Source organism: Streptomyces sp. NPDC102258 (assembly GCF_055584685.1).
Genome location: NZ_JBVJLO010000005.1, coordinates 218,272 through 275,257, shown reverse-complemented (window position 1 = coordinate 275,257; position 56,986 = coordinate 218,272). Strand labels below are relative to the sequence as shown.

The window sequence follows — 56,986 nt, the reverse complement described above, 5'->3', positions numbered from 1 at the left end:
CACGGCCCGGCGCGGGTAGGAGCGGAAGACGGTCCGGGCGATCTCGCCGAAGCCGGTGCTCTCGCGCTGGGTCACCGTCATGGACCGCTCCGGCTCGGGCAGCGAGCGGCCCTTCTCCGCCTCCACCCGCCGCTCCACGTCCCCGACCAGCTCCTCGGCCTCCTCGGCCCGCCCGTGGATCAGCATCCACCGCGGACTCTCCGGCACGTGACGCCGTACGACGAGGATGACCAGGCCGAGGACCACGCCGAGGCCGAAGGTCAGCCGCCAGCCCACCGACGGCGGGAAGACGTCGGTGTTCAGGGCGACGACGGAGAGCAGCGCCCCGGCGACCGCGCCCAGCCAGAAGCTGCCGTTGATGATCAGGTCGACGCGGCCCCGGTACTTGCTCGGGATCAGCTCGTCGATGGCCGAGTTGATGGCGGCGTACTCACCGCCGATGCCGAAGCCGGTCAGGAAGCGGAACAGGAAGAACCACCAGGCGGAGAAGGACACCGCGGTCAGCGCCGTCGCCGCCAGGTAGACGGCGAGGGTGACCAGGAACAGCTTCTTGCGCCCGTAGAGGTCGGTGAGCCGCCCGAAGACCAGGGCGCCGGAACAGGCGCCCGCCACGTACAGGGCGGCGGCGAGACCCGTGACCTGGGCGTCGGAGATGGACAGGCCGCTGTCGTCCTCGGAGAGACGGCTGGCGATGTTCCCGACGATGGTGACTTCGAGGCCGTCCAGGATCCATACGGTTCCCAGCCCGATCACGATCATCCAGTGCCAGCGGGACCAGGGCAGCCGGTCCAGGCGCGCGGGCACTTTGGTGGTGACGGTTCTTGATTTCGACGCTTCGACGGGTTCGACCATGCACCGCTGTCTGCCCGCTTCGCCCCGCGGCAAACGGCCCGATCGAGTGGACCGTCGGCCAAGACCGGGCCGAATCAAGCCCTTTCGGGCCGGCATGGCGGCCGTGCCGGGACGGCGGTCGGATCCGGGGCAGACGCGCCGGGAACAGAGAGCCCGTACGGGAACCCAAGGTCCGAAGGAGCACGATCATGCTGATCACCGTCACTCGATCGGGCGGTTTCACCGGCGTGGAGAAGACGCGCGAGGTCGACACCGGCGCCCGGCCGGACGCCGTGGAGTGGGAGGGGCTCGCCCGGCGGGTCCTGGCGCCGCCGACGGCGGACGGCTTCCACTACCGCATCACGGTCGACGACCAGGTGCTCGACGTCGACGAGTCCGGCCTGACCCCCGAACAGCGCAAGCTGGTCTCGGCCGTCCTCGCCGAAGGGGCCTGACCGGCGAGCGGAGCGGCGCGACGGCCGCCCGAAACGACGGGACCCGGCCGGGTGCACACCACCCGGCCGGGTCCCGTCGTACGCACCCGCGCCGCCGATACGGCTCGCGGCGCCGGCGCCGCTCAGCCGGCGGCGCGCAGGCCCGCCGTGTGCTGTCGCACCTGCTCCGGCGTCAGGTACGCGTCCATGTCCTCGAACTGCCGCAGCGCGGGCGGCTTCCCCGACTGGAAACCGGTGCGCACGAAGTCGTCCCCGGCCAGCGCGTTCAGCAGCCAGTTGGTCATGACGCGGGTCTTCGCCACGTTGGTGCGCAGCGCCGACCAGTGGTATCCGCGCGCCACCGCCTGGGCGGGCAGGCCGCGCAGCGGGATGCCCAGCGGCTTCGACACGGCGTCCTTGCCCCCGAGGTCGACCACCAGGCCGAGGTCCTTGTGCGCGTACGGCCGCATCGGCAGGCCGCGCAGCGAGGCGATCACGTTGTCGGCCAGGGTGCGCCCCTGCCGCAGGGCGTGCTGCGCCGTGGGCGGGCAGAGCGCACCGTCGGTGCCCTTGGCGAGGTCGGGCACGGCCGCCGCGTCGCCCAGGGCGAAGACGCCGGGCGCGTCCGGCACCGTCATCTCGGGGGTCACCACCAGGCGGCCCTTCTCGGTCTCCGCCTCCATGGTGGCGATCAGCGGGCTCGCGGCCACGCCGGCCGTCCAGATCAGGGTCCGGCAGGGCAGCACGCGCCCGTCGGTCAGCGTCACCTCGTCGGGCTCCGCCTTGGCGACGCTCACCCCCAGCGACACCTGGATGCCCCGGCGCCGCATGATGTCCAGCGCCGCGCGCCCGAGGGAGTCGCCCAGCTCGGGCATCAGCTTCGGCGCCATGTCCAGCAGGTGCCAGCTGATCTGGCGGCGGTCCAGTCGCGGGTAGCGCTTCACCGCGTGGTCGGTGAGCCGCTGGAGGCAGGCGGCCGTCTCGGTGCCCGCGTAGCCGCCGCCGACCACGACGAAGCACAGCCGGGCGGCGCGCTCCGCCTCGTCCTGGCTGGCGTCCGCCAGGTCGAGCTGGGCGATGACGTGGTCGCGCAGGTACGCGGCCTCGGCGAGGGTCTTCATGCCCCGCGCGTGCTCCAGCAGGCCGGGGATGTCGAAGGTGCGGGTGATGCTGCCGGGGGCGAGGACGAGGTGGTCGTACGCCTGGTCGATCACTTCACCGGTGATCTTGCGGATGACGCAGACCTTCGCCTTGGTGTCGACGCCGATGGCCATCCCGGGGACGATCCGGGTGCGGTGGCGGCTGCTGCGGCGCAGGGAGACGGCGATGGACTGCGGTGTCAGCACGCCGGAGGCCACTTGGGGGAGCAGGGGCAGGTACAGCTGGTACGCGTTCGGGGTGACCACGGAGATGTCGGCCTCGCCGGGGGACAGTTTGCGCTCCAGGCGGCGCACGCATTCCACTCCGGCGAAGCCCGCGCCCACCACGAGGATCCTCGGTCGTGCCACGGTGTCCGTCCTTTCCCAGGGCTGCCAGGTCATTGCACCGCCTGCCCAGTCCGGTGGAGCGTGCACCTCCGGAGCGGGGGCGGCCGTGAAACGGCGCGAACCCGTTCGGCCCGGATCCCCGCCGGGAGGCCGGTTCGCGCTCCCGCTCAGGCCGGCGGGCCGGGTTCCCAGCGGGACGACAGGACGCAGAACTCGTTCCCCTCGGGATCGGCCAGTACGACCCAGGTGACGTCCGGGCCCTGCCCGACGTCGGCGGGGCGGGCGCCGTGCTCCAGCAGGCGCCGCACCTCGGCGGCCTGGTCGTCGGGCCGGAAGTCGAGGTGGAGCCGGCTCTTGCCCGCCTTCTCGCCCGGCACCGCCACGAAGAGCAGTCCGGGCAGCCGGTCGGCGGCGGGCCGGATCTCGAACTCCTGGGCCGAGTCGTCCACGACGACCCACCCCAGGGCACCAGCCCACCACCGGCCGAGCGCGGCCGGATCGCGGGCGTCCACGACGGTCTGCTCCCATGCAAGCGACATGCGCCCGAGCCTACGCCCCGCGCCCCGCCTCCTCACGTGTCCCGGCCGACCCGCACGGAACAGAAAACCGCCCGGACCGCCCAGTGAAATACGGACAACCCGGGCCGGGACCCGCATCCTGGGAGGACCGAACACGGCCGTACCCCGCCCCGCAGCCCCCGGACGGGCCCAGGCCACCGCGACGCCGAGGACGGACGATGCCCTTCACCCCGCGGGACCCGGAAACACTCAAGCGGCTGATCGCCCGTGAGGTGGAGGGCCTGCGCAGCGCCGCGCGGCGCGACGCCGGAGTGCGGATCGGCGAGGAGGCCGACGACGACGAACCGCAGGGCGGGGCCCGCCGGTGCGGCGGCGGCCAGGACGGCGCGCACTCCCGCGAGGACGCGGACGACGCGCACGATCCGTGGGCTTGCGTCTGCGCGACGCTGCCCGCCATCCCGGTCTCCGCCGCCGTGCTGGTCCCCGTCCGGGACGATACGGGCCGCACCGTCGATTTCACCGTCCGGGCCGGCAACCACGTCCGGGCCGCCGACTGGCTCGACGCCCCCGGCCGGCACGCCGGACGCCGGTTCCTGGAGGTCCAGCCCGGCGCCGCGGCCGGCGGACTGATGGACGCGCTGACGCAGGTGCTCGACAGCGGGCGCGCCCTCAAGGCCTACCCGCTGGACTACACCGAGCACCGCAGGGACGGCCTGCACCGCACCCAGCTCCTCTACGACGCCGCGTCCTGCGGCGGCAACGTCCTCGCCACCTGGCGGCCCGCCCGCAACCGTACGGAACTGCTCTCGCTCGACGCCCAGTACATCGCCTCGATGGGGTGGGGCACCTGGGACCTGCTCTCCGGGGCCGTCACCTGGTCGGAGGGGCTGGCCGCGATCTTCCGTACGGAGAACGGGCACGGCATGTCACTGGCCGAACTGTGCGACGCCGTCCTCCGGGAGGACGTGTGGCGGTTCGGCAGGCTGCTGACCGGCCTGCTCGACGGGGAGGAACCGCCCGGCGTCGAGATCCGTTTCGGCGTGCTGGGCGAGATCCGCACCCTGCACCTCGTGGGGCACCCCGTCATGGCCGCCGACGGGCTTCCCTGGGCCCTGCACCTCATCGCCCGCGATCTGACGGCCCAGGTACGCAGCCGCCAGCGGCTCGCGTCCACCCGGCGCCAGGGGGAACGCCTCGCCGAGGAGGCCGCCGCCGAACGCCGGGTCGCCGCGGTACTCCGGGAGGCGCTGCTGCCCACCCAGTCCGCGGAACTCGCCCAGTCCGGGCTCTCCGTCGCCACCGCGTACCTGCCCGCCGAGTCGGAAGCCGTCGGCGGCGACTGGTACAAGTGCCGGCGCCTGCCGGACGGCCGGATCCTGCTGGCCGTCGGGGACGCCAGCGGGCACGGACTGGACGCCGTCGCCCGGATGGCCCAGCAACGGCACGCCCTCGCGGGCCTCGCCCACGCCCCCGGGACCGACGCCGGGCAGCTGACCACCTGGCTCAACGAGCTGCTGTGCGCCGACCCCGCGGCGCAGACGGCGACCGCGGTCATCGGACACATCGACGCGGAACACACCCTGACCTGGGCCTGCGCCGGCCACCCGGCACCCCTGCTGCTGCGCGACGGCCGGGCCGGGCCGCTCGGCACCGACCACCGCGGCCCCCTCTTCGGCCTCGTGCCCGGTCACGCCTACGCGACCGCGACCGAGCGGCTGCTGCCCGGTGACCTCCTCCTGCTGTACACCGACGGCATGGTCGAGCGGCGCGGCGAGGACATCACCGAGGGGATCGACGCGCTGACCGCCGCCCTCGCGACGTGCGACGGGCTCAGCGCCCAGGAGACGCTCGACCGGGTCATGAGCAGCTTCGCGATCACCGATCCCGAGGACGACACCTGCCTGGTGGCCCTCCGGGTCGGCTGACCCGGCGCTGTACGCCGTCTGCGAGGATGGCCGCATGGACGTCCGCAGCAGGAACCAGGTAAGGGTGAGCGGCCGCGCCGGCGGTCCGGTGCTGATGCTGGCGCACGGCTTCGGCTGCGACCAGAACATGTGGCACTCGGTCCTCCCGGCGCTGGAACGCGACCACACGGTGGTGCTGTTCGACCACGTGGGGGCCGGCCGGTCGGATCTGTCGGCATGGAGCCCCGAGCGCTACTCGACGATGGACGGGTACGTCGAGGACGTGCTGGAGATCTGCCGCGAGGTGGCGCCCGGTCCGGTGATCTTCGTGGGGCACTCGGTCAGCGCCACCATGGGCGTACTGGCCGCGGCGCGGGAGCCGAAGCTCTTCGCCGGTCTGGTGCTGCTGGCCCCCTCGCCGTGCTTCATCGACGACCCCGCCACCGGATACCGGGGCGGCTTCAGCGCCCCGGACATCGACGAACTGTTGGAGTCGCTGGACGCGAACTACCTCGGCTGGTCCGGGGCGATGGCCCCGGTCATCATGGGCAACCCGGACCGCCCCGAGCTCGGTGAGGAACTGGCGAACAGCTTCTGCCGCACCGACCCGGAGATCGCCCGCGTCTTCGCCCGGGTGACCTTCCTGTCCGACAACCGCGCCGACCTCGCCAAGGTCACCGTGCCCACGCTCGTCGCCCAGTGCTCCAACGACGCCATCGCCCCGCCCGAGGTGGGCGCGTTCGTCCGCGACCAGATCCCCGGCAGCCGCCTGGTCACGCTCACCGCGACGGGGCACTGCCCCCAGCTCAGCGCCCCCGAGGAGACCACCCACGTCATCAGAGAGTTCGCGAGCACCGTCGGTTGATGCGGCGGGAGGACGCCCGGGACCGGGAGCCGGGGGAGGGGGAGACCTCTTCCCCGGACCGGTTCGCCGCACTGCTGGAGGACAGCGCCGAAGACCTGTACGAGAACGCCCCCTGCGGTTACCTCTCCACCCTCCTCGACGGACGGATCGCCAAGGTCAACGAGCGGCTGCTCGGCTGGCTGGGCTACCGCCGCGAGGAGCTGGTGGGCCGCCGGAGCTTCTCCGAGCTGCTCACGGTCGGCGGCCGTCTTTACCACGAGACGCACTTCGCCCCGCTCCTCGCCATGCAGGGGGAAGTCAGCGGCATCGCCTTCGAACTCAAGGCCGCCGACGGCAGCCGCCTGCCGGTCCTGGTCAGCTCGACCGTCAAGAAGGGGTACGACGGGGAACCGTTGCTGATCCGCACCACCCTCTTCGACGCCCGCGACCGGCGCGCCTACGAGACCGAACTGCTGAGGGCCCGTCAGGAGGCCGAGCGGGAGCGGGAGCGGCTCAAGAGCCTCAACGCCATCCTCCAGCAGACCCTGCTCCCCCCGGCCCTCTCGAACGTGCCGGGCCTGCATGTCGCCGCCCACTACCACGTGGCCTCCGCCGACGAGGTCGGCGGCGACTTCTACGACCTCTTCCCGCTCGCGGCCGACAGCTGGGGCATGTTCCTCGGCGACGTCTGCGGGAAGGGCGCGCGGGCCGCCGCCGTCACCTCCCTGACCCGCTACACCCTGCGCGCCGCCGCCGTCTACGACCCCGAGCCGGCGGCGGTGCTGGGCAACCTCAACACCGTCCTCACCCACGAGTACAACCGGCGCGACCCCCGCTTCTGCACCGTCGTCTTCGGCCTGCTCACCCCCGACCCCGAACAGGGCGGATTCCGCATCACCCTGGCCGGCGGCGGTCACCCCCCGGCCCTGCTGATGCGGGCCGACGGCAGCGCCGCGTACCTGCCCACGCCCGGCGGCCAGCTCATCGGCGTCCTGCCGGACCCGCAGATCACGACCACGACGGTCCGCCTGGTACCCGGAGACACCCTCCTGCTGTACACCGACGGCCTGACCGAGGCCCACACCGCCCAGTCGGGCGGCCGTTACGGCGACGAGGCCCTTCTCGACTTCGCCGGGGACCTGTCCCCGACCACCGCCGACGCCGCGGTCACGGCGATCCGCCGCCTGCTCGACACCTTCGGCGCGGGCGTGGACGACGACACGGCGGTCCTGGCCATCCACGTACCCCGACCCCCCACCGAAGAGCCGCCGTGCACCCCTTGAGCATCCACACGCGCGCCACCCCCGCCGGGCCGGTCGTCGAACTCGCCGGCGACCTGGACCACCACAGCGCCCCCCAGGTGCGCGCCCTGCTGCCCGGTCTGGTGCTCGACCCCGGCCAGCAGCTCGTCGTCGACCTGGCCGGCCTGACGTTCTGCGACTCCAGCGGCATCACCGTGATGATCGCGGCCCGCAACCACGCGGTGGAGGCCCGCGCCGGCATCGCGCTGGCCGCCGTGCCCGACCGGGTCCACCGGATCTTCCGCATCGTCGGCCTCGACCGGGTCTTCACCACCTACCCCACCGCCGCCGACGCCGAGGCCGCCTGGCACCCGGACCCCGCGCCCGCTGGGCCGGACGAGTCCCGCCCGGCGGAGGGAGGTTTCGGCCCGGGCCACGGCGGTTAGGGGCGGAGCATGGTGCGAATCGGATACACGATGATGACCGAGCAGGCCGGCCCGCGCGAACTGGTGTCGCACGTGGTGGGAGCCGAGCGGGCGGGATTCGACTTCTCCGTCATCTCCGACCACTCCTTCCCGTGGCTGGAGTCCCAGGGGCACGCCCCCTACGCGTGGAGCGTGCTGGGCGCGGCCGCCCAGGCCACCTCCCGGATCCCGCTCATGACGTACGTCACCTGCCCGACCTTCCGCTACCACCCGGCGGTCGTCGCGCAGAAGGCCGCCACGGTGCAGATCCTGTCCGAGGGCCGGTTCCGGCTGGGGCTGGGCTCGGGCGAGAACCTCAACGAGCACATCGTCGGCGCGGGCTGGCCCGCCGCCCACGTCCGGCTGGAGATGCTGGAAGAAGCCGTCGAGATCATCCGGCGGATGTTCGAGGGCGGTTCCGTCAGCCACCACGGCACCCACTACGACGTCGAGAACGCCCGCCTCTGGGACCTCCCCGACGAACTGCCCCCCATCGGGATCGCGGTCTCCGGACCCCGCTCGTGCGCGCTCGCGGGCCGGCACGGCGACCTGGTCATCGCGACCGAACCGAAGCGGGAACTCCTGGAGGGCTTCGACGCGCACGGCGGGACCGGCAAGCCGCGCGTCGGGCAGCTCCCCGTCTGCTACGACCCCGACCGCGGGGCGGCCGTCGCGCGGGCCCACGACCAGTTCCGCTGGGCCCTCGGCGGCTGGAAGGTCAACGCCGAGCTCCCCGGCCCGGACAGCTTCGACCAGGCGGCCGAGCGCACCCGCCCCGAGGACGTCGCCGAGGGCATTCCCTGCGGTGACGACGTGGACGCCTTCGTCGAAGCGGTACGCCCCTACGCGGACGCGGGATTCACCGAGGTCGCCCTCGTCCAGATCGGCGGCGCCCACCAGGAGCCCTTCCTGGAGTGGGCCGAGGCCAAGCTGCTGCCCGCCCTGCGCGAGCTCTGAGGAGGCCGTCCGGCCGGGTGACATACCGGCGCGAATGACCTCGGGGGAGCCGGGCAAGCGGGGGGTGGGCGGACCACGGAACCCCGTGCCGTCCCCTTCCCCTTACCGGAGGAGTTGTTTTCGCGTGACGGAACAGGTGTGGAGCTACAAGTCGACCTCGGGCCACCTGGCCGGAGACGACCTGACCGGGTTCACGGTCGAGGCCGTCGACGGGAGCATCGGCAAGGTCGACAAGCACTCCGACGAGGTCGGTGACGCCTACCTGGTCGTCGACACCGGGGTCTGGATCTTCGGCAAGGAGGTCCTGCTCCCGGCCGGCACGGTGCTGCGGATCGAAACGGAGGACAAGAAGGTCTTCGTCGACCGGACCCGGGACCAGATCAAGAACGCCCCCGAATTCCACCGCGACGACCACCTCGGCAACCCGGCCTACCGCGAGGCACTGGACCTCTACTACGGCCCGATCCCCTTCGGCGGCCGCCCCCTCTGACCCCCGCCCGCCCCCCGGGGAAGGGGCTCGGACCCGTCCGGGCCCCTTCCCCGGGCCGGGTCAGGCCCGGATGGCCTCGTCGAGCGTCGGGTGCACGTCGAGGACCGTGTCCGCGCCGGTGAGGGCCAGGAGCCGGACGAGCTGCTGGCGGGGCGCCGCGATGCGCAGCCGGGTGATCCGGTGGACGCGCAGCAGCATGTTCAGACACGTCGAGTCGGCGAAGGTCACCTCGGAGGCGTCGAGGACCACGGTGGCGTGCCGGCTCCCCGCCTCGACGAGCGTCTCGTGGAGCGGCCCGATCGTCTCACTGTCGAGTTCTCCGCGTGCGGCGATGATCCAGACGCCGTCGACGGCGTAGCTCTCGCCGACCGGGCCCTGCGGCCGGGCCCGCCCCTCGTCCGACATGTCGTGTCCCCTCGCGCGTTCGGTCGCATGAAGTATGCACGGCCCGGCGGGTCGACCGTGCCCGAGGGGACGGCCCCGCCGAGCGCGTCAGCCGCCCAGTTCGAGATGGGCGTGCACCGCCTTGCCGTGCGGCAGCGCCTCGACCTCGACCTTCGACGCGAGTTCGTGGATCAGCGGCCAGCCGAAACCACCGGGCTGCCAGGCGGGGGAGGCCCTGTCCACCGGGGAGCGTGGGCTCGCGTCCTCGACCGTGACCCGTACGCCCGTGTCCGTACGGGCGAGGCGGAAGGCCTGGACGCCGCCGGCATGGCGCTGGGCGTTGGTGACCAGTTCCGTCACCACCAGGAGCGCGGCGTCCATCTGCTGCCCCTCGGCCATGCCCTGAGCCGTCAGGAAGTCGCGCGTGCGCGAGCGCGCCTCGGCGCCGGTGAGGGCGGAACCGGGCAGGAGGACGGCAGCCTCCGGCGTCGGTGGCTCGGGCCCGCTGCCCGCCGAGTGGTGCTCACCAGACCCGCCCCGCATACTTTCCCCCTGCTGTCGGCGTCGTTCGGCAGCTCACCGTACTACTCGCCGATACCGCCGTCCCGTACGGCGATTCCCCGGACGGCGGTAACCTTCTGTTATTTGTCGGCCCTGAGGGCGGTCGACCACGATTCAGGGGGCACGATGTCACAGCCGGCCGGGGACGCTTCGGGTCTTGCGGGGGTGCCGGAGGTCCAGGGGATGCCCGGGGCCGTGGGGGAGCCGGAGCTGCGGCAGTTGCTGGCGGGCTTGACCGCCGTACGCGACGGGGACTTCGGTACCCGGCTGCCGGACAGCGCGGACGGGCTGCTCGGTGAGATCGCCACGGTCTTCAACGGCATGGTCGACCAGCTGTCGCTGTTCACCTCGGAGGTCACGCGCGTGGCCCGGGAGGTGGGCACGGAGGGCACCCTCGGCGGCCAGGCCGAGGTGCCGGGTGTGTCGGGCACCTGGGCGGACCTGACCGACTCGGTGAACGCCATGGCCGGCAACCTCACCTCCCAGGTCCGTGACATCGCCCAGGTGGCCACGGCCGTGGCCCGGGGCGACCTGTCGCAGAAGATCGACGTGGACGCGCGCGGGGAGATCCTGGAGCTGAAGAACACCGTCAACACGATGGTCGACCAGCTCTCGGCCTTCGCGGACGAGGTCACCCGCGTGGCCCGCGAGGTCGGCAGCGAGGGCCGGCTGGGCGGTCAGGCACAGGTGCCCGGGGTCGCCGGCGTGTGGCGGGACCTGACGGACTCCGTGAACTTCATGGCCGGCAACCTCACCGACCAGGTCCGCAACATCGCCCAGGTGACCACGGCGGTGGCCAAGGGCGACCTGTCCCAGAAGATCGCGGTGGACGCGCGCGGGGAGATCCTGGAGCTGAAGAACACCATCAACACGATGGTCGACCAGCTCTCCGCCTTCGCCGACGAGGTCACCCGCATGGCCCGCGAGGTCGGCACCGAGGGCATCCTCGGCGGACAGGCGGACGTCAAGGGCGTCTCGGGCACCTGGCGCGACCTCACCGACTCGGTGAACTTCATGGCGGGCAACCTGACCGCGCAGGTCCGCTCCATCGCCCAGGTCGCCACGGCGGTGGCCAAGGGCGACCTGTCGCAGAAGATCGCGGTGGACGCGCGCGGCGAGATCCTGGAGCTGAAGAGCACCATCAACACGATGGTCGACCAGCTCTCCGCCTTCGCCGGCGAGGTGACCCGCGTGGCCCGCGAGGTGGGCACGGACGGCAGGCTCGGCGGGCAGGCGGACGTCAAGGGCGTCTCCGGCACCTGGCGTGACCTCACCGACTCGGTGAACTTCATGGCCGACAACCTGACCGCCCAGGTCCGCTCCATCGCCGAGGTCACCACGGCCGTGGCCCAGGGCGACCTCTCCCAGAAGATCCGGGTGGACGCCCGCGGGGAGATCCTGGAGCTGAAGGAGACCATCAACACGATGGTCGACCAGCTCTCCGCGTTCGCCGACGAGGTCACGCGGGTGGCCCGCGAGGTCGGCACCGAGGGCAACCTCGGCGGCCAGGCCACCGTCCGGGGCGTCTCCGGCACCTGGAAGGACCTCACCGACAACGTCAACGTCATGGCGTCCAACCTGACGGGCCAGGTCCGCTCCATCGCGCAGGTGGCCACGGCCGTCGCCCGCGGCGACCTCTCGCAGAAGATCACCGTCGAGGCCAAGGGCGAGGTCGCCGCCCTCGCCGGGGTCATCAACACGATGGTCGACACGCTCTCCGCGTTCGCCGACGAGGTCACCCGCGTGGCCCGCGAGGTCGGCACCGAGGGGCGGCTCGGAGGCCAGGCCCACGTCCCGCACGTGGCCGGCACCTGGAAGGACCTCACCGACAACGTCAACTCCATGGCGAACAACCTCACGGGCCAGGTCCGCAACATCGCCCTCGTCACCACCGCCGTGGCCAACGGCGACCTCTCCAAGAAGATCGACGTCGACGCCCGCGGCGAGATCCTCGAACTGAAGACGACCATCAACACGATGGTCGACCAGCTCTCCGCCTTCGCCGCCGAGGTGACCCGCGTCGCCCGCGAGGTCGGCAGCGAGGGCCGGCTCGGCGGCCAGGCCGAGGTCGAAGGCGTCTCCGGCACCTGGAAGCGCCTCACCGAGAACGTGAACGAGCTGGCCGGCAACCTCACCCGGCAGGTCCGCGCGATCGCCGAGGTCGCCAGCGCCGTCGCCGAGGGCGACCTGACGCGCTCCATCACCGTGGACGCCTCCGGCGAGGTCGCCGAACTCAAGGACAACATCAACTCCATGGTGGGATCGCTGCGCGAGACCACCCGGGCCAATCAGGAACAGGACTGGCTCAAGTCCAACCTGGCCCGCATCTCCTCCCTGATGCAGGGCCACCGCGACCTCGCCGTCGTCGCCGAACTCGTCATGGACGAGCTGTCGCCCCTGGTGTCCGCCAGCTACGGAGCCTTCTACCTGGCCGAGGAGACGGACTCCGAGACCTGGCTGACCCTCCTGGGCTCCTACGGCCGGCCCGCGGACAGCCCCGCCACCGTACGGTTCCGGCGCGGCGACACCCTCGTCGGACAGGCGGCCCGCAGCCGCCGCACCATCGCCATCGACGACCTGCCCGCCGGCTACCTGATCTCCTCCGGCCTCGGCCAGGCCGCGCCCGCCAGCCTCGTCGTCCTGCCCATCGTGGTCGAGGAACAGGTGCTCGGCGTCATCGAGCTCGCCTCCTTCCGCGCCTTCACCGCCGTCCACCGGGATTTCCTCGGCCAGCTGATGGAGACCATCGGCGCCAACGTCAGCACGATCGTGGCCAACGCCCGCACCGACGAACTGCTCGGCGAGTCCCAGCGCCTCACCGCCGAACTCCAGGCCCGCTCCACCGAACTCCAGGTCCAGCAGGACGAACTCCAGCGCTCCAACGCCGAACTGGAGGAGAAGGCCGCGCTCCTCGCCAGCCAGAACCGGGACATCGAGGCCAAGAACCTGGAGATCGAACAGGCCCGGCAGGAGCTGGAGGACCGCGCCCAGCAGCTCTCGCGCGCCTCGAAGTACAAGTCGGAGTTCCTGGCCAACATGAGCCACGAACTGCGCACCCCGCTCAACAGCCTGCTCATCCTCGCCCAGCTCCTGGCGCAGAACCCGACCCGCAACCTCACCTCGAAGCAGGTCGAGTACGCGGGCATCATCCACTCGGCGGGCTCCGACCTGCTCCAGCTGATCAACGACATCCTCGACCTGTCCAAGGTCGAGGCAGGCAAGATGGACATCAACCCCGAACGGGTCGCGCTCAAGCAGCTCCTCGACTACGTCGAAGCCACGTTCCGCCCGCTGACCAGCCAGAAGAGCCTCGGCTTCGAGATCACCACCGCCCCCGGGGTACCGGTGGACCTGATCACCGACGACGCCCGGCTCCGGCAGATCCTGCGCAACCTGCTCTCCAACGCCGTGAAGTTCACCGAGCACGGCCGCGTCGAACTGCACATCGAGCCCGTCGCCGCCGACGAGCTCCCGCCGGGCCTGGCCCCGTACCAGGCCATGGTCGCCTTCCGGGTCAAGGACACCGGCATCGGGATCGCCGAACAGCAGCTGGAGACCGTCTTCGCCGCCTTCCAGCAGGCCGACGGCACCACCAGCCGCAAGTACGGCGGCACCGGACTGGGCCTGTCCATCAGCCGCGAGATCGCCCACCTCCTCGGCGGCGCCGTCACGGTCCGCAGCGCCCTCGGCGAGGGCTCCGTCTTCACCCTCTACCTGCCCATCGCCCGGCCCGACTTCGCCACCCCGGAACTGCCCGCCGCCTCCGACCACCTCAGCGCGGACGCGGCGCGCGAACCCGGCCCCGCCGCCCCGGCAGCCCCGCTGCCCGTACCCCACCAGCGCCGGCTGCTGATCATCGAGGAACGGCCGCACGGCCTGCTCACCCTGGTCGCCGAAAGCGCCTCCCAGGACCTCGCCCAGGGACGCGGCCCGGCCGGACCCCACGACACGGTCGAGGTGGTCACCGTCACCAGCTCCCAGGAGGCGGCCGCCGCCCTCGCCAGCGCCCCCGTGCACTGCGTCGTCCTCGACCTCGGCCTCTCCCGCGACGGCGCCATCCGCTTCCTCGACGCACTCGACGGCGACAGTGCCCTGTCGGCCACCCCGGTCCTCGCGCACGGCACCAGCCGCCTCTACGCGGAACAGGAACGCGAACTCCAGCAGCACGTCTCCCGACGCCCGCTGGAACTCCTCTCCAGCCTGGACGAACTGCGCGAACGCATCACCCTGCACCTGTCCGCCGAACAGGCCGCCGACGTCCTGCCGCTGGTACGCCAGCAGACGGGCAACCAGGCCGCCCACGTCATCGAGGGCGAGCTGACCGGACGCACCGTCCTCGTCGTCGACGACGACTCCCGCAACCTCTACGCGATCACCGGCATCCTCGAACTCCACGGCATCCGCGTCCTGCACGCCGAGAACGGACGCAAGGGCATCGAGGCACTGACCGCCAACCCCGGCGTCGACCTGATCCTGATGGACGTGATGATGCCCGAGATGGACGGCTACGCCGCGACCGGGGAGATCCGCAGCAACCCCCGGTACGCCGACCTCCCCATCATCTCCGTCACCGCCAAGGCCATGCCCGGCGACCGGGAGAAGAGCTTCGCCGCCGGAGCCAGCGACTACGTCACCAAGCCCGTGGACGCCGACGACCTCATCGGCCGGGTCCGCCGCTGGATCGTCCGCGAGCCGGCGTGAACACCCCGCGGCCCCTCCGGCCCTCCGCCCCCCACCCCTCCCGATGACGAGGAACCCCGTGAACCCCGTGCCGGACCTCGGCGACCCGCACGCCACCGCCCGTACGCCCGGCCCCCGGCAACCCGCCACCGGGGACGGCCCGCCGCCGTCGGGCGCCCCCGCGCACCAGCACGGCGAGGCCGGACGGCTCGCCGCCACCGTGGAACGCCTGCGCGGTGAGGTCCGGGCTGCCCAGAACGCCGCCGACGGGCGGGCCCTCCTGGAAATGGCCAAGGGCGTCCTGATGGGACGGCTCGGCTGCGGTCCGGCCGAGGCCGCGCACCAGCTGGCCAGCCTCTCCCAGCGGTCCGGCACCGAAGCCCTCGAAATGGCCGTGGACATCATCAACGAGGCCGCCGGCGACCGGGTCAGCCAGATCGCCGCGGAATTCCTCGCCCGCACCGCCCACGGCGGCCCGGACGGTGACGAGGTGAAGAACACGGCCCTCAGGCTGCGCAGCGCCGAGAGCCGGGTCCTGGCCTCCCCGGACGCCCAGTCCGTCGCCGTCGCCCTCCTGGAGAACGCCCTCGCCCCGCTCGGCGCGACCGGCGTCGCGATCTGGCTCGCCGACGCCGACTCCTCCCTGTCCCTCGCGGGCCAGGCGGGCTTCACCGACGAGGAAGCCACACGGTGGCGCTACGTACCCCCCGAGGTCGCCACCTGCGCCCGCCTCGCCCTCACCACCCGCGCACCCGCCTTCATCGCCAGCCTCGCCGACGGCGCCCTGCCCACCATCGGCCGCCGACGGCACCCGGACGGCGCCCGCCTCGCGGTACCCGCCGGGACGGGCGGCCGCATCCTCGGGGTGGTCGAAGTCGCCTGGCCCCAGCCCCAGCCCAGCCAGCCCCCGCGGATCCTGCGGCAGATCGAGGCGATGGCCGAGCTGTGCGCGCGCACCCTCGACGACGCGTGCCCCCCGGCCGCCGCCGCCCCGGGCCTCGCCCCGGCCGCGCCCGGCACGGGCCTCGTGGGCGTCGCGGAACTCGCCGACCTCAGCGACGCCCTCCACGACCCGGCCCTGATCCTCACCCCCCACCTCGACTCCCGCGGCAACCTCGCCGACTTCCGGATCCACCACGCCAACGAACACTTCGTCGATCCGGCCGGCCGGCCCACCGGCGCCGTCACCGGCTCCCTCTTCCTGGAGGCGTACGCCCTCGCCGAGGCGGACGGCCTGTTCGAAAAGATCGAACGGGTCCACGCGACGGGAGAGCCCCTGCGCACCGAGCGCATGTCCCTGACCGCCATCGTCGACCAGGTGCCCCTCACGTCCTTCGCCGACGTGAGCATCACCCGCCACGGCGGCGCGGTCCTGCTCCTGTGGAAGGTCGAGGACGAGACGGCGCGGCTGGCGAGCCTGCTCGGCCACGCCCAACGCCTCGGACGCGTCGGCGGCTTCGAGGAGAGCCTCGTCAGCGGCCGGATCACCTGGAACGGGCAGCTCTTCGCCCTCTACGGGCTGCCCCCCACCACCCCGCCCGTCTCCCTGCGCGACCTCGCCGCCCACGCCCACCCCGACGACGCCATCGCCATCACCCGCTTCCTGCGCACCCTGCTGCACCACCACCGCGAGGCCTCCGTGGACCTGCGGCTGCGCCGCCCCGACGGCATCACCCGGCACGTGCGCATCGTCGCCGAGCCCGCCCTCGACGCCCGGGGCGCCCTGCACACCGTCCGGGGCGCCTACCAGGACATCTCCTCCCAGCACTGGACCGAGGTCGCCCTCGCCGCCACCCGCGACCGGCTGGCCCACAGCGAGGCCGAAACCGTCGAGCGCACCCGCCTCACCCTCCAGCTCCAGCACGCGATCATGCCGCCCGCCCCCGCACCCCTGGAGGTCCCCGGCATCCGGGTCGCCGTGCGCTACCGGCCCGCCGAGGAGGAGGCGCTGGTGGGCGGCGACTGGTACGACGCCACCATCCTGCCCAGCCGCAGCATCCTGCTGTGCGTCGGCGACGTCGCGGGCCACGGCATCGAGGCCGCCACCGGCATGGTCATACTGCGCAACGCCCTGCGCGGCCTCGCCGTCACCGGAGCCGGCCCCGCACAACTCCTCACCTGGCTGAACGCCGTCGCCCACCACCTCACCGACCAGGTGACCGCCACCGCCGTCTGCGGGGTCTACGACCCCCACACCCGCGTGCTGCGCTGGGCCCGGGCCGGCCACCTGCCGCCCGTCCTCGTCCGGCGCGGCGCCGCCGAGGCGTTCCCCCTCACCGGCGGCCTGCTGCTCGGGGCGCTGCCCGACACCGCCTACACCGAGCAGGAGATCCAGCTCGAACCGGACGACACGCTGCTGATGTACACGGACGGGCTGGTGGAACGGCGCGACACCTCGGTCTCGGAGACGCTCACCCACCTCCTCGCCGTCGCCGCGCGGGAGGCGACCAGCCTGGAGGGACGGCTCGACCACCTGCTCACGTACAGCCGCTCGGACACCGACGACGACACCTGTCTGATCGGCATCCAGGTGAGGTGATCCCACGGCGACGCGTGCGGGCACGGGCAGCGGGTAGGCGCCCCGTGCTTCGGTGACCGTCAGCACGCGGCCGGACCGCGGCCGTGCGGCCCGGTCCCACGCCGAGAGAGGAGACCCCGTCATGCCCCGAGGATCCAGCCCCAAGCGCGAGCGCCAGTACGAGCACATCAAGGAGAGCGCCGAGGAGCGCGGCGAGAGCCCCGACCGCGCCAAGGAAATCGCCGCCCGTACGGTCAACAAGGAGCGGGCCCGCGCCGGGGAGTCGAAGACGGCGAGCAAGAGCTCGATCGAGGACATGTCCTCCTCCCGGCGCGGCGGCCTGCACTCCCACAGCGGAGCGCAGGGCCCCACCTACGACCAGCTGTACGCGGAGGCGCAGCGCCGCGACGTGCACGGCCGCTCGACGATGAACAAGGCCGAGCTCAAGCGCGAACTCGGACAGTGAGCGGGGCGGGAGGCCACATGAACCGCGCCGCGCTGTTCGACGTCGACGGCACCCTCGTCGACACCAATCACCTGCACGTCGTCAGCTGGTGGGAGGCCCTGCGGCAAGCCGGCCACGACGTCGCGACGCACGAGATCCACCGGGCGATCGGCCTGCCCGGCGAAGACCTCCTCGCGCACCTGCTGGGCGAGGGGCGCGACCCGGGCGAGGACGAGCGGCTCAGCACCGCGCACAGCACCCTGTACGCCACCTGGTTCGACCGGCTGGCCGCCTTCGACTCGGCGGCCGAACTGCTGCGGGAGCTGGACCGGCGGGGCTGGCGGGTGGTGCTGGTGACCTCGGCGAAGGACGCCGAACTCGACGCGCTCAGACGGGCCCTCGGAGCCGACGACGCCATCGCCGCGACGGCCAGCGCCGACGACGTGGAGGAGGGCAAACCCGCCCCCGACCCGGTGCGGCACGCCCTCGGCCTCGTCGACGCGTCCGCGCGCGGCTCCGTGTTCGTCGGCGACAGCGTCTGGGACATGCGGGCGGGCACCCGCGCCGACGTCGCCTGCGTCGGGCTGCTCTGCGGCGGCATCCCGCGCGACGACCTCGAAGAGGCCGGCGCCCGCGCCGTCTACCGGCATCCCGCCGAACTGCTCGCGCACCTCGACGCCAGCCCCTTCGGCGCCGCCCCGGACGGCGGCTGAAGCGTCCCCGACCCGCCCCCGCCCCGGCGTTTGCCCGGGGGCAGGGCGGGCAGGCGCGTCGACACACAGGGGGGAATGGCCCCGCCGGATGGAGGCCGGACATGTCGACAAGCATGCTGATCATCATCATCGTCGTCGCGGTACTCGTGGTGCTCGCCATCACGGCACTGCTGGGAATGCTGGCCCGACGACGCCACCTGCGCAGCCGGTTCGGACCCGAGTACCAGCGCGCGGTCGACGAGGAGGGCGGCAAGCTCGCCGCCGAGCGAGACCTGCGCGCCCGCGAGGAACGGCACGACAAGCTCGACATCAAGGAACTCTCCCCCGAGCGGCGCAGCCAGTACGCGCAGGAGTGGAGCGGTGTCCAGGAGCACTTCGTGGACCGCCCCGACGTCTCGGTGTCCGAGGCCGACGCGCTCGTGACCCGGCTGATGGGGGAGCGCGGCTACCCGACGGACGACTACCACGGAGCGGTCCGCGACCTGTCGGTCGAGCACGGACGCACGCTGGAGCACTACCGGGCCGCACACGACGTCAAGGTGCGCAGCGGGAGCGGACAGGCGACGACCGAGGAACTGCGCGGCGCGATGGTGCACTACCGCGCCCTGTTCGAGGACCTGCTGACCGACCAGAGGAGCCGATGACATGCAGACCCACGACGACATGGAGGGCCGGGGGACCGACCCCGGTCTGACCACCGAGGACCTGGCGCATCCGGGTACGGGCGGCGGCGGTGACGACGCGCCCCTCTACCCGGGGGAGGCCACCTCCGGCACGGCCGGTGACACCGTACGCGGCGACGACGTACGGACGGACGACGACGTGCGCGACGTCGGCGCGGGCGACGACGACGTACGGCAGGACCTGACGGGCGGCAACGGGGCCGGATCGGCCACGGGCGACGCCAACGGGGAGGCCGAGCCGCTGCTCGACACCGGCGAGGCGCAGCGGTACCGCACGTCCTGGAGCGAGATCCAGGGCCGGTTCGTCGACGACCCGCAGGACGCGGTCCGGTCGGCGGACACCCTGGTGGCCGAGGTCATGCAGACCCTGGCCGGCACCTTCTCCTCCCGCAAGCAGGGGCTTCAGGAGCAGTGGGACCGCGGCGAGCAGGTGGCCACGGAGGACCTGCGGCTCGCCCTCCAGCAGTACCGGTCGTTCTTCAACCGGCTGCTCAACACCTGAGCTCGACACCTGAGCTCGACCCCTGAGCTCGACCCCTGACCGAGTGGCTCGCGCCGGGAGCCCCGTCCGACCGGACGGGGCTCCCGGCATGTCCGGCCCCCGCTCAGAGGCTCAGAACGGCTCCGGGAAGAAGGGGTGGTAGTCCGCGTGCGGCCCGGACGGGATCACCGCGTAGCTGGCCTCCGGCAGCTCGTTCCACACCCCGTGCAGATCCCCCAGCGGCTCGGACACCACCATGCGGGTGTCGTCGGAGATCGCCTGGAGGTAGTCGACCTCCGGGTGGAGATGGCGGACGGTGTCCGCCCGGCTGCTGTAGAACAGCGAGCGGGACCTGCCGAGGGTGGAGTAACGGAACGCCCACACGCACTCGCCGTTGCTCACCGCCACGGTCATCTGGAGCGGATCCTGTACGCCGTGCTCCTTGCCGAGGTGCTCGACCAGCCCCGCCATCCGGGCCACCGCACCCGGGACGTCCTGGTCGAGGCCGTAGGTGACCGCCAGGTAGAACATCACCTCGGAGTCCGTGGACCCCTCGATGCACGGGAAGAGCGCCGGGTCGACCGCCATGCACAGGTCCCGCTGCAACCGGGGGAACTCCGCGATGGCCCCGTTGTGCATCCACATCCACCGTCCGTGGCGGAACGGGTGGCAGTTCGTCTGCTGGATCGCCGAGCCGGTGGAGGCCCGGACGTGCGCGAAGAACAGCGGGGAGCGGACGTGCGCCGCCAGCTCGCGCAGATTGCGGTTGTTCCAGGCCGGACCGATGTCCCGGAACACGGCGGGCGTCCCGTCGCCGTCGCCGTCCCGGCTGTACCAGCCGATGCCGAACCCGTCGCCGTTGGTCGACTCGACGCCCATCCGGGCATGGAGGCTCTGGTTGATCAGCGAGTGCTCCGGGCGGTAGAGCACGGCGTCGAGCAGCATGGGCGTGCCCGAGTAGGCAAGCCAGCGGCACATCCGCACCACCCCTTTCGCGGCCTGCTCCGAGCCTAGCGCCGACGGCGGACCGCTACCCGTCGCCGGCCGGTCTGAGGAGCCCCTGGCCGGGTAGCCGCAAGGAACCACCCGTACCACCGAAGGAGGACGAGATGACGAAGCGCGAGACGTCCGGGAGCCACCCGCGCACCACTCCGTCGCAGGCCGAGGGCGAGAGCGGCGACCGCGAGGCCCGGCGCCAGGCCGATGACGCGGTGGCGGGGCAGGGCGGGGGCGACACCGCCGACGCGGGCGGTCACCGGGCCAAGCGGCAGAGCCCGGGCCTCGGCCGCGAGGAACAGGCCGGCCCGGACGAATGAGCGGCCCGCACGGACGCCGCGGCGCGGACGCACCCGTCCGGGGTATCCCCGCCGCGGCGGCTGTAAGCCCGCCGATCCGGGGTAGGCGGCGGTCATGATTGCTACCGAGACCCTCGCCGCCGAAGGCCGCGGCGCACTGTTCCTCATCCTCGCCGGCGTCGTCGTGGCACTGCTGCTGATCGGTGCCTTCTGGTACGGCAGCCGGCGCAGCGCACGCCGCACGCCCCCCGCCGCACCGGCCACGCAGAACCCCGTGGCCCAGAGTCGACAGGACTCCTGGCAGACGCCCGAAGGCGGCGAGGACGGCCCCCGGCCGCCCGTGTGAGCCCCGCCCGCCCCGCCGCCTCCCGTCCCCCACCGGGGCGGGAGGCGGCGGTCGCTCAGCGGTGCGCCGTGCGGTGGCCGAACCAGTGGCTCCGGCCGCGCGGGGCGTCGGAGAGCGGCGCGGCCGTGTCCGCCCGCATGCCGTCGCGCGGCTCGGCCAGGCCGTCGTCGTCCACGTCACGGCGGGAGACGGCGGCGTCGCGGCGCGTCCGCACGGAGCGTCGGGCCGAACGGCGGGCGCCGGCCATCATCAGCGCCAGCCCGAGCAGGGCGGCCGCGCCGACGATGATCCCGCACAGGAAGAGGCTTCCCGTGGAACCGGTGGCGTGGTAGCCGAACACGGAGAAGTCGCCGCCCGCGCCGAGGCTGTGCGCGGCTCCCATATTCCCGAAGATGCCGGTCAGGCCGACGACGGCGGCGACGATCAAGATGATGAGTCCGAGGATGAGGATCATGGAATCGCTCCTTGGAAGTACGCCCGGCCGGCCACCGGGCCGGCTGGCGCCTACCCTCGGACGCGTCCCCCAAGCAGCACGCCGCGGCCCCGGCGGCGTCCTCCACGCCGTCGGGGCCGCGCCGCCGGTTCACTCCCGGCCCGCCGGGACCTCCCACGGCGGCCGGCCGGCCGGGTCCGTCCAGGCGGCCAGGGCTTCGCCGTCGACGCAGACTATGGAGCAGGCGGCCGCGTACTCCAGGGCGGGCGCAGTGAACGAGCTGGTGGTCACGATGACCGCCACATCGGCGTCGTGGACGGCGAAGCAGGTGCCGCCGAAGCGCTGGAGGTCCTGCGAGCCGACCCGGTGGTCCTCGGCGTAGTGCTTGCACTGGACGACGACCCGGCGTCCGTCCGGGGTCACGGCGATCACGTCGGCCCCCAGATCGCCCGCGCCCCCCACCACTTCCACGGTGGTGCAGCCGTCCCGCGCGCAGAGCGCGGCGACGCTGTGTTCGAAGCCGTCGGCGTCGACCCCGGCATGGTCGAGCGCGGTGGCCCCCAGGTCCGGGACCTCCGGCACCTCCAGGGACCCCGGCGCCGCGCCGTCGGCCGCGAGCGCCACGGGGCGCCGCCGCACCGGTGACACGCCCCACTTGGCGAGGGCCACCCCCACCAGCAGCACCACCACCGCGACGACCGGCACGAACGGCACCCGCGCCCCGGCCTCGCCCGCCGCCTTGACGAACGCGGCCAGCCCGCAGACGCCGATGCCGGCGAGCCCGATGGCGAGTACCACGTCCCGCCCGATCGGCGCGCCCCGGCGCCGGACCCGGCCCGTCCCCACCCTCGGTGTCGTCATGAGCCACCCCTCCCGTTCGTACTGATGATCACCGTCTTCCCCGTACCGGCCGGGCCATGAGCCGCCCCCGCACGCAGCGCGTCGCCGAGCGGCCGGCCGGGACGGCTCGTAGCCTGAGCCGATGCGCCATCACGATCTCGTCGTCATCGGAGCGGGCTCCGGCAACACCGTGATCGACGACTCCTTCGCCCCTCTCGACGTCGCCGTCGTCGAGGAACGCTGGTTCGGCGGTACGTGCCTCAACGCGGGCTGTATCCCGAGCAAGATGCTCGCCTACGCCGCCCAGGTCGCCCGGACCGTCGACGAAGCCGGTACGTACGACGTGGACGCGCAGCTGCGCGACGTGCGCTGGCGGGCGCTGCGCGACCGGGTGTTCGGGCGGCTCGACGCCGAGCGCGAGGAGGGCCGCCGGGGCCGCCTGAAAGCGGACTTCATCACCGTGTACGAGGGGACGGCGCGGTTCACCGGCCCCCGGCGGCTGCGGATCGCCCTCGCGGACGGCCCCGTCGACATCGAGGCCCGGCAGATCGTCGTCGCCGTCGGCGGCCGGCCGCTCGTCCCCCCGCCCGTCGCCGACTCCGGGCTGCCGTACGAGACGTCCGACACGATCATGCGGATCGACGCGCCGCCCCGCCGCCTGGCCGTGCTCGGCGGCGGCTACATCGCGGCCGAACTCGCGGAGGTGTTCGCGGCGGTGGGCAGTTCCGTCGTCATCGTCGAGAAGGAGGATCACCTCCTAGGCCCCCAGGACGAGGCGGTCGCCAAGCGGTTCACCGAACTGGCCCGCGCCCGCTACGACCTCAGGCTCGGCCGGGAGGTCACCGCCGTCAGCGGCCGGCCGGGGGCGCTGCGGCTGAGCCTGGACGACGGTTCCACGGTCGAGGCGGACCTGCTGCTGGTCGCCACGGGCCGCGTCCCCAACGGCGACCGGCTGGACCTGGAGGCCGCGGGCATCGCCACCCACGACGACGGCCGCATCGTCGTCGACGCCCACCAACGCACCACCGCGGACGGCGTCTTCGCCCTCGGCGACGTCTGCACGGACGTCCCGCTCAAACACGTCGCCAACCGTGAGGCGGAGGTCGTCGCCCACAACCTCCGCCACCCGGACGACCTCGTCACGACCGGCGACGCTCCGGTGCCCGCGGGCATCTTCGCCGACCCCCAGATCGCCTCCGTGGGCGCCACCGAGCGCGAATGCCGCGAGCGCGGACTGGACTTCCTGGTCGGCGAGGCGCGGTACGAGGACGTCGCCTACGGCTGGGCCACGGAGGACACCACCGGCTTCTGCAAGGTGCTCGCCGAACGCGGCAGCGGCCGTCTCCTCGGCGCCCACCTCATGGGCCCGCAGGCCGCCGCTCTCCTCCAGCCGCTCGTCCTCGCCATGACGCTGGGCATCGACGCCACCACCCTCGCCCGCTCCCCGTACTGGATCCACCCCGCGCCCACCGAACTGGTGGAGCAGGCCCTCCTCGGCCTCGGCGCCCCTGACGAGCCGGGCGGCCAGGGCGGCCCTGACGATCCTGACGAGCCCGGCGAATGAACCCGCGCGAATGAACCCGGGGCGGCGGGGCACGCGGAGTTCAGGCGAGGACGGGCGGCCCGGACGAGGCTCCGCCACCCCCCCTCACCAGCTGAACCATCCGCAACACCAGAGGAGTTGTTCCGCGTGACTGAGCATGTATGGAGTTACAAGTCGACCTCTGGCCTGGCGGCGGGCACCGACCTGACCGGCTTCAAGGTCGAGGCGACCGATGGCAGCATCGGCAAGGTCGACAAGCACTCCGACGAGGTCGGTGACGCCTACCTGGTCGTCGACACCGGGGTCTGGATCTTCGGCAAGGAGGTCCTGCTGCCGGCGAGCACCGTCGTCAGCGTCGATCCCGAGCAGCGCACGGTCTACGTCGACCGGACCAGGGGCCAGATCAAGGACGCCCCCGAGTTCCACCGCGACCAGCACCTCGGCGACCCCGGGTACCGGGACCAGCTGGGCGGCTACTACGGGTCCGCGGCGCCCTTCGGCGTCCCCCCGGCCTGACCGGCCGGACGCGGTGGGCCCGGACTCCCGGAGTCCGGGCCCACCGCCGTTCCCGGACCGGGAAAGCCGGGTCCGGGCCGCCCACGGGCGGCCGGGCATGAGGTGGGAGGCGCCGGGTAGGCGCACCGTCACAGGAGTCAAGGGAGGTTCGATGCCGGGTGCCATGGGGGCAGGCCGGGACGAGACCGTCGAGGAACGCGCGGACCGGCAGTGGCAGGAGCTGATCCAGGAGATCCGCGTCGCCCAGACCGGTGTGCAGATCCTCGTCGGGTTCCTGCTCACCGTCGCCTTCACGCCCACCTTCCACGGGCTGGAGCAGACCGACAAGACGACCTACATCGTGACGGTGCTGCTGGGCTCCCTCGCGACGGGCGCGCTGATCGGCCCGGTCGCCTTCCACCGCATCGTGTCGGGCCGGAAGATCAAGCCCGAGGCGGTCGTCTGGGCCGCCCGCCTGACCCTCGCGGGCCTGGTGCTGCTGCTGGCCACCTGCACCTCGGCCCTCTTCCTCGTCCTGCGCGTCGCGACCCACAACGACCTCGTGCCGTGGCTGGTGGGCGGCGTGCTGGCCTGGTACCTCCTGTGCTGGTTCGGGCTGCCCCTGTGGGCCCGTGTCCGCTACACCGCCGAGAAGTGATCGCCACCGTAAGGAGTTGAACCCCCATGCGCATCGCCTTTCTGACCGCGCCCGAAGGCGTGGAGGAGATCGAACTCACCGAACCCTGGAAGGCCGTCGAGCAGGCCGGATGGAACCCGCAGCTGGTCTCCACCGAACCCGGCCGCGTCCAGGCGTTCCAGCACCTCGACAAGGCCGGCACCTACCCCGTCGACCATGTCCTGGCCGGCACCACCGCGGACGCCTTCGACGCGCTCGTCCTGCCCGGCGGGGTCGCCAACCCCGACGCGCTGCGCATGGACGAGCGGGCCGTCGCCTTCACCCGCAGCTTCTTCGAGGCGGACAAGCCCGTCGCGGCGATCTGCCACGCCCCGTGGACGCTGGTGGAGGCCGACGTACTGCGCGGCCGCACGCTGACCTCGTGGCCGAGCCTGGCCACCGACATCCGCAACGCCGGAGGCACCTGGGTGGACGAGTCCGTACACGTCTGCGAGGCGGCCCCCGGAACGCTGATCACCAGCCGGAAGCCGGACGACCTCGACGACTTCTGCGCCGCGTTCCTGAAGGTGTTCGGCGGCGGCTCGGGCGAGAGCGCCTGACCGGGTCAGGTAAGACCTGACGACACCGAAACACCTGAAGAACCCTGAAGAACCTTGCAGAACCTGAAGAAAACGAAAGACCGACTCGGGAGGGACGTGGCATGGCCGCGGACACGCAGCAGGACCAGGACGTCGTCGCGGTGATCCTGAAGGACCACCGCACGATGGAAGACCTCTTCCGCCGGATGCGCAGTGTGGAGGCGGACCGGGCCGGCGCGCTCGCCGAGTTCTCCGCCCTGCTCGTCGCCCACGGGGAGGCGGAGGAGGCCGAGGTGTACGGGGCCCTGAAGCGGTACAAGGACGTCGACAACGATGAGGTCGAGCACGGCAGCGAGGAGCACGCCGAGGGCAACGAGGCCCTCCTCGCGCTGCTGGAGGTGTCCGAGGTGGGCTCCGACGCGTGGGACGAGCGCCTGGAGGAGCTGGTCAAGGCCGTCACCCACCACCTCGACGAGGAGGAGCGGACGATCCTGAACGGTGCCCGGGAGAGCGTGCCCGACGCACGCCGGGCCGAGCTGGGCGTGGCGTTCCTGCGGGAGCGGGACCGGCTGCTCGCGGCCGACTGCGGCAGCATCGAGAACGTGCGCGCCCTCGTACGGGGATGACCGCCACGGCAGCGGTTCCGGGACCCGGTGAAGACCCGGACCAGGGCGTGGCCCCCGCACCGGACCGGCCGGCCGGCGCTGCCGGCGGCGCGGGCAAGGACGCCGAGACGCGCAAGACCATCTGGTTCGCCCTCGCCGCCAACCTGGCCATCTGCGTGGCCAAGGCCGTCGGGGGAGTCGTGGCCGGCTCCCCGGCCCTGCTGTCGGAGGCGGCCCACTCCATCGCCGACAGCCTGAACGAGGTCTTCCTGCTGGCCTCGCTCAAGCGCAGCCGGCGCCCCGCGGACGCCCACCACCCCTTCGGTTACGGGATGGAGCGGTACTTCTGGTCCCTCCTCGCAGCCGTCGGCATCTTCGTCACCGGCGGCTGCTTCTCCGTCTTCCAGGGCATCGAGGCCTTCCGCTCCGGCGGCGACGAAACCCGCAGCGGCTACGTCATCGGCATGGTCGTCCTGGTCGTCGCCCTGATCGCCGAGGGCGCCTCCCTCGTCCGGGCGCTGCTCCAGGTACGGGGCGCCGCGCGGGCCGAGGGCCGGAGCATGGCGGCCGAGGTCCGCCGCAGCCGCGACCCGGCCCTGCGGACCGTACTGGCCGAGGACAGCACCGCCTGCGCCGGCGTCCTCCTGGCGATCATCGGCATCGCCCTGCACATGGCGACCGGGGAGATCGCGTACGAGGCCTGCGCCTCCATCCTGATCGGGATCCTGCTGGTCTACGTCGCCTACACGCTGGGCAAGGCGGCCCGCGGGCAGCTGGTCGGCGAGGCCGCCGATCCCGAGGTCCAGCGAGAGGTGCGTGCGTTCCTGGAGAGTCAGCCGGAGATCGATTCCGTCACCGCGCTGCTGACCATGCGGCTGGGCCCGGACTCGGTCATGGCGGCCGCGCGCGTGGACCTGACGCCGGACTACGACAGCGAGACCGTGGAGGAGGCGATGGTCCGGATCCGCCGCGAGATACACGGCCGCTGGCCCGAACTGCACCAGGTGTTCCTCGACATCACCGACGTGGCGGCGACCCGGCGGGGCGCGGCGGCCGACCGGCGCGACTGACCCCCCGCCCGGCGCCCGGCCGGGGGGCCGGTCAGAGGAGGGTGAAGAGGTCCTCGCGCGCGGCGTCGAGGACGAAGCCGTTGTCGAGGCGTACGCGGACCGTCACGCGCGGCCGCCGCTCCTGGTGGGCGGTCCAGGCGGGCGCGAGGCCCTCGACCTGCTCCGCCAGCTGCTTCCGGCTGGCCGGGGGCATCTGGTGGCCGTAGTCGTCGAGCAGCGATTTCAGCCGTACGTACTCGCGCACGTCCGGGCCCTCCGGCACGCTCCGGCCGTCGTCGACCGCCTCGACGGTGCCCTCGGTGCCCGCCGCGAGGGACAGGGATCCGGCCACGGCGTCCTGCGGCCCGTCGGCGGGGGAGTCCTCGGCCGGGGAGTCCCCCGCCGCAGGGTCCCCGGCCGCAGGGTCCCCGGCCAGGGTGACCGAGCCGGTCAGCCTGAGCTCCGCCGCCAGCTTCACGCGCCGGCCCTCGTGCAGCGTCATCGGTCCCTCGTCCCTCGGCTCGGTCGGGCCGCCGTGCGCGCGAAGCGCGGGGCGGCCCCGGAGGTGTCATTATCCGGGGCCGCCCCACGCTCGGTGCCGACGGGTCAGGGGCCTTCGTCGTAGCTCCCCGCCTCGACTTCGAGGGCGAGTTCCTGGAGGACCTCCAGGGAGGAGACGTCCGTGCGGCCGGCGTCGTGGGCCATGGCCAGGCTGGTGAACGCCAGGCTGAACCCCGACACCATGGTGTGCAGGGCCGGACCGAGGGCCTCGGCGACCAGGGCGGCCACCTCCCGGGGCGTGGCGTCGGCGGGGACGCTGATCGACGGCAGCATCTCGTTGAGGAGCTGCGTCGCCACGCCGGCCGTGGCGTCGTCCTCGTGGTCCTCCTCCCCGGCTTCGGCCGCCCGCCGGATCTCCTGCGCCTCTGTCAGGATGCCGATCACTCGCTTGAGAACCTCCGCACGTTCCATGCGCGGAGCGTAGGCCAGGAGGCGCCCCCTTGGCCGGGCGAAACCGGATTCCGGATGGAGCGCGCGCCGCCGGCGGGGCCGGCGGCGCGTGGGGCGGGCGGGATCAGAACGCGAAGACGGCGTTGCCGTTCAGGGTCGCGGACATCGCGCAGGAGTTGGAGAAGGTGTGCTTCCAGGCGACGCGGCTGCCCTTCCACACGCCGTCCGCCGTCACGGTGACGGGGGCGTAGAGCATCGGACAGGCCCGGTCCGGGTTCGGGGCGGCCAGCAGTCGGTCGAACGCGCCGCCGGTGGCGTTCAGGGCCGCGCAGGCGCCCTGCGCGTCGGGGTGCGTCCCGGTGGCGGTCGGTGCGCAGCTCAGGGTGGACGCCCGCAGGACGGTGGCCGCGGCGTCGTCGCCCTGGGCGACGGTGAAGACCAGGGCGGAGGGGGCGTACAGGCTGGTGGGCTTGGCCTCCGCCATCCCGGTCACTCCGGCCAGGCAGAGGAGGGCAGCGGCAGAGACGGTAGCAATGCGACGCACGACAAGACTCGCTTTCGAATCCTAGGTTCGTTGCGTCCCCTTTTGAGGAATCGCAACCTGATGAACCTGAGACTGCCTGATCCGAAGGGGAGTTTCCTCTTGGCGACCGATTTCCGGACACCTCGTTCGCATAGCGGCAACCGAATGGTCGTTCGGCCAGCTCACCGGGGGTGCGGGCAGCCGGCCGGGCCGGGCGCGCCCGCCGGATAGCCGTGGGTGACGTGCTGGTTTCGGTGCGTTGACCCGCTTCTCGTCGGCTCCGATTCACCCGACGGCCACTCAGCTTGTCCGGATCGTGTGGTCAGAACCAGGTGAGGGTGAGGGGGAAGGTGGTGGTGGCGGTGGTGGGGGTGGTGTCGGTGGCGGTGGCGGTGATCTGGAGGGTTCCGGTGGCCCAGGGTTTGCCGGTGATGCGGCCGGTGGTGGGGTTGAGGGTGAGGCCCCAGGGGAGTCCGGTGGCGGTGTAGCGGGCGGGGGGTTTTCCGCCGGTGGTGGTGAGCTGGATGGTGCAGTCCTGCTTGATGCGGCAGGTCTGGGGGCCGGGGTCGGCCAGCTTCAGGTCACCGGAGGTGGGGGTCGGCGTGGGCGTGGGGGTCGGCGTCGGGGTGGGCGTGGGTGTCGGTGTGCCGGTGCAGCCGGGGGTGGCTTCCGGGGGCAGGGGTACCCGCCAGATCTGCGTGTCGTTCTCCGACCCGACGAGCAGGCTGGTGCAGTCGGCGTACGTCACCGTCTCGCCCTGCGACTGAGCGGGCAGGGCGACGTCCGCGAGCTTGGTGCCCGTGGCGTCGTAGACGGAGGCCGTGTTGGCCCCCAGCGGGCCGCCGCTGCGCAGGGTGTAGGAGGCGCCCGACGGCGAGAACGCCCCGTCGGTGGCGAAGACCGGGCCGGGGCGGACGGCGGTGAGCGTGTTGACCTGGCCGGTCACCGGAGGCAGCGGCGCCTGGTACAGCCGGCCCGCCGCGCCGATGAGTTTGCTCGCGACGTAGAGCCTGCCGCTCGCGGGATCGGCGAGCAGCGACTCCGCGTCGTGCCTGCCGTCCGCGTACGTGAACCGGTACGTCACGGGCGTCACGGTGGCGTCGGCGAGCCGGTCGGGCTCGGTGAAGCGGTGCACGGTGATCTCCGCGCGGCCGCCGAGGTTGTCGCCGATGTCGCCCACGAGGATCGCGGGAGCACCGGCGGCGTCCTTGCCGAGAGCCAGGGCCTCCCAGTCGGTGTTGCCGACGCCGGACACCGTGAAGGTGGCCACGAGGCGGCCGGTGGCGCCCGTGCAGTCGATGGCGAAGACCTGGTTGGTGTTGCCACTGTCGTTGACGGCGTACAGGACACCGGGGTGCTTGCGGCTCATGGCCAGGCCGCTGAGCTCGGCCAGGCCGCCGGGGAGGGTGCAGGCGCGCTCGGCGGCCGGAGCGGCGGCGCCCGGGGGAGCGGGGGCGGGGACGGGCGTGGCGGAGGCGGCACCCGCGGCGGGGGCGGCGAGCCAGGCCACGGCGGGCACGAGCGTGGCGACGGCCGCGGCGGCGAGGGCGGCGGCCCGTCGGGGAGCGAGGAGGTGTCGGGGCATGCATCCCATGGGAGGGGACATCAGGACCTGGCGCCAGCGCCAACCGCCCCCCGGTCGGGCATCGTTCGATGCCGGGACGGCATGCCGGACGCCGTGCGGCGCATCCCGGTCAGCGGGCCGGCTCCCGCAGCGGCGCCTTGTGCCGGGCGTGGGCGACGAACGCGCGGGCGGCGCGGCTCAGTGGCCGCCGGGCGTGCGCGATGCCCACCGGGCGCAACAGGGGAGGGGTGAACGAACGGACCTCCGCCCGGCTGCCGAAGGCCCGCAGCACCACGTCCCGGTACCAGATGAGGGAGCCGTGCCCGTCGGTCACGCCCGTCACCCAGGCGAGGCGCTCGTCCACTTCGAGGCAGGGCACCGGCCGGACGCCGAGGCAGCTGAACATGGCCTCCAGCTCCGTGCGCCGGCCCGCCCCCGGCGTGGGCAGTACCATCGGCAGCCCGTCGAGCGCGTGGAAGGGCAGCGGGTCGGGCAGCAGGGTGCCGAGGGGGGAGATGAGCACCACCTCGCGCTCCTGGATGTGGTGCGTGGACAGCTCCTTGTCCACCGGCAGGTCGACCAGCGCCAACTCCGCTCTCCCCTGGCCGAGTTCCTCGACCAGCGCCTCACGGCTGTCGTACTGCTGGAGCCTGACGTCGATGCCCGGGTGCCGTTCGGCGAAGGCCGGCACCAGTTCGGAGGCCAGGTCGAGGGCCAGCGTGGGGGTGGTCACCAGGGTGAGGGAGGCCCGGGCGTCCCCGCTGTGCGGGGTTCCGATGTCGTCGATCGCCTCCACCGCGTCGAGCACCGTACGGGCCAGCCGCACGACCCGGGCCCCTTCCGGTGTGAGGTCCACCCCCCTTCCCCGGCGGGAGAGGAGTAAGACGCCGAGGTCGCGTTCCATGGCCTGCACGGCCCGGGACAGCGCCGACTGGGCGACGAAGACGGAGGCGGCGGCGCCGGTGATGGAGCGGCAGTCGGCGACGGCGACGAGGTAGCGGAGCTGGGCGAGGGTGGGGGTCATGACCGGACGGTAACCGGGCGAGGTTGCGCCTGTAAGAGCGACTCGGGTGAACAACTGCCCGACACCGCGTAGTGGTTCATGCCGGTTGGGTGACGACCCATGCCGATGCGGCATGCCCCGGGACGGGAGCCGTGCGCCGTCCCCCGGGGCGGCGCCGTACCGTCCGGTAGCCAACGCCGCAGGCCATGGCTCTGACGGGCGCGCGGCGCCGGGCGCGCGCGGGTGGCGCGGGGGGTCGGCGGGCGACGATAACGCGAAACGGCGGCTTCCGGGTGCTGGTTGACAGTGCACGGTCATCACCGCACGATGCATCCCGGCGTCAGGGGCGTGGCCACGGTTCCCGCCTGCCTTCCCACGGGTCCCCTCCGGCCGACGCGCACGTCGCAGCACCTCGGCTCCCCCGGCGGGGACTTCGCCCACCGCTCTCCGCCGTCTGTCTCACGCCGCGCCATGTCACACAGCACTGGAAGAGGAGCGCCCGTGACCCCCCATCCCTCGCAGTCCCTCCAGTCAGAGCAGCCCCCACCGCCAGGGCAGGTCCCACCGCCGGAGCAGTCCCCAGCGTCAGAGCAGTCCCCACCGCCGGAGCCGCCGCACGGGCGCGACCCCGAGCTTGAGGCCGGGCTCGGGCCCGGGCCCGCTGACGGCTCTGCCGCCGGGCGGGATCTCGTCGTCGCGGTGACCCCCTTCGAGGAGCCCAACCCGCGCATCGTCATCGCCGCCGAACGGGCCGGCGCCCTCGGACTGCTCGACCTCGGCCGGGACCGCCGCGCCGCCGGCCAGGGCTTCGCCGAGCTCGCCCGCCGCCTGCCCGGAGCCCGCTACGGGGTACGGGTGCCCGCGGGCTGTCCCGTCGGCCCCGGGGAGCTGCCGGCCGAGGTGGACACCGTGCTGCTCGCCGACCCGGACACGCACACGGCCGAGCGGATCGCCGACTGGGCCGCGGCCGGCGGGCGGCCCCGCGTATGGGCCGAGGTCACCTCCCCGGCGCAGGCGGCGGCCGCGGCGGCCGCGGGGGCGGCCGCGCTCGTCGCCAAGGGCCACGAGGCGGGGGGCCGGGTCGGCGGCGCCACCACCTTCGTCCTCCTCCAGCAGCTGCTCGCCGCCCCGCAGGGCGAGCGGCTGCCCGTACGGGCGTACGGCGGGATAGGGCCGCACACGGCGGCCGCGGCCGTCGCGGGCGGAGCCGCCGGTGTGCTGGTCGACGTACAACTGGCCCTCACCCCCGAGGGGGAGGCCCCGCTGCCCGGCGAAGTGGCCGCGGCGCTACGGGCCATGGACGGTTCCGAGACCAGGCTGGTCGACGGCCACCGGGTGTACGCGCGCCCCGACCTTTCCCCGCCCAAGGGCCCGGCCGCCACCCTGCTCGGCGCCCGGGACCTGCGGACCCAGCTCCTCCCGGTCGGCCAGGACGGGGCCTCGGCCGCCCGGCTCGCAGCCCGCCACCGGAGCACCGCCGGCGTCCTGCGGAGCCTGCGCACGGCCGTCGCGGGGCACCTGGAGGCCGCCGTACGCGCTCTCCCGCCGGTCGGCGGGTACGACCGTACGGGCGGGCCGCTGCCCGTCGCGCAAGGGCCCATGACCCGGGTGAGCGACCAGGCGGCCTTCGCCGAAGCCGTCGCCGCCGGGGGCGCGGTCCCCTACCTGGCGCTCGCCGTGATGGAGGGCCCGGACGTACGCCGCCTCCTCGCGCAGACCGCCGAGCGGCTCGGCGACCGGCCCTGGGGGGTCGGCCTGCTCGGCTTCGCCCCGCCCGCGCTGCGGCGCGAACAGCTGGCGGCCGTCCTGGAGGTGTGCCCCCCGCGCGCGATCATCGCCGGCGGCACCCCCGCGCAGGCGGCCCCGCTGGAGGACGCCGGTATCCGGACCCACCTGCACGTGCCCTCGCCGGGCCTGCTGGAGCGCTACCTCACCGACGGGGCGCGGCGGTTCGTGTTCGAGGGGCTGGAGTGCGGCGGCCACGTCGGGCCGCGCGCCTCGTTCCCCCTGTGGGAAGAGCAGATCGAGGTCCTGCTGACCTGTCCCGAACCGGCCGCGCTGGACGTGCTGTTCGCGGGCGGCGTCCACGACGCCCGGTCCGCCGCCATGGTGGCCGCCGCCGCCGCGCCCCTGACCGCGCGCGGCGCGCACGTCGGGGTGCTCATGGGCACCGCCTACCTCTTCACCGAGGAGGCCGTGGCGGCGGGCGCGGTGCTGCCCGGCTTCCAGCGCGCCGCCCTCGACTGCGTGGACACCGTGCTGCTGCACACCGCCCCCGGCCACGCCACCCGGTGCGCGCCCACCCCGTACGCCGACACCTTCGAGGCCACCCGGCGGCGGCTCGCCGCGGACGGGACCGCACCGCGCGAGGCGTGGGAGGAGCTGGAGCGGCTCAACCTGGGCCGGCTGCGCATCGCCAGCAAGGGGCTGCGGCGCGCTCCCGACGGCTCCGGCCTGGAGCACGTCGACGAGGAACGGCAGCACGCCGAAGGGCTGTTCATGATCGGCCAGGCCGCCGCCCTGCGCACCGGCACCACCACCATCGCCGCCCTGCACGCCGAGGTCACCGACGGCGCCGCCGCGCTGCTGCGCCGCCGCGCCGAGGAGACCGCCGCCCCCGCCCAGCGGGCGGCCCCGGCCGGGCCGCTGGACATCGCCATCGTCGGCATGGCCTGCGCCTACCCCGGCGCACCGGACCTCGCCGGCTACTGGGCCCGGATCCTGGCCGGGGACGACGCGGTGACGGAGGTCCCGGCCGAACGCTGGGACCCGGCCCTCTACTTCGACCCCGACCCGGCGCGCGCCGGCGAACGCACCCCCTCCCGCTGGGGCGGCTTCCTCGGCCCGCTGCCCTTCGACGCCCTCGCGTACGGCGTCCCGCCCACCTCGCTGACCGGCATCGAACCGGTCCAGCTGCTGGCCCTGGAGATCGCGGCCCGGGCCCTGGCGGACGCCGGCTACGACCGGGACCGGGAGTTCGACCGCACCCGGACCTCGGTGGTCTTCGGCGCGGAGGCCGGCACCGAACTGGCGGGCGCCTACGGGCTCCGCGCCCTCTACCCCGGCTACCTGGGCCCGCTGCCGCCCGAGCTGGACGGCGAACTGCCCCGGCTGACCGAGGACTCCTTCCCCGGCGTCCTCGCCAACGTCATCGCCGGCCGGGTCGCCAACCGGCTGGACCTGGGCGGCGCCAACTGCACCGTCGACGCCGCCTGCGCTTCCTCCCTGGCCGCGCTGGACCTCGCCTGCCGCCAACTGCGCTCCGGGGACAGCGACATGGTGCTGTGCGGCGGCGCCGACGTGCACAACGGCATCAACGACTACCTGCTGTTCTCCTCCGTCCGCGCCCTGTCGCCCGGCGGCCGCTGCCGGCCCTTCGACTCCGCCGCCGACGGCATCGCCCTCGGGGAGGGCGTCGGCGCGCTCGTCCTGAAACGGCTCGAAGACGCGGAACGGGACGGCGACCGGGTGTACGCCGTGATCAAGGCGGTCGGGGCCGCCAGCGACGGGCGCTCCCTCGGCCTGACGGCGCCCCGGCCGGAAGGTCAGCGCCGGGCCCTGGACCGGGCCTACGACCGGGCCGGAGTCACCCCCGCCGAAGTCGGCCTCATCGAAGCGCACGGCACCGGCACGGTGGTCGGCGACAGCACCGAACTGGCGGTGCTGAGCGACCTGTTCACCGCCTCGGGCGCGGCTCCGGGGAGCTGTGCGCTGGGCTCGGTGAAATCGCAGCTCGGGCACACCAAGTGCGCGGCCGGGCTGGCCGGACTGATCAAGGCGGCCCGGGCGGTCCACTCCGGTGTACGGCCGCCGACCCTGCACCTCGACACGCCGGTCCCGGCCTGGCGCGCCGGCACCAGCCCGTTCTTCTTCGACACGGAGGCCCGGCCGTGGGCCGTGCCCGCCCACCGCCGCGTCGCCGGGGTGAGCGCCTTCGGCTTCGGCGGCACCAACTACCACGCGGTGCTCGCCGGCCACGCCGGATCCGAGGAGCCCCGGCACGGCCGGGAGGAGTGGCCCGCCGAACTGTTCTGCTTCCGCGGCGAGGACCGGCGCGCGGCCGGCCGGGCCATGGCGCGGCTCGCGGCCCGGCTGGAGCAGAACGACGCCGCCGGGCGGCCGTGGCCGCTGCGGGACCTCGCCGCAGAGGTCTGTGACGCCGCCGGTCCGGGCCCGGTCCGGGTCGCGGTCGTGGCCCGGGACCTGGAGGAGCTGTCCGCCCGGCTGGTGGGGGCCCGGGCCTTCACCCCGGGCGCGGGGGTCCTCGTACGGGCGGAATCCGCCGATCCGGGGCAGGTGGCCTTCCTGTTCCCGGGGCAGGGCAGCCAACGGCCCGGCATGCTCGGGGAACTGTTCACGGCCTTCCCCGCCCTGCGGGAGCTCCTGGACGCCGCGCCCGGCCCGGTGGTCTCCGCGATGTTCCCGCCGGCCGCCTTCACCGCCGGGGGACGGGCCGCACAGCGCGCCGCCGTCACCGACACCCGGGTGGCCCAGCCCGCCCTCGGCCTGGCCGGCTCGGCGGCGCACCTGCTGCTCGGCGCGCTCGGCGTACGGCCCGACTGCGTGGCCGGCCACTCGTACGGCGAGCTCACCGCCCTGTGGGCGGCCGGGGTGTGGGACACCGAGAGCCTGCTGCGGCTGAGCATCCGCCGGGCCGAGGCCATCGTGGCCGCCGCCGGGACGGACCCCGGCGCCATGGCGGCGGTGGCGGCCGCGCCCGAGGACGTACGGGAGATCGCGGCGCGGGCCGGCTGCGTGGTGGCGAACCACAACGCGCCCCGGCAGTGCGTGATCTCGGGACCCGCCGCCGCCGTGTCCGCGGCGGTGGCCGCGCTGCGGGAGGCGGGGCTGTCGGCGGAGCCGATCGCGGTGGCCTGCGCGTTCCACAGCCCGGTGGTGGCGGGGGCGGCGACGGCCCTCGCCGAGGAGCTGGCCGGGACGACGCTGGCCGAGGCCGCCGTCCCGGTCTGGTCGAATACGACGGCCGGGCTTTACCCGGTCTCCGTCGAGGAGGTACGGGGCCTGGTGGCCCGGCAGGTGGCGGAGCCGGTGCGGTTCGTGGAGCAGGTGGAGGCCATGTACGCGGCCGGCGTACGGACCTTCGTGGAGGCGGGGCCCGGCCGGGTGCTGTCCGGGCTGGTCGGCCGCATCCTGGGCGACCGGCCGCACACGGTGGTCCCGCTGGACGTGCCGGGGGAGCACGGGCTGCTCCGGCTGGTCACGGCTCTGGCGGAACTGGCGGTGGCGGGCGTCTCCGTGGCACCGGAGCCCCTCTTCCGCGGCCGGACCGCCCGCCTCCCCGAACGCGCCCCCCGGCGGCCGGGCTGGCTGGTCGACGGCCACCTGGTCCGCACCGCCGACGGCACCCCCCTCCCGGGCGGCCTCCAGCCGGCCCGGCGGGTGACGGCGTCCGGGGATCCGGTTCCCGCCTCGGTGGCGCCCGCGGGACCGGCGCAGGGACCGGCGGCGGGCTGGGAGGCAGGCCCGGCGGCGGCCCCGGGCGCGGTCCGGGGGATCTCCGGGGGGTCCGTGGCCGGTTGGCCGGACCCGGCGGCGGCCACGGGCTCGGGTGCGGGCCCAGGACCGGTCCGGGGGGTTTCCGGGGCTCCGGTCCGGGGGCGGGCGGTACCCGCCGGCGCGGGGCCGGATCCGGCGGCCACGGGCACGGGTGCGGGCTGGGGACCGGTCCGGGGGATCTCCGGGGAGTCCGCGGCCGGGGCCCCGGTCGGGGCGCGGGTGGTATCCGCCGGCGCGGGGCCGGACCCGGCGGCCGGCCGGCTGAGCGGTCATACGGGCGACGGCGCGGGCCCGTCGGGCGGAAGGGCGGACGGCCGCCCCGGACGGTTCCCGGCAGACCGGCCGGAGACGGCGGACAGGAACGGGCACGGGGCAGGCGGGTGGTCCGCGGCCGCGTATGACAGGGGAGGTCAGCAGATGGTCATGGCCATGAGCGACGGTCAGGCGGCCCGCCGGGGGGACGGCGCCGGAGGCACCGGCCCGGGAGCGGCGGCGCCCGGCGGGCACACGAACGGCCACCTCGTGCGGGCCGCGCCGGGAGGCGCGGACGGCCCGCCCGGCGCCTTGCCCGCCGGCCCCGGTGAGGAGGCGGTGGTGGCGTACCTCCGCGCCTCGTGCGAGGTGGTCCAGGCGCAACGGGACGTCCTGCTCGGCTACCTGGGCTACCTGGGGTCGGCCGCCCCGGGCCAGGCCATCCGGCCGACCCCGGCCGCGCACCTCGGCGCCACCCCGGCCCCTTGGCCCGGCGCCGAAGACCCGACCACCGGCACCCTGACGCCCCCGCTCCAACCGACCGCGACCCCGGACGGATTCCCCCCGGGCCTCGCCGCACCTGGGCCGACCGCAGCGTGGGGTACGGCCGACGCCGCGTCGACGGCGGGCACGGCCCCGAGCGCCTGGGCGGCGGTGCAGGGCCCGTTGGCAGCGAACGGCGGCTGGCGGGCGGCCGATGCCTCGTCAGCGGCGGGCTCAGCCCCCGGCACCTGGGCGGGGGTGCAGGGCCCGTTGGCGGCGGGCGTGGCCAACGGCGTCTGGGTGGGGGCTGACACCCACCCTGGCGCGGGCGCCGCCCCGAGCAGCTGGCCGACGGCCGACGGCCCGTCTGGGGCGGCCGTGGCGAACGGCGCCGGGTCGGCGGTTCAGGGCCCGTCCGGGGCTGGCGCGGCCAACGGGGCCTGGTCAGTGGTCGAGGCGCCCGGCGCGACGGGCGTGGCTCCCGGTACCTGGTCGGCGGCCGACGGCTCGCCTGCGCGATGCGTGGCGGACGCCGACTGGGCGCCAGCTCAGGGACCGTCCGGGGTGGGTGTGGCCGACGGGGTGTGGCCGGGGGGTGAGGCGTCCGGCGCGACGGGCGTGGCCCCCGGCCCCTGGGCGGCGGCCGATGGCCCGTCTGCTGGGGGCGTGGCGGCTCAGGTGGCGGGCGGGGCTGACAGGTCCTCCGTGGTGGGTGTGGCGAACGGGTTCGGGGGTGCCGGCGCAGGGGCGGCGGGGCCCGGGGACGCCGCTTCCGGGCCGGGCGGCGGTCCGGCGGTGGGGCGGTCCGCGGACGAGGTGCTGGACGTGGTCGTGGAGATCGTGCACGTCCGGACCGGCTACCCGCGGGACATGCTCGATCCCGGCCTCGACCTGGAGGCCGACCTGTCCATCGACTCCATCAAGCGCGTCGAGATCATCGGCGCCCTCGCCGACCGGATCGGCCTCCCCCAGGACCCCGGCGGCTCCGCCGAGTCGGCCGTCGAGGAGCTGTCCCGGATCAAGACCCTGCGCGGCATCGTCGACTGGGTCACCAGCCACACCGAGCCGGCCGCCGCCCCGCCCGGCGACCGGCCCGCCGCCGCGCTCCGGCGGCTGCGCGTGGAACCGGTGCCGCTGCCCGCCCTTGCCGGGGACCCGGCGGGCCTCAGAGGCCTGCGCGTCGGAGTCGTCGGGGACGGGCAGGGCCTCGGGGCCGCCCTCGCCGAAGCCCTGCGGGAGCACGGGGCGGAGGTGAGCCGACTCGCCTCCGCCGACGCCGGCTTCGACGCCGTCCTCGACCTCACCGCCCTGCGCCCCGGCGCCGAGCCCGTGCTGCCGGGAGCCTTTCCCGGGTGGCAGCGGGCGCTGACCGGCGGTGCGCACCGGCTCCTCCTCGTCACCGCCCACGGCACCACCCCCGGCGCCGGACTGCACGGCTTCGCCCGCGCCGCCGCGCTGGAGTTCCCCGGCCGGCTCATCCGCGCGGTGGAGGTCCACCCCAAGGAGGGCCCCGAGCGGATCGCGGCGCAGCTGCTGGCCGAGCTGACCGCCGAAGCCACCGACCCCACCGAGGCCGCAGCCTCCGTCGGGTACACCGCCGAGGGCGTACGGGTGACCCGCCGGCCGGTACCCGCCCCGCTCGCCGCCCCCGCCGGCCCGGCGACCCCCCCGCTCGGCCCGGACTCCGTGGTCCTGCTCACCGGAGGCGCCCGCGGCATCACCGCCCGCACCGCCCTCGCGCTGGCCCGGGCCGGCGGCTGCCACGTCGAGCTGATGGGACGTACGCCCGAACCCGCCCCCGAACCCGACGCGTTCGCCCACGCCACCGACCGGGTGGCCCTGCGCGCCGCCCTGATAGCCACCGGCCTGCGCACCCCCGCCGAGATCGAGGCCGCGGCCTCCAGGATCCTCGCCGAGCGCGAGGTACGGGCCACCCTGCACGCCCTCGCCGGCGCCGCGGCCTCCGTCCGCTACCACCGCGCGGACGTCACGGACGGGGCGGCGGTACGGGCCGTCGTGGCGGCGGTGCGCGAGCGGCACGGCCGGCTCGACGGCATCGTGCACGGCGCCGGGACCCTGCGCGACGGGCTGCTCCGCGACAAGCCGCCGGCCGCCTTCGCCGAGGTGTTCACCACGAAGGTGACCGGCGCCCGCCACCTCGCCGCCGCGGCGGCCGATCACGGCGCCGCGCCCGCGCCCCGGTTCCTCGCCCTGTTCGGCAGCGTGGCGGGCGTGTACGGGAACCGCGGCCAGAGCGACTACGCCGCCGCGAACGACGCCCTCGACGCCCTCGCCCACACCTGGGCGGACTCCTTCCCGGGCCGGGTGCTGTCCCTCGACTGGGGGCCCTGGGCCGCCGAGGCGGGCGGGATGGTCAGCCCCGAACTGGCCCGCGAGTACGCCCGGCGGGGGATCCCGCTGATCGACCCCGAGGAGGGCACCGCCGCGTTCCTCGCGGAACTCGCGCACGGGAACGACGTACAGGTGGTCCTGCTGGCCGGGGAGCGTGAGGAGCGTGGCTGACCGGCGGCAGCGGCCGCCGCGCGGCCACCGCGGTCCGCGGCCGGGCGACGCGGCGATCGTGGGGATGGGCGCGGTGTTCCCGGGCGCCGCGGACCTGGCCGCGTACCGCCACAACCTCCTCGCCGGTACGGACTGCATCGGCGACGTCCCGCCCGGCCGCTGGGACCCCGAGGTGTACTACGACCCGGACGGCGCCACCGGCCCGGTCGCGGGCGACCGCTTCTACTGCCGCCGCGGCGGTTTCGTGGACGGGCTCGCCGCCTTCGACCCGGTCCGCTTCGGGATCATGCCCGCCACCGTGGACGGGGCGGAACCGGACCAGATGCTCGCCCTGCACGCCACGGCCGAGGCGATCGCCGACGCGGGAGGCGAGGACCGGCTGCCCGCCGACCGCTCCCGGATCGGGGTGGTGCTGGGGCGCGGCGGGTTCATGGGGGTGGCCACCGCCCGGCTCGACCAACGCGTGCGCACCGCCCACCAGTTGGCGCAGACCTTACGGGAACTCGCCCCCGAGCTGGGTGAACGGCGGATCGCGGAGGTGCGGTCGGCCTTCCAGGAGGCCCTCGGCCCGGAGCGGCCGGACGCGTCGATCGGCCTGGTGCCGAGCTTCACGGCCGCCCGGACCGCGAACCGGCTGGACTTCCGGGGCCCCGCCTACACCCTGGACGCGGCCTGCGCCTCCTCGCTGCTGGCGGTGGACCAGGCCGTGGGCCTGCTGGCCGCCGGGCGCTGCGACGCCGTGATCGCCGGGGCCGTGCACCACTGCCACATCGCCACCCTGTGGAGCGTGTTCACCCAGCTGCGGGCCCTGAGCCCCAGCGAACGCATCAGGCCCTTCGACCGGCGGGCCGACGGGACCCTGCTGTCCGAGGGCACCGGGGTGGTCCTGCTGAAGCGGCTGGCGGACGCGGAGCGCGACGGTGACCGGATCTACGCCGTGATCCGCGGTACGGGCGTGGCCGGCGACGGCCGGGCGGCGAGCCTGATGAGCCCGCTCGTCGCCGGCCAGGTACGGGCCCTGGAACGGGCCTGGCGGGACGCCGGGCTGGACCCCCGGGCGCCCGGCGCGCTGGGCCTGCTGGAGGCGCACGGCACCGGAACGCCGGTCGGCGACGCGGCCGAACTCGACACCCTGGCCCAGGTGTTCGGCGCCCCGTCGGCCGGCACCGGCGGGGACGGCGACGCCGACGCCGATGACGACGCGGACGGGATCGGCTTCGGCTCCGTGAAGTCGATGCTCGGCCACACCATGCAGGCCTCCGGCATGGCCGGACTGATCAAGGCCGCCCTCGCGGTGCACGAGGGGGTGCTGCCGCCGACCCTGCACCTGGAGGAGCCGCACCCGGACCTCGCCCGGACCCGGATGCGGCCGGTGACCCGGGCCCGGCCGTGGGAGCGCGGACCGGCGCCCCGGCGGGCCGGGGTCAACGCCTTCGGCTTCGGCGGGATCAACGCGCACGTGGTCCTGGAGGAGGCCCCGGGCTCCCGCGCCGGGAGCCGCGCGGGAGCCGGACGAGGGGCCTTCCCCGTACGGCGGTTCCTGCCGTCGGCCGGCGCCGCCGCGCCGGTGGGCTCCGCCGGGCCGGACGACGTACTCCTGATGGCGGCGGACGACGCGGCGGAACTGTCGGCCCGGCTGGCGGACGGCACCCCGCGCTCCGGCGGTGACGGACCCTGCCGGCTCGCCGTGGTGGGGCCGACGCCCCAGCGGCTCGCGCTGGCCGCGAAGGTGCTCGCGCGCGGCCGGGCGTGGCGCGGGCGCGGAGAGGTGTGGTTCGCGCCGCGGCCGCTGGGCGGCCGGGTCGCGTTCCTGTTCCCGGGTCTGGAACCGGAGTTCAGCCCCCGGCTGGACGACGTCGCGGACCGGCTCGGGCTGGAGCGGCCCCGGCTGAGCCGGGGCACGGAGCTGATGGAACGGGCCCTGGACGCCATCGCCACGGGCCGTTTCCTCGCCGGGGTGCTGCCCGGGCTCGGCATCGAACCCGATGTGCTGGCGGGCCACAGCCTGGGGGAGTGGGCGGCGATGGTCGCCGCCGGGATGTACCCCGAGGACGCGGCCGACGCCTTCCTGGACTCGCTGCGGCCGGGCTCGCTGAAGGTCCCGGACGAGCTGGTCTACGCGGCGCTGGGCTGCGGGACCCGGCGGGCCGAGGCGGCGCTCCGGGGACTGGAGCGGGTGGTGGTCAGCCACGACAACTGCCCGCACCAGTCGGTGATCTGCGGCGAACCGGACCAGGTGCGGGAGGTGCTGGACCGGCTGAAGGCCGACGGCGTCCTCGGCCAGGAACTGCCCTTCCGCTCCGGGTTCCACACCCCGATGTGGGAGCCCTACCTCGGGCAGGTCCGGGCCGCCTTCGACCGGCTGCCGCTGCGGCCGGGCCGTCTTCCCGTCTGGTCGGCGACCACCTGCGCGCCGTTTCCCGCCGCGCCGGACGAGGTACGGGAGCTGGTGGTGCGCCACCTCCTGGAGCCGGTCCGGTTCCGTGAGCTGACCCTGCGGCTGTACGAGGACGCGGGCGTACGGGGCTTCGTCACCCTGGGGCCCGGCAGCCTGCCGGGCTTCGTGGAGGACACCCTCCGCGACCGGCCGCACTTCTCGGTGGCGGCCTCCTCGCCCCGGCTCACGGGACTGGCCGCCCTGCGCCGCGCCTGTGCGGCCCTGTGGACTGAGGGGCACTCCCCCCGGTGGGACCGCCTCCGCCCGGCGGAGTCCCCGGCCGCCTCCGGGAGCCTGCCTCCGGCACCGGAAGGACCGGCCGCCGCTGCCGCGCCGCCCGCCCCGGGGCGCTCCGCACCCCTGGACCTCGGCTCGCCGCTGGTCCGACTGGGCGAGGCGGCCCGCACGGCCCTGGGACCCCTGCTACCCCAACCGGCCCCGGCCTCGGCGCCGGAACCGGCCTCGGCCCCTGTCCCGGCGTTCGCCGCGGCTCCCGCTGCCGCTTCGTTACCCGCGTCGGCGTTCGCCTCCGACCCTGCGCCGGGTCCCGCGCCCGCGTTCGCCGCCGTCCCCGCCCCCGTTTCATTCGCCGCGCCGGCGTTCGCTTCGACCTGGACCCCGGCCCCGGCCCCGGCCTCGACTCCCGCCCCGGCCCCGGCCCCGGCCCCCGCCTCGTTCCCCGTCCCGCCGCCCGGGGCCCGGCCCGTGCTGCTGTCCGCTCTGGACGCCGCGCCGGAGGAGGGCGTCGCCGGCGGCGTCGCCGGGAGGGGGACGCTGCGGCTGTCGCTGGCCGCGCTGCCCTACGTACGCGACCACTGCGTGTACCTCCAGCCCGACGCGTGGCCGCACGACGCGGACCGCTTCCCCGTCGTCCCCATGACCACGATGCTGGAGCTGGCCGCCGACGCCGCGCGCCGGTACGCCCCGCCCGGTCTGGCCGTCATCGGCTACGACCGCGTACGGGCGCTGCGCTGGCTCCCCGTCGAACCGGCCCTCGACATCGAGGTCACCGTCCGCGACGACGGGCCCGGCCGGCTCCGCGTCGGCCTCGGGGAGTACGCCGACGTGGTCGTGCTCCTCGGCGACCGGTACGGGCCGGCGCCCGCGCCCGACCCCGCCCCCCTGCGCGGCCTCCAGCCGGCCCCGGTCAGCGCCGAGGCCCTCTACCGCGACCGGTGGATGTTCCACGGCCCCCGCTTCGCCGGGGTGCACGAGGTGCGGGCCGTCGGTGCGGACGGCATCCTCGGGGTGCTCCGGGCCCTGCCCGACCCGGGGGCGCTGCTCGACGCGGCCGGGCAGCTGTTCGGGCACTGGATGCAGCTGCGGCTGCCCGTCGACCGGCTGGTGTTCCCGGCGACGGTGGACCGCGTACGGTTCTTCGGTCCGCCCCCCGCCCCGTACGAGCTCGTCGCCGCCACGGCCCGGATCCGCGAGGTCCGCGACGTCACCGTGCGCGGGGACCTCGAACTGCGGCGCCCCGACGGGCGGGTGTGGGCCCGGATCGACGGGTGGACGTACCGCCGCTTCGGCGCCGACGAGCGGGTCTGGCCGATGAAGTTCACCCCCGAGGTGTGCGGTATCGGCGAGCCCCGGCCCGAGGGCTGGTGCCTCGCCCGGCGCCGCTGGAGCGACCCGGCCTCGCAGGAACTGGTCATGCGCCGCTACCTCGGCGCCACCGAGCGCACCGCGTACGAGCGGCTGTCGCCGCGTGCCCGGGCCCCCTGGCTGCTCGGCCGGATCGCCGCCAAGGACGCCCTGCGCCAACTGCTGTGGGACGGCGGCGCGGGGCCCGTCTTCCCGGTGGAGGTGCCGGTCGGCAACGACCCGGCCGGCCGGCCGCTCGCCGGGGGCGCCCTGGCCGGGGGAGTCCGCCTGAGCATCGCCCACAAGGACCGGATCGCGGTCGCCCTCGCCCACCCCACCCGGCCGGTCGGCATCGACGTGGAGCCCGTCACCGCCGACCCGGACGCGCTGATCCGCATCGCCCTCGCCCCGGGCGAACTCGCCCTCGCCGAAGCGCTGGCGGCCCAGGAGGGCACCGGCCTGCCGGCGGCGCTCACCCGGCTCTGGTGCGCCAAGGAAGCGGCGGCCAAGGAGGCGGGCACCGGCCTCGGCGGGCGCCCGCGCGACTGGCGGGTCTCCGGCGACCCGGACTCCGGCCGGCTGCGGGTGCTGTCCCCGGACGGGCACCCGTACCCGGTCCGCACCACGCTCCTCGCGGACGCGCTCCTCGCGCAGACGGCACCCGACCACATCGTCGCCTGGACCGACCGCGCCGCCGCTCCCTCCCCCGTCCCCTTTCCCCTCCCCCTCACGGAGACCAGTCATGGCAGCTGACATCCTCGCCGAGATCACCGGCATGCTCGTGGAGATCGTGGGTGACGAGTACCTCCTCGCGGACGAGGTCACGATGAAGACGACGTTCAACGAGGACCTCGCCCTGGAGAGCGTCGAGTTCGTCGCCCTCGCCGAGCTGCTCCACCACCGCTACGGCGCCGAGGTGGACCTGATGGGCTTCCTGTCCGAGAAGGACATGGACGCCATCCTCGCCATGTCGGTCGGCGACCTCGTCACACACATCGGCCGGGTCACCCACGCCTCCCTCGCCCGGACCGCTCCGGGGACATCCGCCGCCGAAGCGTCCGCCGCCGAGGCGTCCGCCTCGAAGGGCTGAGCGCGTCATGGCCCACGTCACCGTGGACTCCGTCCGCTTCCACGTCCAGCGGCTCCCGGTCACCCCCGGCGCGGGAGCCCCCGACCGTCCCGTCGTGGTGTTCCTGCACGGACTGGTCGTCGACAACCTGTCCTCCTTCTACTGCCCGCTGGCCCTGCCCGTGGCCCGGGCCGGACACGAGGCCGTCCTCTACGACCTGCGCGGCCACGGCCGCACCGAACGGCCGCCCACCGGCTACGACAGCCGCACCGCCGTACGGGACCTCTTCGCGCTGCTCGGCGCGCTCGGCCTCGGGCGGCGCCCGGTCCACCTGGTCGGCAACAGCTACGGCGGCACCGTCGCCCTGCACGCCGCCCTCGCCCGGCCCGACCGCGTCACGGGCCTCACCCTGCTCGAACCGCCGCTCAGCGGCCCCTGGGTGGAGAACATGGTCGACACCCTGTCGGCGGCGGCCCTCAGCCTGGAGGACAGCCCGGTCCCCAGGGAGCTGCTCACGCTGCGCCTGCGCAAGGCGGCCAACCTCACCGCGATCGCCGACGACCTGCTCAACCGCACCACACTGCTCGACGACATCGCGGCCGGCCACACCTTCACCCCGGCCGACTACGCCCGGCTGCGCTGCCCGGTCCTCATCGTCTGCGGCGAGCATTCCGAACTCGTCCCCGGCGCCCGGGAACTGGCCCGCCACGCGCCCCGTGTGAGTGCCGTCGAGATCCTGCCCGGCCTGGGGCACGACGTGCTGAAGGAGAGCAGCGGAGCGCTGCGGGCGGCCGTACTCGCCCACGCCGACACCGTCGCCGCCGGCGCGGCGGCGACCGCCGCCGCGCAGGCCCGGCCGTGGACGGGAGCGCTGGTGCCGTGAAGGTGCTCTTCACCGTGCCGCCGCTCGCGGGGCACGTCAATCCGACCGTCGCGGTCGGCGCGGAACTGGCCGCCCGGGGTCACGAGGTCGCGTGGACCGGCCCGGCCGGGGCGCTGGCGCGGATGCTGCCGGAGCCCGCCCGGATCCTGCCCGCCGGCGAGGAGGAGGGCGGCGGGTACGCGTCGCTGCACGCCCGCTGGCGCGATCTGCGCGGGGTCGGGGCGCTGCGGTTCCTGTGGGAGGAGGCGCTGGTGCCGCTCGCCCGGGCGATGGTGCCCGGCGTGATGGACGCGGTCCGTACGTTCGGGCCCGACCTGGTGGTCGCCGATCAGCAGGCCCTCGCCGGCCCGCTGGCCGCCCGCCGGCTCGGCGTGCCGTGGGCCACCTCCGCCAGCACCTCGGCCGAGCTCACCCGGCCCTTCGCGGACTTCCCGAAGGTGGGGGAGTGGGTGGCCGAGCGGATCGGCGGGCTGCTGGCCGAGTTCGGGGAGGACGGCGGCGCGGACGCGGCCGGACCGGCGTGGGATCCACGGTTCTCGGACCGGCTGGTCCTGGTGTTCTCCAGCCGCGCGCTCGTGGGGGAGTGCGTGGCGTACCCGCCGCACTACGCCTTCGTCGGACCGGCCTTCGGGGCCCGCCCGCCCGCCCCCGCGTTCCCGTGGGAGCGGCTGGACCCGGCGCGGCGGCGGGTGCTCGTATCGCTGGGCACCCTCAACCAGGAGGCCGGCGGCCGGTTCTACGGGGCGGTCCTGGGCGCCGCCGAACGGCTGCGGGCGGACGTGCAGTTGATCCTGGTGGCCCCGGCCGGGCTGGTCGGCGCGGTGCCCGGGCACGCACTGCTGCGCGAGAGCGTGCCGCAGCTGGACCTGTTGCCCCATCTGGACGCGGTGGTCTGCCACGGCGGCCACAACACCGTGTGCGAGGCCCTCGCGCACGGGCTGCCGCTGGTCGTCGCGCCCATCCGCGACGACCAGCCCATCGTCGCCCGGCAGGTCGTCGACGCCGGGGCCGGGGTGCGGGTGCGGTTCGGCAGGACCCGCGCCGAGGAACTGCGCGACGCGCTGACGGCCGTGCTCGACGACCCCGCCCACCGCCGGGGTGCCCGGCGGATCCAGGCCTCATTCGCCGCCGCGGGCGGGGCAGCCGCCGCGGCCGACCGGTTGGAGGAACTCGTATGACGCGCCTACCGCTCCCTCCCCCCTTTCCCAACCTGCCGCACCTGCCGCACCTGCCGCTCGCCCGGCCCCGCGTGCCGTGGACCTCCGCCGTGGTGCTGGCCGCGCTCGGGGCGGGCACCGTGCGCGCCGCCCGCCGGCTGCGGGACATCCCGGTCCTGCCCACGACCGTGCCCCCGGGGGCCGGGCTGCCGCGCGCCGCCGGGTGGCGGCTGCTCACCGCCCGGGGGGTCGAGCCGGACGCGGCCACCTTCCTCGCCGCGTGCGCGCACGCCGAACGGGAGGGGCTGCGCGTACTGGACCTGCTGCCCGCGGACCTCGCCACCGAACGGGTCCTCGGTCTGCTGCGGCTGGTCGATCCGGCCGGGTACCGGCAGGACCGGCTCGGCGAGGGGCGGGGAGCGGGGTTCGCCCTGCTCGTCACCGAGGAGGTGCTCGCGCGGGCCGGGGTGGATCCGGCCGCGCCGCACCCCACCCCGGCAGAACTCCTCGCGCTGACCCGCCGTTTGAAGGAGTACGCCGCCGACGCCACGGGCCTGGCCATCGCCCCGGCCCTGAGCTGCGGCCCGCCGGCCGACGCGGGCGGGGCCGCGCGGGGCGCCGAGCTGCGGGCCCAGGGGCTGCCGCCGGGGGCGCTGGCCGCCGCCCAGCTCGCCGGGCTCGCGCTGCTGGCGGGCGTCGCCGTCCGCCAGGGCCGGTGGGGGGCCGCCGCGGCGGCCCTGTACTGGATCCAGCCCTGCCTCGCGCTCGGCCGGCCCGGCACCCCGCTGCGCCCCGCCGACCTGGCCTCGGCGACGGCCACCCGGCCGCTGCGCTCCCTCGGCGCGGCCCTGCGCACCGCCGCCGCGACGACGGCCCCCGCCCGGCGGGGCGTCCGCGACTCCGGGTCCGGGGACGCCCGTACCGCCGCCGCGCGGGCCGCCGCCTACCGGGCCGATCTGGCCGGCGGTGTCGACCGGTTCCTCGAACCCCGCCGGCCGGACTGTCCCTGGTGCGGCTCCGGGCGGCTGTCCGTCCGGGTCGAGGTGCCCGACCTGCTCCAGGCCAAGCCCGGCCGGTTCACCCTGGAGGGGTGCGGGGAGTGCGGGCACGTCTTCCAGAACCCCCGGCTGACGGTGGAGGGGCTGGAGTTCTACTACCGGGACTTCTACGACGGCCGGGGCGGGGAGGGCGCCGCCACGGTCTTCGGACGGCTCGGCGCCGCCTACCGGGGCCGTGCGGAGATGCTCCGGCCCCACGCCGACCCGGCCTCCTGGCTCGATGTCGGCACCGGGCACGGCCACTTCTGCAACGCGGCGCGGGCCGTCTGGCCGGACACCCGGTTCGACGGGCTCGACATGGGCGACGGGGTCCGCGAGGCGGAGCGGCGCGGCTGGGTGGAGACCGGGTACCAGGGCCAGTTCCCGGAGTTCGCGGAGAAACTGGCGGGCCAGTACGAGGTGGTCAGCATGTACCACTACCTGGAACACACCCGCGACCCGTTCGCCGAACTGGACACGGCGGCGGCCGTCCTCGCTCCCGGCGGGTACCTGGCCATCGAACTGCCCGACCCGGAATCGCGCATGGCCCGGCTGCTCGGCCCGGCCTGGCTGCCCTGGTTCCAGCCGCAGCACCAGCACCTGATCCCTGCGGCGAACCTGCGCGGGGCGCTGGCCGAGCGGGGCTTCACCGTCGTCGCGGAGAAACACGGGCCGGCCCACCAGGGCAACGACTTCTTCGGCGCGGTCGCCCTGACCGCGACCCGGCTGGCACCGGACCCGGACCGGCCGTGGGGCCCGCCCGCCACGCCCGGCGCACGGGCCCGCACCGCGGCCGTACGGGTGGCGGCGTTGCCCTGCTTCGCCACGGCGGCAATCCTCGACACCCTCCGCACGACCGCGGCCCGCCGCACGGACGGCGGCAACGCCTACCGCCTCCTGGCCCGGAAGGCGCCCCGATGACCCCGGGAGGATCCGCCTCCCGGAAACGGCCGCCGGGGGCGAGGCCGACGGCGCGGCCTCCGGCGGCGTGGCTCCCGGCGGTGTGCCTTCCAGCGGCGTGCCTTCTGGCGGCGTGGCCTCCGGTGGCATGGCTTCGGGCGGCGTGGACTCCGGTGGTGGAGCTTCCGACAGCACGGTTTCCGGCGGTATGGCTTCCGGCGGAGTGGCGTCCAGCGGCGTGGCCTCCGGAGGCGTGGGCGGTGGTGGAGCTTCCGGTGGCGCGGGTTCCGGCGGCGTGGACTCCGGTGGTGGAGCTTCCGACAGCACGGCTTCGGGCAGCGTGGCCTCCGGTGGCTTGGCCTCCGGCGACGCGGCCCTCCACGGCGTGCTCGGCGCCCACGGCGGCGGAGCCGGGGATCCGGTGGGCGGGATCGCCCGGCGGGCCACCGCCGATCCGTTGCACCGGCTCGTCGCCTATGCCCTGGAGGCCGCGCACGGGCGGCCCCCGGTCGCCGTCTGGAGCGCCCCGTACGCCTTCCACCTGGAGGACCCGGACCTCGTCGCGGCGGCCGGCTGGCCGGTGGCGGTCGCGGCGGCCCCGCGCACCGACGGGCTGGTGCGGCTCAGCTCCCTCGCCCACCCCGCCGACGGCTGCGACCTCCCGCTGACCCCCTCGGGGCCGCCGCCCGCCACCCCGGCCTGGGCCGCCCGCCCGTACGCCCTGCTGCGCGCGCTGGCCCGCGCCGGGTACGGCCGCGGCGGGACCGACCTGCACGTCCAGGGCTCCCTCACCCCGGCCGCCGGGCTGTGGACGGAGGAACCCGCCGACTGCGCCATCGCCCTCGCGGTGGCCGACGTACACGCCCCGCGCGGAGAGGACCCCGACCGGGCGCGCCTGGCCGGACTGCTGGCCCGGGCCCTGCCGGACGGCGATGCCGCGCTGCGCCGGGCGGTGCTCTTCGCCCGCCCCGGCGAAGCCCTCCTGCCGGAGCGGGGGCCGCAACCCCGCCACACCGCCTTCGACCCGTCCGCCTCGGGGTCCCGCCTGGTGCTGCTCGCCGTACGCGGGGGCCCCGCCGCCGCCCCGGACCCGGCGGCCGACCTCGCCCGCGCCGTGGCGTGCGCCCGCCGGGCCGGGGCGCTCGCCGCGTGGCGGCCCGGACCGCGGCCGGGACGGAGCGTGCTGGTGCTGCTGCCGGAGGCACGCCGCACGACCGTACGGGCGGCGGTCGCCGAGGAGTTCCGCGAGCACGGCCGGCCCGTACCCCGGTTCCTGAACATCGCCGTGGCCGGCGCCGCCCGGCGCGAGGAATGACCCCACCGACCCCACCCCACCGACCCACCCCGAGGAGGCACCCCCCATGCGCACCCCTTCCCGCCCGCCCGTCCCCGGCGCGAGACGCCGGACCCGCCGGTCGGCCGTCCTCTGCGCCGCGACCGCCGCCCTGGGCGCGCTCGGCCTGCTGGGCGCCTTCACCCTCGCCGACTCGCGGGCGGTGGACGGCGTCCCGGCCGGCCCCGCCCGTGCGGCGGCGCTCCCCGCGTACGACCACGTGGTCGTCGTCGTGTACGAGAACAAGCAGTACGGGGAGATCATCGGCAGTGGCAACGCCCCGTACGTCAACCAACTGGCGAGCGGCGGCGCGAGCCTGACCGGCATGAAGGCGCTGACCCACCCCAGCCAGCCGAACTACTTCAACCTCTTCTCCGGCGCCACCCAGGGCATCACCGGGGACGGCTGCTACACCCCGCAGTCGATGACCGCGCCCAACCTCGGGCAGGAGCTGATCGCGGCCGGCAAGACCTTCGCGACGTACAACGAGGACCTGCCCGCCGAGGGTTCCACGGCCTGCACCAACGGCCAGTACGCGCAGAAGCACAACCCGTGGTTCGCCTTCAGGAACGTACCGCTGAACACCGGCAAGACCTGGGCGCAGTTCCCGCAGGGCGACTTCGCGGCGCTGCCGGACCTGTCGTTCGTCGTGCCCAACCAGTGCAACGACATGCACTCCTGCTCCGTCGCCACGGGCGACACCTGGACGAAGAACAACCTCGACGCCTACGCCCGCTGGGCGAAGGCCAACAACAGCCTGCTCGTGCTGACCTGGGACGAGGACAACTACCTCGGCTCCAACCAGATCGCCACCGTCTTCTACGGCGCCGACGTCAAGACGGGCACGTACGCGACCCCCTTCAACCACCACCACCTGCTGCGCACCTTCGAGGACCTCTTCGGCACGGCGACGCACGCGGGCAACGCCGCCAACGTCCCCCCGATCAGCGAGGTGTTCACCACCGGCACGGGCCCCACACCGACGCCCACGCCCACGCCGACCCCGACGCCCACCTCCGGTGACCTGAAGCTGGCCGACCCCGGCCCCCAGACCTGCCGCATCAACCAGGACTGCACCATCCAGCTCACCACCACCGGCGGAAAACCCCCCGCCCGCTACACCGCCACCGGACTCCCCTGGGGCCTCACCCTCAACCCCACCACCGGCCGCATCACCGGCAAACCCTGGGCCACCGGAACCCTCCAGATCACCGCCACCGCCACCGACACCACCCCCACCACCGCCACCACCACCTTCCCCCTCACCCTCACCTGGTTCTGACCACACGATCCGGTCCGCACGCCACCACTCGCCGAGCGGAATGTCTGTTTCTCGCCTAGTTTGTCGTCCGTTGGATCGTTCCGATTCGTCAAGGAGTTCGCATGGCCGACAAGGGCAAGATGGACCAGGCAAAGGGCAAGGCGAAGGAAGCCGCCGGCAAGATCACCGGCAGCGACCGGATGAAGGCCGAGGGCAAGATGGACCAGGCCAAGGGCCAGGCCAAGGAGATGCGGTCCCAGACGGAGGAGCGCGCCCGCGGCGCGGCCGACAGCCTCCGGGACAAGAAGCGCAAGTAGCCGAGCGCACCCGACCGGGCCGCCCCTCGCACACAGGGGCCGGCCCGGTCGGTCGTGCTCGGACCGCGTGATCCGCCGATTTCGGGGGAGGTGCCCCAAGAAGGAGCGGCGCGCATCCGGGGCGCCGCCGCGACCAGGAGAGGACACCACTCATGAGCACATCCGACGCCCGCGGTGACGACGTCTACCAGCCCCAGCCGGAGACCGAGCCGTCCGAGCGGCAGCCGGACATGGACGACAGCGTCGGGGAACCCGACACCGATGCCATCCTCGACCAGGGGTACTCCCCGCCCGAACGGCCCTACGCGCGGGACGGGGGCACGAGCCTGGACGATCGCCTGGCCCGGGAGCTCCCCGAGGACGCGGCCCCGCCGGGGGACGGGATCGGCGACCTGGTCGACGGCGAGGGCGAGCCCGTCGACCCGGAGGTGGGCGACGCCCGCGCGGGGCGGCTGACCTCGGTCCACGACTTCCCGCACGAGAACAGCGTGCTCGCGCGCGACGTCGGCGTCGACGCGGCGGCGGCCTCCGCCGAAGAAGCCGCCGTGCACGTCATCGAGGAGCCGGACGAGGACGTTCTGTAACTCCCCGACGTCATGCTCCCGACCCTGCTCCCGCCGTGGCGCCGGTGGCCGCGCCCGGCGGAGCAGGGCCTCGTGGAGCAGCCGCCCGGCCAGCGCGCCCCCCAGTACCACGACGCCGACGCCGACCAGCCAGGACTGGATGACGAGCACGGTGCCGAACGGGCCGTAGGTCACGGCGCTCGACGCGATCAGCGGAGAGAAGACGAACCGGGAGAAGATCCGCAGCCCCAGCAGCCCGAGCATCGTGGCGACTGCCCCCGGCAGCAGCGCCCGCCAGGCGATCCGGCCGCTGAGCAGCAGGCGCTGGGACCACCAGAAGAACAGGGTGCCGACCACCAGGGTGACGGCCCCGCGGGCGGGGGACGCGCGCCACGGCGGGGTGACCGAGGACAGGTACAGCACGCCGATCAGCACGCAGAGCCACAGGGCGTGCCGCCACCTGGCCCACCAGCGCGCCGCGGGCAGGTCCCAGACGCGCTCGTACCCGCTCTGCAGCATGGTCCCGAAGGACAGCCCGAAGACCGCGAGCACGGCCAGGCCGAAGGCTGTCGTGGTGCGCCACGTCTGGCCGGGCAGGGCGAACAGGTGCCCGATCTCCGCCCGGGCGGGCGCGGAGACTCCGAGTCCGTCCCCGATCCACTGGGCGAAGTCCGCTCCGCCGCCCGCGTGGGCGGCGGAGACGACGACGAGCAACGGCACCAGCGTCAGGAAGCCCAGCGCGGCGAAGCCGAGCGCGTACTGCCACAGGCCGACGCCCTGGACGAGGCCCCAACGGCTGCCCGCCCGGGCCCGGCGGACGGCACTGAGCGCGCGCCCCAGTGGCGACAGCCTCCGGGGCGCGCCGGTCCCGGTCATCTCACACCGGACCTCCCGCCGCGCTCGTCCCCCTCCCGGCGCCTACCCGCTGTCCCCCGGATAGTCCTCCCGGGGGTCCGCTTCTCCCGCCCGGTGCAGCAGGTGGTCCCGGCGGGGCCGGTCCGCGTTGGACCGCCGGACCCGGGCCTCGTCGGGGGCGGGCTGGGGCGCGCCGGTGCCGGTGCGGGAGGCGGTGCCCGGCGGGCGCCCGTGGTCGTCCGCCGGACCGCCCTCGTGCTGGAGCAGCGGCCGGTCCGGGGCCGACGGCCCCCCGCCGTGCTCGCTTTCGCTCTCACTTTTGCTCTCGCGCTCGCGCAGACAGGCGAGGGTCTCGTGGGCGAGCTGCTGGATCTCGCCCGTGGGGACGACGAGGACGGGCACGGCCGCGTCCGGCGCGCTGACCAGGGCGGGCTGTTCCGGGTTCGCGCGCGAGAGGCCGCCCTCGACACCCAGGACGGCCAGGCCGGCCGCCACGGCCTCCCGTACCTCGGGCTGGTCCTCGCCGATCTCGCCGGTGAAGACGAGCGCGTCCAGCCGGTCCAGGGAGGCCGCGACCCCCGCGATGCCCCGGCGCACGCCCAGGGTGAACACGTCCAGGGCCAGCGCGGCGTCGCCGTCCCCGGCCGCCCGGGCCCGTACCAGCTCACGCGTGTCACCGGACGTCCCGGACAGGCCCAGCAGGCCCGACTCGTCGGAGACTACCTCCCGCAGCCGCTCCGGCCCGATGCCGAGGGCGGTCTGCAACCACAGCAGCATCCCGGGGTCGACGCTGCCGCTGCGCTTGCTCATCGGCATGCCCTCCAGCGGGGTGAGGCCCATGGTCGTGTCCACGCTCACGCCCTCGCGGACCGCGCAGGCGGAGCAGCCCCCGCCGAGGTGCGCGATGACCAGCTGGAGTTCCTCGGGCGCACGCCCCAGTACCTGGGCGGCGCGCCGCAGGGCGTACGCGTACGACAGGCCGTGGAACCCGTAGCGGTAGAGCCCGTGGCGCCGGGTCAGCTCCCGCGGCAGGGCGTACGTCCGGGCCGGCTCGGGCAGGCCGTGGTGGAAGGCGGTGTCCGGGCAGGCGACGTGCGGGACGTCCGGCAGGGCCCGCCGGGCGGCGTCGAGCGCGGCCAGCGCGGGTGGTACGTGGGTGGGGGCGAGGCCGGCGGCCTCTTCCAGCCGCGCGCGCAGGGTGTCGTCCACGACGGCGGGACGGCGCAGATGGCGGCCGCCGTGGACGAGGCGGTGACCGCACGCCTCGACGGGCGGGGCCTGACCGAGCAACTCCTCCAGGGCCGGGCCCGTCTCCTCGTCCGGCCGCTTGTCGAAGTCCCGGCGGGCCAGGACGTTCCCCGCCGCGTCGACGACGGCGAGGTGCAGGCTGGAGGAGCCCGCGTCGACCACGAGGACCGCACCGCTCACGACGGCCACCTCCACTCGGTGATCTCGGCCGGGTCCACACCGGTGCGGCGCAGCTCCGCCCGCAGCCCGTCGCGGTGGTCCGCGTAGGCGAGGGCGAGCTCGCGGGCACCGCCGTGCCGGTCCGCCAGCTGCTCCAGGACCGCGATGGCGAGGTCGTGCCGGGAGGTCCCGTTGAGCGCGAGCAGGTCGTACGGGGTGGTGGTCGTGCCCTCCTCGACGTACCCGCGGACGTGGAACCGGCCGGGGTGGGGCCGCCCGTGCAGCAACTGGTGCACGGCGGAGGGGTAGCCGTGGAAGTCGAGGACGACGGGGGTGTCCTCGCCGAACAGCGCCCGGAACCGGTCGTCCGGCATACCGTGCGGATGCCGGTCCGGCGGGGCCAGCGCGCACAGGTCGACGATGTTCACGAAGCGGATCGCGGCCCCGGGCAGATCGCGCCGCAGCAGGTCGGCGGCGGCCAGCGACTCGACGGTCGGGATGCCCCCGGCGCAGGCCAGGACCACCTCCGCGGCGCCGCCGCCGTAGCTGCTCGCCCACTCCCAGACGCTGGCCCCGGCCCGGCAGTGCGCGCGGGCCTCGTCCAGCCCGAGCCACTGGGCCGCCTCGTGCTTGCCCGCGACGACGACGTCGACCTTGCCGGTCTCGTCCAGCACCTTCTCCATGGTGACCAGGAGGGTGTTCGCGTCGGGCGGCAGGTAGACGCCGGTGACACTGCTCTTGCGGTTCAGCAGGTTGTTGATGAAACCGGGCCCCTGGTGGCTGTACCCGTTGTGCTCCTGGCGCCAGCCCTCGCTGCTGAGCAGGTAGACGAGGCTGCTCACCGGGGCGCGCCAGGGCACTTCGCGGGAGAGCTTCAGCCACTTGGCGTACTGGTTGGCCATGCTGTCCACGACGGACGCGAAGGCCTCGTACGTGGGGAAGAGGCCGTGCCGGCCGGTGAGCAGGTAGCCCTGGAGCCAGCCCTGGCAGTTGTGCTCGGAGAGCATCTCCATCACCCGGCCGTCGCGGCTCAGGTCCTCGGAGTACTCCTCGACCGGCCAGACGTACGCGCGCCCGCTGGCCGGCAGGACGGCGTCGAGCTTGTTGGAGGCGAGCTCGTCGGGCGAGACGATGCGGAAGTCGCGGTGTCCGGCGCTGCGCAGCATCAGGTCCGCCAGCCAGTCGCCGAGCACCCGGGTGGGGCTCGCGGTGGCCGTGCCCGGGCCCTTGGAGACGTCGACCGCGTACGGCGCCGGCGGCGGCAGGTCCAGCGGGCGGCGCAGCCGGCCCCCGTTGGCGGCGGGCTGCGCGCCGATCCGCGCGGCGCCCTCCGGTACGCAGGCCAGGACGTCCGCCACGGGGCGGCCCGCCTCGTCGAAGAGCTCCTGCGGACGGTAGGAGCGCAGCCACGCTTCGAGGGCCCGGAGCTGTTCCGGGTCCTCGCGGACGTCGGGCAGGGGCACCTGGTGGGCGTGGAAGGTGCCCTCGATCGCCTTGCCCTCGACCTCGGCCGGGGCGCCCTGCCCCTTGAGGCTGCGCAGGACGATCATCGGCCAGGCGGGCCGCACCGGCTTGTCACCCGTCCGGGCCCGGTGCTGGAGGTCGCGGATGGTGGCGTGCGCGTCGAGGACGGCCGCCGTGAGGGGCTCTCCGGGCGGGTCGGCGGTGACGTCGACGATGCGCGGGTCCCAGCCGTAGCCCCGGAAGAGGCTGGTCAGCTCCTCGTCCGACATCGTCGCGAAGACCGTCGGCGAGGAGATCTTGAAGCCGTTGAGGTGCAGGAACGGCAGGACCGCGCCCCCGCTGACCGGGTCCAGGTACTTCGTGGAGTGCCAGGCCCCGGCGGTGGGGCCGGTCTCCGCCTCGCCGTCGCCGACGACGCAGGCCACGATCCGGTCGGGGGCGTCCAGC

Annotated in this window: 46 protein-coding genes and 1 pseudogene (2 of these 47 running past the window's edge); 31 read left to right on the top strand and 16 right to left on the bottom strand. The window is 74.7% G+C overall.

Features of this window, described 5'->3' with window-relative positions:
• Nucleotides 1-852: the 5' portion of an MFS transporter gene (locus ACZ6ZT_RS11390; RefSeq protein WP_469717866.1), read on the bottom strand. The gene continues 642 nt to the left of window position 1, outside the view; only the first 852 of its 1,494 coding nucleotides appear in the window; its start codon is at nt 850-852; its stop codon lies off the left edge, out of view.
• A gap of 188 nt (nt 853-1,040) precedes the next feature.
• Between ACZ6ZT_RS11390 and ACZ6ZT_RS11385 the strand changes: the two genes are divergently transcribed.
• Nucleotides 1,041-1,286: a protealysin inhibitor emfourin gene (locus ACZ6ZT_RS11385; RefSeq protein ID WP_469717862.1), complete on the top strand. Its 246-nt coding sequence runs from the start codon at nt 1,041-1,043 to the stop codon at nt 1,284-1,286.
• Between the two features lie 122 nt (nt 1,287-1,408).
• On the opposite strand, the gene ACZ6ZT_RS11380 is transcribed toward ACZ6ZT_RS11385, so the two are convergent.
• Both ACZ6ZT_RS11380 and ACZ6ZT_RS11375 read right to left on the bottom strand, forming a co-directional pair.
• Nucleotides 1,409-2,773: an NAD(P)/FAD-dependent oxidoreductase gene (locus ACZ6ZT_RS11380; RefSeq protein WP_469717859.1), complete on the bottom strand. Its 1,365-nt coding sequence runs from the start codon at nt 2,771-2,773 to the stop codon at nt 1,409-1,411.
• A 146-nt stretch (nt 2,774-2,919) separates the two neighbouring features.
• On the bottom strand, nt 2,920-3,291 hold the full coding sequence (locus ACZ6ZT_RS11375; protein ID WP_469717858.1) for a VOC family protein: 372 nt from the start codon (nt 3,289-3,291) through the stop codon (nt 2,920-2,922).
• Between the two features lie 197 nt (nt 3,292-3,488).
• Here ACZ6ZT_RS11375 and ACZ6ZT_RS11370 point away from each other — a divergent pair, with 197 nt between their 5' ends.
• The 6 genes from ACZ6ZT_RS11370 (at nt 3,489) to ACZ6ZT_RS11345 (ending at nt 9,170) form a co-directional block, all read left to right on the top strand.
• Nucleotides 3,489-5,195: a PP2C family protein-serine/threonine phosphatase gene (locus ACZ6ZT_RS11370; protein WP_469717855.1), complete on the top strand. Its 1,707-nt coding sequence runs from the start codon at nt 3,489-3,491 to the stop codon at nt 5,193-5,195.
• A gap of 34 nt (nt 5,196-5,229) precedes the next feature.
• Nucleotides 5,230-6,039, top strand: coding sequence for an alpha/beta fold hydrolase (locus ACZ6ZT_RS11365; RefSeq protein ID WP_469717852.1), 810 nt, complete (start codon nt 5,230-5,232; stop codon nt 6,037-6,039).
• Nucleotides 6,039-7,301, top strand: a complete 1,263-nt coding sequence (locus ACZ6ZT_RS11360) for a PP2C family protein-serine/threonine phosphatase (protein ID WP_469717850.1) — start codon at nt 6,039-6,041, stop codon at nt 7,299-7,301. The genes ACZ6ZT_RS11365 and ACZ6ZT_RS11360 overlap by 1 nt, the downstream gene beginning before the upstream one ends.
• Nucleotides 7,298-7,705, top strand: coding sequence for an STAS domain-containing protein (locus ACZ6ZT_RS11355; RefSeq protein WP_469717847.1), 408 nt, complete (start codon nt 7,298-7,300; stop codon nt 7,703-7,705). Before ACZ6ZT_RS11360 ends, ACZ6ZT_RS11355 begins: the two co-directional genes overlap by 4 nt.
• 9 nt (nt 7,706-7,714) lie before the next feature.
• The gene (locus tag ACZ6ZT_RS11350) at nt 7,715-8,680 is read left to right on the top strand and encodes an LLM class F420-dependent oxidoreductase (RefSeq protein ID WP_469717845.1); all 966 of its coding nucleotides are present in this window, start codon (nt 7,715-7,717) and stop codon (nt 8,678-8,680) included.
• A 124-nt stretch (nt 8,681-8,804) separates the two neighbouring features.
• A complete protein-coding gene (locus ACZ6ZT_RS11345; RefSeq protein WP_469717842.1) occupies nt 8,805-9,170 on the top strand; it encodes a PRC-barrel domain-containing protein in 366 nt (121 codons plus the stop codon).
• A 60-nt stretch (nt 9,171-9,230) separates the two neighbouring features.
• On the opposite strand, the gene ACZ6ZT_RS11340 is transcribed toward ACZ6ZT_RS11345, so the two are convergent.
• Nucleotides 9,231-9,575: an STAS domain-containing protein gene (locus ACZ6ZT_RS11340; protein ID WP_469717840.1), complete on the bottom strand. Its 345-nt coding sequence runs from the start codon at nt 9,573-9,575 to the stop codon at nt 9,231-9,233.
• A gap of 87 nt (nt 9,576-9,662) precedes the next feature.
• Nucleotides 9,663-10,097 (bottom strand): ATP-binding protein, encoded by a 435-nt coding sequence (locus tag ACZ6ZT_RS11335; protein WP_469717838.1) that lies wholly within the window; start codon nt 10,095-10,097, stop codon nt 9,663-9,665.
• A 201-nt stretch (nt 10,098-10,298) separates the two neighbouring features.
• Between ACZ6ZT_RS11335 and ACZ6ZT_RS11330 the strand changes: the two genes are divergently transcribed.
• From ACZ6ZT_RS11330 to ACZ6ZT_RS11305, 6 genes are all read left to right on the top strand, one after another.
• Nucleotides 10,299-14,816, top strand: a complete 4,518-nt coding sequence (locus tag ACZ6ZT_RS11330; RefSeq protein ID WP_469717836.1) for a HAMP domain-containing protein — start codon at nt 10,299-10,301, stop codon at nt 14,814-14,816.
• 43 nt (nt 14,817-14,859) lie between these two features.
• Nucleotides 14,860-17,334, top strand: coding sequence for a SpoIIE family protein phosphatase (locus ACZ6ZT_RS11325; protein ID WP_469717833.1), 2,475 nt, complete (start codon nt 14,860-14,862; stop codon nt 17,332-17,334).
• 121 nt (nt 17,335-17,455) lie between these two features.
• Complete coding sequence (locus ACZ6ZT_RS11320; RefSeq protein ID WP_469717831.1) at nt 17,456-17,779, top strand: plasmid stabilization protein; 324 nt, start codon at nt 17,456-17,458, stop codon at nt 17,777-17,779.
• A gap of 17 nt (nt 17,780-17,796) precedes the next feature.
• Entirely contained in the window at nt 17,797-18,471 is a 675-nt protein-coding gene (locus ACZ6ZT_RS11315; RefSeq protein ID WP_469717827.1) for an HAD family hydrolase, read from the top strand.
• A gap of 101 nt (nt 18,472-18,572) precedes the next feature.
• Nucleotides 18,573-19,115, top strand: a complete 543-nt coding sequence (locus ACZ6ZT_RS11310) for a hypothetical protein (protein WP_469717824.1) — start codon at nt 18,573-18,575, stop codon at nt 19,113-19,115.
• Nucleotide 19,116: 1 nt separating this feature from the next.
• Nucleotides 19,117-19,656, top strand: a complete 540-nt coding sequence (locus ACZ6ZT_RS11305) for a hypothetical protein (protein WP_469717822.1) — start codon at nt 19,117-19,119, stop codon at nt 19,654-19,656.
• A 111-nt stretch (nt 19,657-19,767) separates the two neighbouring features.
• Here ACZ6ZT_RS11305 and ACZ6ZT_RS11300 read toward each other — a convergent pair whose 3' ends face one another.
• Nucleotides 19,768-20,613: a class II glutamine amidotransferase gene (locus ACZ6ZT_RS11300; RefSeq protein ID WP_469717820.1), complete on the bottom strand. Its 846-nt coding sequence runs from the start codon at nt 20,611-20,613 to the stop codon at nt 19,768-19,770.
• A 131-nt stretch (nt 20,614-20,744) separates the two neighbouring features.
• Between ACZ6ZT_RS11300 and ACZ6ZT_RS11295 the strand changes: the two genes are divergently transcribed.
• On the top strand, nt 20,745-20,951 hold the full coding sequence (locus ACZ6ZT_RS11295) for a hypothetical protein (RefSeq protein WP_469717818.1): 207 nt from the start codon (nt 20,745-20,747) through the stop codon (nt 20,949-20,951).
• Between the two features lie 94 nt (nt 20,952-21,045).
• Nucleotides 21,046-21,276, top strand: coding sequence for a DUF6479 family protein (locus ACZ6ZT_RS11290; protein WP_469717816.1), 231 nt, complete (start codon nt 21,046-21,048; stop codon nt 21,274-21,276).
• Between the two features lie 55 nt (nt 21,277-21,331).
• Here the strand turns inward: ACZ6ZT_RS11290 and ACZ6ZT_RS11285 are convergent, their stop codons facing one another.
• On the bottom strand, nt 21,332-21,730 hold the full coding sequence (locus tag ACZ6ZT_RS11285; RefSeq protein ID WP_469717813.1) for a hypothetical protein: 399 nt from the start codon (nt 21,728-21,730) through the stop codon (nt 21,332-21,334).
• Nucleotides 21,731-21,859: 129 nt separating this feature from the next.
• Nucleotides 21,860-22,570 (bottom strand): restriction endonuclease, encoded by a 711-nt coding sequence (locus tag ACZ6ZT_RS11280; RefSeq protein ID WP_469717810.1) that lies wholly within the window; start codon nt 22,568-22,570, stop codon nt 21,860-21,862.
• 121 nt (nt 22,571-22,691) lie between these two features.
• Between ACZ6ZT_RS11280 and ACZ6ZT_RS11275 the strand changes: the two genes are divergently transcribed.
• From ACZ6ZT_RS11275 to ACZ6ZT_RS11250, 6 genes are all read left to right on the top strand, one after another.
• Nucleotides 22,692-24,113 carry a mycothione reductase gene (locus tag ACZ6ZT_RS11275; protein ID WP_469717808.1) on the top strand — a complete coding sequence of 474 codons (1,422 nt, stop codon included), beginning with the start codon at nt 22,692-22,694 and terminating at the stop codon, nt 24,111-24,113.
• Nucleotides 24,114-24,239: 126 nt separating this feature from the next.
• The gene (locus tag ACZ6ZT_RS11270) at nt 24,240-24,608 is read left to right on the top strand and encodes a PRC-barrel domain-containing protein (protein ID WP_469717806.1); all 369 of its coding nucleotides are present in this window, start codon (nt 24,240-24,242) and stop codon (nt 24,606-24,608) included.
• Nucleotides 24,609-24,759: 151 nt separating this feature from the next.
• On the top strand, nt 24,760-25,245 hold the full coding sequence (locus ACZ6ZT_RS11265) for a DUF6328 family protein (RefSeq protein WP_469717803.1): 486 nt from the start codon (nt 24,760-24,762) through the stop codon (nt 25,243-25,245).
• A gap of 26 nt (nt 25,246-25,271) precedes the next feature.
• Nucleotides 25,272-25,823: a type 1 glutamine amidotransferase domain-containing protein gene (locus ACZ6ZT_RS11260; RefSeq protein WP_469717801.1), complete on the top strand. Its 552-nt coding sequence runs from the start codon at nt 25,272-25,274 to the stop codon at nt 25,821-25,823.
• Nucleotides 25,824-25,924: 101 nt separating this feature from the next.
• Nucleotides 25,925-26,428 carry a hemerythrin domain-containing protein gene (locus tag ACZ6ZT_RS11255; protein ID WP_469717800.1) on the top strand — a complete coding sequence of 168 codons (504 nt, stop codon included), beginning with the start codon at nt 25,925-25,927 and terminating at the stop codon, nt 26,426-26,428.
• Nucleotides 26,425-27,477, top strand: a complete 1,053-nt coding sequence (locus ACZ6ZT_RS11250) for a cation diffusion facilitator family transporter (RefSeq protein ID WP_469717798.1) — start codon at nt 26,425-26,427, stop codon at nt 27,475-27,477. Before ACZ6ZT_RS11255 ends, ACZ6ZT_RS11250 begins: the two co-directional genes overlap by 4 nt.
• Before the next feature lie 31 nt (nt 27,478-27,508).
• Here ACZ6ZT_RS11250 and ACZ6ZT_RS11245 read toward each other — a convergent pair whose 3' ends face one another.
• The 5 genes from ACZ6ZT_RS11245 to ACZ6ZT_RS11225 all read right to left on the bottom strand — a co-directional run bounded on the left by ACZ6ZT_RS11245 (nt 27,509) and on the right by ACZ6ZT_RS11225 (nt 31,518).
• Nucleotides 27,509-27,958 (bottom strand): hypothetical protein, encoded by a 450-nt coding sequence (locus ACZ6ZT_RS11245; protein WP_469717795.1) that lies wholly within the window; start codon nt 27,956-27,958, stop codon nt 27,509-27,511.
• Nucleotides 27,959-28,062: 104 nt separating this feature from the next.
• Complete coding sequence (locus tag ACZ6ZT_RS11240; protein ID WP_469717793.1) at nt 28,063-28,428, bottom strand: hypothetical protein; 366 nt, start codon at nt 28,426-28,428, stop codon at nt 28,063-28,065.
• A 103-nt stretch (nt 28,429-28,531) separates the two neighbouring features.
• Nucleotides 28,532-28,891, bottom strand: coding sequence for a subtilase-type protease inhibitor (locus ACZ6ZT_RS11235; protein ID WP_469718279.1), 360 nt, complete (start codon nt 28,889-28,891; stop codon nt 28,532-28,534).
• A 361-nt stretch (nt 28,892-29,252) separates the two neighbouring features.
• The gene (locus ACZ6ZT_RS11230; protein WP_469717789.1) at nt 29,253-30,515 is read right to left on the bottom strand and encodes a putative Ig domain-containing protein; all 1,263 of its coding nucleotides are present in this window, start codon (nt 30,513-30,515) and stop codon (nt 29,253-29,255) included.
• A 109-nt stretch (nt 30,516-30,624) separates the two neighbouring features.
• Nucleotides 30,625-31,518: a LysR family transcriptional regulator gene (locus ACZ6ZT_RS11225; RefSeq protein ID WP_469717787.1), complete on the bottom strand. Its 894-nt coding sequence runs from the start codon at nt 31,516-31,518 to the stop codon at nt 30,625-30,627.
• A gap of 678 nt (nt 31,519-32,196) precedes the next feature.
• Here ACZ6ZT_RS11225 and ACZ6ZT_RS11220 point away from each other — a divergent pair.
• From ACZ6ZT_RS11220 to ACZ6ZT_RS11175, 10 genes are all read left to right on the top strand, one after another.
• Nucleotides 32,197-40,272, top strand: coding sequence for an SDR family NAD(P)-dependent oxidoreductase (locus ACZ6ZT_RS11220; RefSeq protein WP_469717784.1), 8,076 nt, complete (start codon nt 32,197-32,199; stop codon nt 40,270-40,272).
• Nucleotides 40,265-45,046, top strand: coding sequence for a type I polyketide synthase (locus tag ACZ6ZT_RS11215; protein WP_469717783.1), 4,782 nt, complete (start codon nt 40,265-40,267; stop codon nt 45,044-45,046). The genes ACZ6ZT_RS11220 and ACZ6ZT_RS11215 overlap by 8 nt, the downstream gene beginning before the upstream one ends.
• Nucleotides 45,036-45,383 carry an acyl carrier protein gene (locus ACZ6ZT_RS11210; protein WP_469717780.1) on the top strand — a complete coding sequence of 116 codons (348 nt, stop codon included), beginning with the start codon at nt 45,036-45,038 and terminating at the stop codon, nt 45,381-45,383. Before ACZ6ZT_RS11215 ends, ACZ6ZT_RS11210 begins: the two co-directional genes overlap by 11 nt.
• A gap of 7 nt (nt 45,384-45,390) precedes the next feature.
• A complete protein-coding gene (locus ACZ6ZT_RS11205) occupies nt 45,391-46,245 on the top strand; it encodes an alpha/beta fold hydrolase (protein WP_469717776.1) in 855 nt (284 codons plus the stop codon).
• 2 nt (nt 46,246-46,247) lie between these two features.
• Nucleotides 46,248-47,423: a glycosyltransferase gene (locus tag ACZ6ZT_RS11200; protein WP_469718275.1), complete on the top strand. Its 1,176-nt coding sequence runs from the start codon at nt 46,248-46,250 to the stop codon at nt 47,421-47,423.
• Complete coding sequence (locus tag ACZ6ZT_RS11195) at nt 47,420-49,360, top strand: methyltransferase domain-containing protein (protein ID WP_469717773.1); 1,941 nt, start codon at nt 47,420-47,422, stop codon at nt 49,358-49,360. The genes ACZ6ZT_RS11200 and ACZ6ZT_RS11195 overlap by 4 nt, the downstream gene beginning before the upstream one ends.
• Before the next feature lie 334 nt (nt 49,361-49,694).
• A complete protein-coding gene (locus tag ACZ6ZT_RS11190) occupies nt 49,695-50,654 on the top strand; it encodes a galactokinase (protein WP_469717771.1) in 960 nt (319 codons plus the stop codon).
• A gap of 46 nt (nt 50,655-50,700) precedes the next feature.
• Nucleotides 50,701-51,954 carry an alkaline phosphatase family protein gene (locus ACZ6ZT_RS11185; protein WP_469717769.1) on the top strand — a complete coding sequence of 418 codons (1,254 nt, stop codon included), beginning with the start codon at nt 50,701-50,703 and terminating at the stop codon, nt 51,952-51,954.
• 101 nt (nt 51,955-52,055) lie between these two features.
• Nucleotides 52,056-52,250: a CsbD family protein gene (locus ACZ6ZT_RS11180; protein ID WP_469717767.1), complete on the top strand. Its 195-nt coding sequence runs from the start codon at nt 52,056-52,058 to the stop codon at nt 52,248-52,250.
• Nucleotides 52,251-52,402: 152 nt separating this feature from the next.
• Nucleotides 52,403-52,834 (top strand): DUF5709 domain-containing protein, encoded by a 432-nt coding sequence (locus ACZ6ZT_RS11175; RefSeq protein WP_469717765.1) that lies wholly within the window; start codon nt 52,403-52,405, stop codon nt 52,832-52,834.
• A gap of 39 nt (nt 52,835-52,873) precedes the next feature.
• Here the strand turns inward: ACZ6ZT_RS11175 and ACZ6ZT_RS11170 are convergent.
• From ACZ6ZT_RS11170 to ACZ6ZT_RS11160, 3 genes and pseudogenes are all read right to left on the bottom strand, one after another.
• A pseudogene (locus tag ACZ6ZT_RS11170) lies at nt 52,874-53,689 on the bottom strand (YhjD/YihY/BrkB family envelope integrity protein); the annotation flags it as partial.
• A 42-nt stretch (nt 53,690-53,731) separates the two neighbouring features.
• Nucleotides 53,732-55,096 carry an acetate/propionate family kinase gene (locus tag ACZ6ZT_RS11165; RefSeq protein WP_469717763.1) on the bottom strand — a complete coding sequence of 455 codons (1,365 nt, stop codon included), beginning with the start codon at nt 55,094-55,096 and terminating at the stop codon, nt 53,732-53,734.
• Nucleotides 55,093-56,986, bottom strand: partial view of a phosphoketolase family protein gene (locus ACZ6ZT_RS11160; RefSeq protein WP_469717760.1) — the 3' portion only. It continues 458 nt past the right edge of the window; only the last 1,894 of its 2,352 coding nucleotides appear in the window; its start codon lies beyond the right edge, outside the window; the stop codon is at nt 55,093-55,095. Before ACZ6ZT_RS11160 ends, ACZ6ZT_RS11165 begins: the two co-directional genes overlap by 4 nt.

What these genes read in the sequence shown, in the direction of transcription:
- ACZ6ZT_RS11385 (WP_469717862.1), top strand. Translation starts at nt 1,041, where the DNA reads ATGCTGATCACCGTCACTCGATCGGGCGGTTTCACCGGCGTGGAGAAG.
- ACZ6ZT_RS11375 (WP_469717858.1), bottom strand. Translation starts at nt 3,291, where the DNA reads ATGTCGCTTGCATGGGAGCAGACCGTCGTGGACGCCCGCGATCCGGCC.
- ACZ6ZT_RS11370 (WP_469717855.1), top strand. Translation starts at nt 3,489, where the DNA reads ATGCCCTTCACCCCGCGGGACCCGGAAACACTCAAGCGGCTGATCGCC.
- ACZ6ZT_RS11365 (WP_469717852.1), top strand. Translation starts at nt 5,230, where the DNA reads ATGGACGTCCGCAGCAGGAACCAGGTAAGGGTGAGCGGCCGCGCCGGC.
- ACZ6ZT_RS11360 (WP_469717850.1), top strand. Translation starts at nt 6,039, where the DNA reads ATGCGGCGGGAGGACGCCCGGGACCGGGAGCCGGGGGAGGGGGAGACC.
- ACZ6ZT_RS11350 (WP_469717845.1), top strand. Translation starts at nt 7,715, where the DNA reads ATGGTGCGAATCGGATACACGATGATGACCGAGCAGGCCGGCCCGCGC.
- ACZ6ZT_RS11340 (WP_469717840.1), bottom strand. Translation starts at nt 9,575, where the DNA reads ATGTCGGACGAGGGGCGGGCCCGGCCGCAGGGCCCGGTCGGCGAGAGC.
- ACZ6ZT_RS11335 (WP_469717838.1), bottom strand. Translation starts at nt 10,097, where the DNA reads ATGCGGGGCGGGTCTGGTGAGCACCACTCGGCGGGCAGCGGGCCCGAG.
- ACZ6ZT_RS11330 (WP_469717836.1), top strand. Translation starts at nt 10,299, where the DNA reads ATGCCCGGGGCCGTGGGGGAGCCGGAGCTGCGGCAGTTGCTGGCGGGC.
- ACZ6ZT_RS11325 (WP_469717833.1), top strand. Translation starts at nt 14,860, where the DNA reads ATGACGAGGAACCCCGTGAACCCCGTGCCGGACCTCGGCGACCCGCAC.
- ACZ6ZT_RS11320 (WP_469717831.1), top strand. Translation starts at nt 17,456, where the DNA reads ATGCCCCGAGGATCCAGCCCCAAGCGCGAGCGCCAGTACGAGCACATC.
- ACZ6ZT_RS11315 (WP_469717827.1), top strand. Translation starts at nt 17,797, where the DNA reads ATGAACCGCGCCGCGCTGTTCGACGTCGACGGCACCCTCGTCGACACC.
- ACZ6ZT_RS11310 (WP_469717824.1), top strand. Translation starts at nt 18,573, where the DNA reads ATGTCGACAAGCATGCTGATCATCATCATCGTCGTCGCGGTACTCGTG.
- ACZ6ZT_RS11305 (WP_469717822.1), top strand. Translation starts at nt 19,117, where the DNA reads ATGCAGACCCACGACGACATGGAGGGCCGGGGGACCGACCCCGGTCTG.
- ACZ6ZT_RS11300 (WP_469717820.1), bottom strand. Translation starts at nt 20,613, where the DNA reads ATGTGCCGCTGGCTTGCCTACTCGGGCACGCCCATGCTGCTCGACGCC.
- ACZ6ZT_RS11295 (WP_469717818.1), top strand. Translation starts at nt 20,745, where the DNA reads ATGACGAAGCGCGAGACGTCCGGGAGCCACCCGCGCACCACTCCGTCG.
- ACZ6ZT_RS11290 (WP_469717816.1), top strand. Translation starts at nt 21,046, where the DNA reads ATGATTGCTACCGAGACCCTCGCCGCCGAAGGCCGCGGCGCACTGTTC.
- ACZ6ZT_RS11285 (WP_469717813.1), bottom strand. Translation starts at nt 21,730, where the DNA reads ATGATCCTCATCCTCGGACTCATCATCTTGATCGTCGCCGCCGTCGTC.
- ACZ6ZT_RS11280 (WP_469717810.1), bottom strand. Translation starts at nt 22,570, where the DNA reads ATGACGACACCGAGGGTGGGGACGGGCCGGGTCCGGCGCCGGGGCGCG.
- ACZ6ZT_RS11275 (WP_469717808.1), top strand. Translation starts at nt 22,692, where the DNA reads ATGCGCCATCACGATCTCGTCGTCATCGGAGCGGGCTCCGGCAACACC.
- ACZ6ZT_RS11265 (WP_469717803.1), top strand. Translation starts at nt 24,760, where the DNA reads ATGCCGGGTGCCATGGGGGCAGGCCGGGACGAGACCGTCGAGGAACGC.
- ACZ6ZT_RS11260 (WP_469717801.1), top strand. Translation starts at nt 25,272, where the DNA reads ATGCGCATCGCCTTTCTGACCGCGCCCGAAGGCGTGGAGGAGATCGAA.
- ACZ6ZT_RS11255 (WP_469717800.1), top strand. Translation starts at nt 25,925, where the DNA reads ATGGCCGCGGACACGCAGCAGGACCAGGACGTCGTCGCGGTGATCCTG.
- ACZ6ZT_RS11250 (WP_469717798.1), top strand. Translation starts at nt 26,425, where the DNA reads ATGACCGCCACGGCAGCGGTTCCGGGACCCGGTGAAGACCCGGACCAG.
- ACZ6ZT_RS11245 (WP_469717795.1), bottom strand. Translation starts at nt 27,958, where the DNA reads ATGACGCTGCACGAGGGCCGGCGCGTGAAGCTGGCGGCGGAGCTCAGG.
- ACZ6ZT_RS11240 (WP_469717793.1), bottom strand. Translation starts at nt 28,428, where the DNA reads ATGGAACGTGCGGAGGTTCTCAAGCGAGTGATCGGCATCCTGACAGAG.
- ACZ6ZT_RS11235 (WP_469718279.1), bottom strand. Translation starts at nt 28,891, where the DNA reads ATGGCGGAGGCCAAGCCCACCAGCCTGTACGCCCCCTCCGCCCTGGTC.
- ACZ6ZT_RS11230 (WP_469717789.1), bottom strand. Translation starts at nt 30,515, where the DNA reads ATGCCCCGACACCTCCTCGCTCCCCGACGGGCCGCCGCCCTCGCCGCC.
- ACZ6ZT_RS11225 (WP_469717787.1), bottom strand. Translation starts at nt 31,518, where the DNA reads ATGACCCCCACCCTCGCCCAGCTCCGCTACCTCGTCGCCGTCGCCGAC.
- ACZ6ZT_RS11210 (WP_469717780.1), top strand. Translation starts at nt 45,036, where the DNA reads ATGGCAGCTGACATCCTCGCCGAGATCACCGGCATGCTCGTGGAGATC.
- ACZ6ZT_RS11205 (WP_469717776.1), top strand. Translation starts at nt 45,391, where the DNA reads ATGGCCCACGTCACCGTGGACTCCGTCCGCTTCCACGTCCAGCGGCTC.
- ACZ6ZT_RS11195 (WP_469717773.1), top strand. Translation starts at nt 47,420, where the DNA reads ATGACGCGCCTACCGCTCCCTCCCCCCTTTCCCAACCTGCCGCACCTG.
- ACZ6ZT_RS11185 (WP_469717769.1), top strand. Translation starts at nt 50,701, where the DNA reads ATGCGCACCCCTTCCCGCCCGCCCGTCCCCGGCGCGAGACGCCGGACC.
- ACZ6ZT_RS11180 (WP_469717767.1), top strand. Translation starts at nt 52,056, where the DNA reads ATGGCCGACAAGGGCAAGATGGACCAGGCAAAGGGCAAGGCGAAGGAA.
- ACZ6ZT_RS11175 (WP_469717765.1), top strand. Translation starts at nt 52,403, where the DNA reads ATGAGCACATCCGACGCCCGCGGTGACGACGTCTACCAGCCCCAGCCG.